At 41.2% G+C, this 57,671-nt stretch carries 50 protein-coding genes and 1 tRNA gene (1 of these 51 running past the window's edge); 9 read left to right on the top strand and 42 right to left on the bottom strand.

Annotation, left to right across the window (positions count from 1 at the left end; translation table 11 throughout):
• The 8 genes from FYJ75_RS10195 to FYJ75_RS10160 all read right to left on the bottom strand — a co-directional run.
• Positions 1-841 carry the 5' end (the start) of a type IA DNA topoisomerase gene (locus FYJ75_RS10195; protein WP_154430347.1) on the bottom strand. Its footprint begins 2,693 nt before the window's first position, so the window shows 841 of its 3,534 coding nt (coding positions 1-841); the start codon lies at positions 839-841; its stop codon lies beyond the left edge, outside the window.
• 18 nt (positions 842-859) lie between these two features.
• Positions 860-2,224: an ATP-binding protein gene (locus FYJ75_RS10190; protein ID WP_154430346.1), complete on the bottom strand. Its 1,365-nt coding sequence runs from the start codon at positions 2,222-2,224 to the stop codon at positions 860-862.
• 167 nt (positions 2,225-2,391) lie between these two features.
• The gene (gene asd / locus FYJ75_RS10185; protein WP_154430345.1) at positions 2,392-3,483 is read right to left on the bottom strand and encodes an aspartate-semialdehyde dehydrogenase; all 1,092 of its coding nucleotides are present in this window, start codon (positions 3,481-3,483) and stop codon (positions 2,392-2,394) included.
• A gap of 245 nt (positions 3,484-3,728) precedes the next feature.
• Positions 3,729-5,120 (bottom strand): argininosuccinate lyase, encoded by a 1,392-nt coding sequence (gene argH / locus FYJ75_RS10180; RefSeq protein WP_154430344.1) that lies wholly within the window; start codon positions 5,118-5,120, stop codon positions 3,729-3,731.
• A gap of 3 nt (positions 5,121-5,123) precedes the next feature.
• Complete coding sequence (locus FYJ75_RS10175) at positions 5,124-5,780, bottom strand: epoxyqueuosine reductase QueH (RefSeq protein WP_154430343.1); 657 nt, start codon at positions 5,778-5,780, stop codon at positions 5,124-5,126.
• A gap of 110 nt (positions 5,781-5,890) precedes the next feature.
• Positions 5,891-7,048, bottom strand: a complete 1,158-nt coding sequence (locus FYJ75_RS10170) for a glycosyltransferase family protein (protein WP_154430342.1) — start codon at positions 7,046-7,048, stop codon at positions 5,891-5,893.
• 14 nt (positions 7,049-7,062) lie between these two features.
• Positions 7,063-7,581: an HD domain-containing protein gene (locus tag FYJ75_RS10165; RefSeq protein ID WP_154430341.1), complete on the bottom strand. Its 519-nt coding sequence runs from the start codon at positions 7,579-7,581 to the stop codon at positions 7,063-7,065.
• A complete protein-coding gene (locus FYJ75_RS10160; protein WP_154430339.1) occupies positions 7,582-7,905 on the bottom strand; it encodes a hypothetical protein in 324 nt (107 codons plus the stop codon). It lies immediately after the preceding gene.
• A gap of 137 nt (positions 7,906-8,042) precedes the next feature.
• On the opposite strand from FYJ75_RS10160, the gene FYJ75_RS10155 reads away from it, so the two are divergent.
• The gene (locus tag FYJ75_RS10155) at positions 8,043-9,170 is read left to right on the top strand and encodes a GDSL-type esterase/lipase family protein (RefSeq protein WP_154430338.1); all 1,128 of its coding nucleotides are present in this window, start codon (positions 8,043-8,045) and stop codon (positions 9,168-9,170) included.
• Here the strand turns inward: FYJ75_RS10155 and FYJ75_RS10150 are convergent.
• Positions 9,162-9,863: a lysophospholipid acyltransferase family protein gene (locus tag FYJ75_RS10150; RefSeq protein ID WP_154430337.1), complete on the bottom strand. Its 702-nt coding sequence runs from the start codon at positions 9,861-9,863 to the stop codon at positions 9,162-9,164. The two genes, FYJ75_RS10155 and FYJ75_RS10150, sit on opposite strands and share 9 nt — an antisense overlap.
• 75 nt (positions 9,864-9,938) lie before the next feature.
• On the opposite strand from FYJ75_RS10150, the gene FYJ75_RS10145 reads away from it, so the two are divergent.
• Positions 9,939-10,011, top strand: a tRNA-Thr gene (locus FYJ75_RS10145).
• Positions 10,012-10,397: 386 nt separating this feature from the next.
• Here FYJ75_RS10145 and FYJ75_RS10140 read toward each other — a convergent pair.
• From FYJ75_RS10140 to FYJ75_RS10115, 6 genes are all read right to left on the bottom strand, one after another.
• Entirely contained in the window at positions 10,398-10,775 is a 378-nt protein-coding gene (locus tag FYJ75_RS10140) for a type II toxin-antitoxin system HicB family antitoxin (RefSeq protein ID WP_154430356.1), read from the bottom strand.
• On the bottom strand, positions 10,759-11,016 hold the full coding sequence (locus FYJ75_RS10135) for a type II toxin-antitoxin system HicA family toxin (RefSeq protein WP_154430336.1): 258 nt from the start codon (positions 11,014-11,016) through the stop codon (positions 10,759-10,761). The genes FYJ75_RS10140 and FYJ75_RS10135 overlap by 17 nt, the downstream gene beginning before the upstream one ends.
• Positions 11,017-11,081: 65 nt before the next feature.
• Positions 11,082-11,744: a hypothetical protein gene (locus FYJ75_RS10130; protein ID WP_154430334.1), complete on the bottom strand. Its 663-nt coding sequence runs from the start codon at positions 11,742-11,744 to the stop codon at positions 11,082-11,084.
• A 14-nt stretch (positions 11,745-11,758) separates the two neighbouring features.
• Positions 11,759-12,370, bottom strand: a complete 612-nt coding sequence (locus FYJ75_RS10125; protein ID WP_154430333.1) for a hypothetical protein — start codon at positions 12,368-12,370, stop codon at positions 11,759-11,761.
• Positions 12,371-12,380: 10 nt separating this feature from the next.
• On the bottom strand, positions 12,381-13,289 hold the full coding sequence (locus FYJ75_RS10120; RefSeq protein WP_154430331.1) for an ATP-binding cassette domain-containing protein: 909 nt from the start codon (positions 13,287-13,289) through the stop codon (positions 12,381-12,383).
• 54 nt (positions 13,290-13,343) lie between these two features.
• On the bottom strand, positions 13,344-13,718 hold the full coding sequence (locus FYJ75_RS10115) for a GntR family transcriptional regulator (RefSeq protein ID WP_154430329.1): 375 nt from the start codon (positions 13,716-13,718) through the stop codon (positions 13,344-13,346).
• Between the two features lie 206 nt (positions 13,719-13,924).
• On the opposite strand from FYJ75_RS10115, the gene FYJ75_RS10110 reads away from it, so the two are divergent.
• The 6 genes from FYJ75_RS10110 (at position 13,925) to FYJ75_RS10085 (ending at position 19,291) form a co-directional block, all read left to right on the top strand.
• Positions 13,925-14,464 (top strand): helix-turn-helix domain-containing protein, encoded by a 540-nt coding sequence (locus FYJ75_RS10110; protein WP_154430328.1) that lies wholly within the window; start codon positions 13,925-13,927, stop codon positions 14,462-14,464.
• A 36-nt stretch (positions 14,465-14,500) separates the two neighbouring features.
• The gene (locus tag FYJ75_RS10105; RefSeq protein WP_154430327.1) at positions 14,501-15,574 is read left to right on the top strand and encodes an ABC transporter ATP-binding protein; all 1,074 of its coding nucleotides are present in this window, start codon (positions 14,501-14,503) and stop codon (positions 15,572-15,574) included.
• The gene (locus FYJ75_RS10100) at positions 15,567-16,391 is read left to right on the top strand and encodes an ABC transporter permease (RefSeq protein ID WP_154430326.1); all 825 of its coding nucleotides are present in this window, start codon (positions 15,567-15,569) and stop codon (positions 16,389-16,391) included. Before FYJ75_RS10105 ends, FYJ75_RS10100 begins: the two co-directional genes overlap by 8 nt.
• Entirely contained in the window at positions 16,385-17,179 is a 795-nt protein-coding gene (locus FYJ75_RS10095; RefSeq protein WP_154430325.1) for an ABC transporter permease, read from the top strand. Before FYJ75_RS10100 ends, FYJ75_RS10095 begins: the two co-directional genes overlap by 7 nt.
• Positions 17,176-18,252, top strand: a complete 1,077-nt coding sequence (locus FYJ75_RS10090) for an ABC transporter substrate-binding protein (protein WP_154430324.1) — start codon at positions 17,176-17,178, stop codon at positions 18,250-18,252. The genes FYJ75_RS10095 and FYJ75_RS10090 overlap by 4 nt, the downstream gene beginning before the upstream one ends.
• 160 nt (positions 18,253-18,412) lie before the next feature.
• Positions 18,413-19,291, top strand: coding sequence for a DUF5688 family protein (locus FYJ75_RS10085; protein WP_154430323.1), 879 nt, complete (start codon positions 18,413-18,415; stop codon positions 19,289-19,291).
• A 37-nt stretch (positions 19,292-19,328) separates the two neighbouring features.
• On the opposite strand, the gene glgA is transcribed toward FYJ75_RS10085, so the two are convergent.
• From glgA to FYJ75_RS10045, 8 genes are all read right to left on the bottom strand, one after another.
• Entirely contained in the window at positions 19,329-20,777 is a 1,449-nt protein-coding gene (gene glgA, locus FYJ75_RS10080) for a glycogen synthase GlgA (RefSeq protein ID WP_154430322.1), read from the bottom strand.
• Positions 20,778-20,860: 83 nt separating this feature from the next.
• Complete coding sequence (gene spo0A / locus FYJ75_RS10075) at positions 20,861-21,658, bottom strand: sporulation transcription factor Spo0A (protein ID WP_154430321.1); 798 nt, start codon at positions 21,656-21,658, stop codon at positions 20,861-20,863.
• Between the two features lie 103 nt (positions 21,659-21,761).
• The gene (locus FYJ75_RS10070) at positions 21,762-23,537 is read right to left on the bottom strand and encodes a hypothetical protein (RefSeq protein ID WP_154430320.1); all 1,776 of its coding nucleotides are present in this window, start codon (positions 23,535-23,537) and stop codon (positions 21,762-21,764) included.
• A 96-nt stretch (positions 23,538-23,633) separates the two neighbouring features.
• On the bottom strand, positions 23,634-25,487 hold the full coding sequence (locus FYJ75_RS10065; RefSeq protein WP_154430319.1) for an ABC transporter ATP-binding protein: 1,854 nt from the start codon (positions 25,485-25,487) through the stop codon (positions 23,634-23,636).
• Positions 25,487-27,706, bottom strand: coding sequence for an ABC transporter ATP-binding protein (locus FYJ75_RS10060; protein ID WP_154430318.1), 2,220 nt, complete (start codon positions 27,704-27,706; stop codon positions 25,487-25,489). Before FYJ75_RS10060 ends, FYJ75_RS10065 begins: the two co-directional genes overlap by 1 nt.
• Before the next feature lie 169 nt (positions 27,707-27,875).
• On the bottom strand, positions 27,876-29,546 hold the full coding sequence (locus FYJ75_RS10055) for a GGDEF domain-containing protein (RefSeq protein ID WP_154430317.1): 1,671 nt from the start codon (positions 29,544-29,546) through the stop codon (positions 27,876-27,878).
• A 188-nt stretch (positions 29,547-29,734) separates the two neighbouring features.
• Positions 29,735-30,082, bottom strand: coding sequence for a P-II family nitrogen regulator (locus FYJ75_RS10050; RefSeq protein WP_154430316.1), 348 nt, complete (start codon positions 30,080-30,082; stop codon positions 29,735-29,737).
• Positions 30,083-30,103: 21 nt separating this feature from the next.
• Entirely contained in the window at positions 30,104-31,348 is a 1,245-nt protein-coding gene (locus FYJ75_RS10045) for an ammonium transporter (protein WP_154430315.1), read from the bottom strand.
• A gap of 275 nt (positions 31,349-31,623) precedes the next feature.
• Between FYJ75_RS10045 and FYJ75_RS10040 the strand changes: the two genes are divergently transcribed.
• Complete coding sequence (locus tag FYJ75_RS10040) at positions 31,624-32,004, top strand: hypothetical protein (RefSeq protein ID WP_154430314.1); 381 nt, start codon at positions 31,624-31,626, stop codon at positions 32,002-32,004.
• 126 nt (positions 32,005-32,130) lie between these two features.
• On the opposite strand, the gene ppdK is transcribed toward FYJ75_RS10040, so the two are convergent.
• The 19 genes from ppdK to leuB all read right to left on the bottom strand — a co-directional run bounded on the left by ppdK (position 32,131) and on the right by leuB (position 57,206).
• The gene (gene ppdK, locus FYJ75_RS10035) at positions 32,131-34,773 is read right to left on the bottom strand and encodes a pyruvate, phosphate dikinase (protein WP_154430313.1); all 2,643 of its coding nucleotides are present in this window, start codon (positions 34,771-34,773) and stop codon (positions 32,131-32,133) included.
• Between the two features lie 196 nt (positions 34,774-34,969).
• Positions 34,970-37,321, bottom strand: a complete 2,352-nt coding sequence (gene hemC, locus FYJ75_RS10030; protein WP_154430312.1) for a hydroxymethylbilane synthase — start codon at positions 37,319-37,321, stop codon at positions 34,970-34,972.
• 19 nt (positions 37,322-37,340) lie between these two features.
• The gene (hemA, locus tag FYJ75_RS10025) at positions 37,341-38,567 is read right to left on the bottom strand and encodes a glutamyl-tRNA reductase (RefSeq protein WP_154430311.1); all 1,227 of its coding nucleotides are present in this window, start codon (positions 38,565-38,567) and stop codon (positions 37,341-37,343) included.
• Positions 38,568-38,598: 31 nt separating this feature from the next.
• Positions 38,599-39,891: a glutamate-1-semialdehyde 2,1-aminomutase gene (gene hemL / locus FYJ75_RS10020; protein WP_154430310.1), complete on the bottom strand. Its 1,293-nt coding sequence runs from the start codon at positions 39,889-39,891 to the stop codon at positions 38,599-38,601.
• Positions 39,892-39,912: 21 nt separating this feature from the next.
• Positions 39,913-40,881 carry a porphobilinogen synthase gene (gene hemB, locus FYJ75_RS10015; RefSeq protein ID WP_154430309.1) on the bottom strand — a complete coding sequence of 323 codons (969 nt, stop codon included), beginning with the start codon at positions 40,879-40,881 and terminating at the stop codon, positions 39,913-39,915.
• Between the two features lie 3 nt (positions 40,882-40,884).
• A complete protein-coding gene (locus FYJ75_RS10010) occupies positions 40,885-41,523 on the bottom strand; it encodes a precorrin-2 dehydrogenase/sirohydrochlorin ferrochelatase family protein (RefSeq protein ID WP_235907078.1) in 639 nt (212 codons plus the stop codon).
• A 79-nt stretch (positions 41,524-41,602) separates the two neighbouring features.
• Positions 41,603-42,991 (bottom strand): glycine--tRNA ligase, encoded by a 1,389-nt coding sequence (locus FYJ75_RS10005; protein WP_154430308.1) that lies wholly within the window; start codon positions 42,989-42,991, stop codon positions 41,603-41,605.
• A gap of 37 nt (positions 42,992-43,028) precedes the next feature.
• Positions 43,029-43,829 carry a hypothetical protein gene (locus FYJ75_RS10000; protein ID WP_154430307.1) on the bottom strand — a complete coding sequence of 267 codons (801 nt, stop codon included), beginning with the start codon at positions 43,827-43,829 and terminating at the stop codon, positions 43,029-43,031.
• Between the two features lie 112 nt (positions 43,830-43,941).
• Complete coding sequence (recO, locus tag FYJ75_RS09995; protein ID WP_154430306.1) at positions 43,942-44,724, bottom strand: DNA repair protein RecO; 783 nt, start codon at positions 44,722-44,724, stop codon at positions 43,942-43,944.
• Between the two features lie 6 nt (positions 44,725-44,730).
• Entirely contained in the window at positions 44,731-44,889 is a 159-nt protein-coding gene (locus FYJ75_RS09990) for a hypothetical protein (protein WP_154430305.1), read from the bottom strand.
• A gap of 100 nt (positions 44,890-44,989) precedes the next feature.
• Entirely contained in the window at positions 44,990-45,895 is a 906-nt protein-coding gene (era, locus tag FYJ75_RS09985) for a GTPase Era (RefSeq protein WP_154430304.1), read from the bottom strand.
• Positions 45,896-45,925: 30 nt separating this feature from the next.
• Positions 45,926-48,841, bottom strand: a complete 2,916-nt coding sequence (locus FYJ75_RS09980) for an insulinase family protein (RefSeq protein WP_154430303.1) — start codon at positions 48,839-48,841, stop codon at positions 45,926-45,928.
• Between the two features lie 105 nt (positions 48,842-48,946).
• Complete coding sequence (locus FYJ75_RS09975; RefSeq protein ID WP_154430302.1) at positions 48,947-49,150, bottom strand: cold-shock protein; 204 nt, start codon at positions 49,148-49,150, stop codon at positions 48,947-48,949.
• A gap of 126 nt (positions 49,151-49,276) precedes the next feature.
• Complete coding sequence (locus FYJ75_RS09970; protein WP_154430301.1) at positions 49,277-50,167, bottom strand: mechanosensitive ion channel family protein; 891 nt, start codon at positions 50,165-50,167, stop codon at positions 49,277-49,279.
• Between the two features lie 109 nt (positions 50,168-50,276).
• Positions 50,277-51,440 (bottom strand): phosphoglycerate dehydrogenase, encoded by a 1,164-nt coding sequence (locus tag FYJ75_RS09965; protein ID WP_154430300.1) that lies wholly within the window; start codon positions 51,438-51,440, stop codon positions 50,277-50,279.
• A gap of 1 nt (position 51,441) precedes the next feature.
• Positions 51,442-52,524 carry a 3-phosphoserine/phosphohydroxythreonine transaminase gene (gene serC / locus FYJ75_RS09960; protein WP_154430299.1) on the bottom strand — a complete coding sequence of 361 codons (1,083 nt, stop codon included), beginning with the start codon at positions 52,522-52,524 and terminating at the stop codon, positions 51,442-51,444.
• 125 nt (positions 52,525-52,649) lie between these two features.
• On the bottom strand, positions 52,650-54,341 hold the full coding sequence (gene ilvB / locus FYJ75_RS09955; protein WP_154430298.1) for a biosynthetic-type acetolactate synthase large subunit: 1,692 nt from the start codon (positions 54,339-54,341) through the stop codon (positions 52,650-52,652).
• Between the two features lie 27 nt (positions 54,342-54,368).
• The gene (gene ilvD, locus FYJ75_RS09950) at positions 54,369-56,036 is read right to left on the bottom strand and encodes a dihydroxy-acid dehydratase (RefSeq protein ID WP_154430297.1); all 1,668 of its coding nucleotides are present in this window, start codon (positions 56,034-56,036) and stop codon (positions 54,369-54,371) included.
• Between the two features lie 69 nt (positions 56,037-56,105).
• Positions 56,106-57,206 carry a 3-isopropylmalate dehydrogenase gene (gene leuB, locus FYJ75_RS09945; protein WP_154430296.1) on the bottom strand — a complete coding sequence of 367 codons (1,101 nt, stop codon included), beginning with the start codon at positions 57,204-57,206 and terminating at the stop codon, positions 56,106-56,108.
• Between the last annotated feature and the right edge of the window lie 465 nt (positions 57,207-57,671).

Raw genomic sequence — 57,671 nt, 5'->3', positions numbered from 1 at the left:
TCTGTCCATTTAAGCTGTCGATCAGACCTTTTGCATCTTCTTCTTTCTTAAATCCGTTTTCTTTATACAAAAGCGGAGATTCAAAATACTTCGACTGTTCCTGTGTTTTCCATTCTCCTTCTATCTCACTCTCTGTGAATTTTCCAATTACGCGATAGAATGGAGTCTCTTTAAAATTGCGGATTTCCCGTTCCCTGATCACAACCATTCCGAGCACACAGGTCATGACCCTGCCAACAGCAATTGCCGTATATGAGGATGTGTTTGCAGCACTGTTTAACAGGTTACCGTATTTCACTGACATTACCCTGGAAAAATTAATTCCCATGGCATAGTCTTCAATTGTCCGCATAATTCCAGAATTGCCAAGATTCGCATAATCCGACATTGGTTTTGCCTCGCGGATACCTCTTTGGATCTCCTCCTCTGTCTGCGAGTCGATCCACACACGAAGTTCTTCCATGCCTTCCCGCACACCTCCGAAATTACGGATATTTTCCTCGATCGTCTGTCCTTCTTTTCCCGCATCACCAGCCCAGTACACACGGTCAATATCTTCTCTGTGAAGCATCTGATGGACTACATCATACTGTTTATGTACGTCTTTAATGACATCATATTTATAAGTTTCCGGTAAAAATGGAAGGTCTTCCAGCCTCCATTTTTTGTATTTCATATCATATCCTTCCGGATATACCATGCCAACCAGATGTCCAACGCACCATGTAATTACATATTCCTGGTTTTCAATATAACCATCGTGTCTTCCGCTTACTCTAAGAACCTTCGCAAATTCCTGAGCTACCGACGGTTTCTCTGTAATAATCAGTGATTTACCCATTTTACCTCTTTGCTTTCATTATAGTTCATTCATGTCCACAAGTTCCAGACGCGGGTCTTCTTTTGCAATTTCTTTTATCTCGCTGCTAAATCCCCTCGCCGAAAATACATAAAAATGAACTGCCTTAATTTTTGCTTTTTTCATGTTTGAAAACATCTGTGTCAGCATCTCCACCGTAACTTCCTTCTGTTCCCAATTGCATAATCCGACAACCGTATTACGCACTTTATCCTGAGCCACAATATCAACGTTTCCAGTCTTACCGATCCAGCTTCCGATTTTGTGGATCGGGACTGGCGTTTTTCCAATTCTGCCAAGCAGTACAAGATATTCCTTGCAGACATTTAAAAAGCATTGATTCAGATAAGAATCCAATTCTTCTCTTATATAAACATCATAAAATTTATCCGGTTTCATGCAATAAAGATCTGACAGATGCGGATATACAAATCGATACCAGAAATTAATATACGTGTCTTTGATCTGGTAAATTCCCTTCTTGGCATTATCCCATCCACCGGTTTCAAATGGGATCACCTTCTCTACCACATCAAATGCTGCAAGATTTTTCATATAAACACTGATCTTCGCACGGGAAAAACCGGTCACATGATACAGATCATTCAATTTATGATTTCCTGCTGCAATCGCCGCAAGTATTGTATTGTAAACGGATAATTCTCTCAGTTCGGACGAGATCAGCTGCTCCGCTTTCTGGAAAAGATAGCCATCTGGAGAAAGAACAATCCTGCATATATTCTGTTTCAGGGAAACCGATGGATACCACTGCTTTAAATATCCGGCAACGCCTCCTAAGATTCCATAAACTTTTATACACTCGCTCACCTGATAACTCGGAAACATCCGTACAACTTCAAGAAAGCTCAGATCATTGATCTTCATAACATGATCGATCTTATGATATGCCCGCTCCCCAAGCATTTCCTGCAGTTCATGTTCCACAAAGGCTACCGACGAGCTGCACAAAAGAATCAGTACCGGTCCAGGATACAGCTTTTTGTTCTTTAAACGAAGAATACTCTCCCATAATTCCGGATCTTTTTTAAATGCAAACTGAAATTCATCAATGATGATCACAAGCTTGGAAGGATCACCACTTTTGACACGGTTAAAGCACTCATCATATGTATTCTGAGACAGATGAACATCAAATACAGATGCTACCTCTTTTGCCATCATCATTCTCTGCCAATCCGGCGATGCCTGCCGGCAACGATAATAAAACTTCTTTTTATGTTCTGTAAACTGCATGAGCAGTTGTTCTTTTTCACAGTCCATTCTTCCATATACAACAGCAATCTCGTTGTCCGGATGTTTATAAAGTTCTTCCAGTCTGTGAAGCTCCGTTTCTCTTGTAAACATAACAACCCCCCGCACTTATCTTTCGTTCCTTGTCTGTATTTTGCTCGTTCTTTATAGTGATAAATTATATCATATTTTAATAATTGTCACAATAAAAAGGAAGAGCAGATTATCTGATATGCTTCAGAATCTGCTCTTCCCTGTATCCGAATGTGTCCAGACACTTATTATTTCTTTGTGATATATCCCTGTGCTTTTAATAACTCTGCACATAATACTGCTCCACCGGCAGCACCACGTACTGTATTATGAGAAAGTCCGACAAACTTCCAGTCATATACCGTATCTTCTCTCAGACGTCCAACGGAAATTCCCATTCCGTTTTCAAACTGTACATCTAAGTTTACCTGTGGTCTGTTATCCTCTTCCAGATACTGGATGAACTGTTTTGGAGCACTTGGAAGATTTAACTCCTGTGGTACTCCACTATAGTTTCTTAATGCCTCGATCAGCTGCTCTTTTGTAGGATTCTTTTTGAATTTTACAAATACAGCTGCTGTATGTCCGTTTAATACAGGAACGCGGATACACTGACATGTAATAACCGGAGAAGTTGCAGGAACAATTGCCTTTTTCTCTGCATCTACATGACCCCAGATACGAAGAGGCTCTTTTTCTGATTTCTCTTCCTCACCACCAATATATGGAATGATATTTCCAACCATTTCCGGCCAATCCTTAAATGTCTTTCCAGCACCGGAAATTGCCTGATAGGTTGTTGCAACAACTTCATATGGCTCAAACTCTTTCCATGCTGTAAGAACCGGCGCATAGCTCTGGATGGAGCAGTTTGGTTTTACAGCAACAAATCCACGTTTTGTACCAAGTCTTTCTTTCTGGTATTTGATCACTTCCATATGCTCAGGATTGATTTCCGGAACAACCATAGGTACATCCGGTGTCCATCTGTGTGCACTGTTGTTAGAAACTACAGGAGTCTCTGTTTTCGCGTATTCCTCTTCGATCTTCTTAATCTCTTCTTTGGTCATATCTACTGCGGAAAATACAAAATCAACTTCTGAAGCAACCTTCTCTACTTCGTTAACATTCATAACAACGATCTTCTTAACACCTTCCGGCATTGGTGTGTCCATTTTCCAACGATCTCCAACCGCTTCCTCATATGTTTTACCAGCACTTCTTGGACTTGCAGCAATTGTTGTAACCTCAAACCAAGGATGATTCTCTAACAACGAAATAAATCTCTGTCCAACCATTCCTGTTCCACCAAGAATACCTACTTTTAATTTCTCACTCATGAATCTAATCTCCTCTTCTTATATATATTATTCTCTGAGCTTATACCAAAACACATTTCTATTACCAATGTCCGTGTCTTACGTACAACTGTCTTTATAACAAACATACTACTTGATATGGAAACAAATTGCAAGAAACAAATTGTCATAATTTCCTATAAAGATTCCGGCTTTTATAGTACATTTAACCAAAACATGCAGATAAAAGCCGGAGTTTCCCTTATTTTCTTTATTTTTCCAAAAGATTATTCATGTTTCCAGTCATTTGAAAGATATTCTTCCTCTTTACGGATGGCATCTTCCATCGCCTTCTTTGAAGGTGCTCCGATCGTAAGTCTGGTATTTACGCAGGTCTCCATGGAAATCGCATCATAAATATCTTCCTCAAATACCGGACTGATTGCCTTCAGTTCCTCCAAAGACATGTCATCGATCGCAATATTTTTGTCCAGACAATACAAAACGATTCTTCCAACAATGCCATGAGCATCACGGAACGGTACCCCATGTTTTACCAGATAATCTGCCGCATCCGTAGCATTCGTAAATCCATTGTTTGCACTTTTTCTCATACGGTCTTTGTTAAATTTCATGGTTGCAAGCATGCCGTTGAACAATGCAATGCAGCCTTTTGCTGTATCCATAGCGTCAAAGGACAGCTCTTTATCCTCCTGCATATCCTTATTATATGCCAGCGGAATGCCCTTCATTGTGGTCAGCAAGGACATCAACGCACCATACACACGTCCTGTCTTTCCTCTTACAAGCTCTGCGATATCCGGATTCTTTTTCTGCGGCATGATACTGCTTCCAGTACTGTAGGCATCGTCAATTTCCACAAACTGATATTCATTGGAATTCCAGATAATAACCTCTTCTGAAAATCTGCTCAGATGCATCATGATCGTGGAGAGTGCAGACAAAAACTCAATCAGATAATCACGATCTGACACTCCGTCCATACTGTTTAAAGTAGGTCCGTAAAACTCAAGCAGCTCCGCTGTATATTCACGGTCAAGCGGATAAGTGGTTCCTGCCAGTGCACCGGATCCAAGCGGACAGTAGTTCATTCTCTCATATATGTCATGCAAACGCAGTCTGTCTCTTTTGAACATCTCAAAATATGCACCCATATGATGCGCAAGCGTAATTGGCTGTGCCTTCTGCAAATGCGTAAAGCCAGGCATAATGGTTTCCGTGTTTTCTTTCATGATTTTTAAGATTGTTTCTAAAAGTTCCTTTAACTCAAGATCCGTTTCTTTGATCTGTTTTCTGGTATACAGTCTCATATCTAAAGCCACCTGATCATTACGGCTTCGTCCAGTATGTAATTTCTTTCCGGTATCACCCAGTCGATCGATCAGGTTGGCCTCTACAAAACTGTGAATATCCTCATATTCATCTGAGATTTCAAGTGTTCCGTTCTCAACTTCCGATAAAATATCCTTTAAAGTGCGGATAATCGCTTCCGTTTCCTCCGCAGTCAGAATCCCTACTTTTCCAAGCATGGTAACATGTGCAATGCTGCCTTCAATATCCTCTTTATAGAATTTCTGATCAAATGAAATTGATGCATTAAAATTGTAAACAAGTTTGTCTGTTTCCTTTGTGAAACGTCCTCCCCATAACTGTGCCATAATTTATTCCTCACTTTCTGATTGTTGTTTTTGTGCAATTTCCCGATCTCTCTGATTTTTAGAATATACACAACCGCAATAATACTGACGATACATATGATATTCTTTTGAGATCTCAGTGGAACGTTTATATCCATTCTTCTTTTTAAAATCAGAATACAGATATGCTACATGATATTCCTTTTCTAACTGTTCTCCGATTTCATTCAGCCATGTTGCATTTTTCATCGGACTGATGGACAGTGTTGTGGTAAAAAAATCAAAGTCATGGGCTGCCGCATATTCTGCAGTATCCCTCAGTCTTAATTCATAACACTTTCTGCACCGTACTCCGCCCTCTTTTACCTCTTCCAATCCGCGTGCCATATCATAAAAGCGTTGCGGATCGTAATCCCCCTCCGCAAATGAGATCGGATGCGCCGCCGGGAACTCCCGGATAAACCTCTGCTGTTCCTTCACCCGCATCCAGTATTCTTCTTCCGGATAAATATTCGGATTATCATAATACACGGTAATGGAAAAATACTTCGCAAGTGTTTCCAGGCAATAGGAACTGCATGGTGCACAACAGCTGTGCAAAAGCAGTTTGGGTACAAGGTCTGTGCTACAGTTTTTCTTTATGATTTCTTCCATTTTTAATTGATAATTCACTTTATTCATAAATGATTCTTTCTAATCCCATATAGATAAAATGCATTACTGCATATCATTCTATCGGACTTTTTGACAAGTTTCAAGTAATTATTCATCTTCATTGCATACTTATTCGTCTATTCGATATAAGACAGCAGTTCAAGCACCCGATGTTTCCATGTATGTTCTCTGCAAAAACAATCATATGCACATGCAGTCTGTTCGGTCCACAGCTTCCGGTTTCCAAGCAGTTCCTTGACCCCTTCTACCAGAGTATCCATATCCTGCAGACTGTATGTTTTTACGCATCCCTTCTGTTCGAGATGTGTCTGCATATATCTGCTTTTGTCGGTAAGAACCGCCGTATGATTCGCCATCCCCGCAAGAATACGATCATGGATTCCATGATTAAAAAACGGCGTACAGTTAAACAGCACCCATTCCTTTGCAATCGCCTCATAGGATACTGCAATATGAATCCCCTTCTTCTTTTCAAGATACTGCTCATTCTCAAAATGAACCTTATCCCATCCGTCTCCGATCGTTTTTACTGGAATATGTGCATTTAAAAGTGTCTGGACAGCTTTCCTCCTGTCATAATTCCGGACAAAAAACTGCACCGGATAAAGTGCATTCAATTCAATGGCAAATTGTTCCGCAGGCAGTGTCATGCCCTGTTCTGACAGAATTTCTTCCAGTGCTTTTTCGTATGTCATCTCAGGGTCTGCAAGAATGTAGTCGATCATCCGGAGTGCATTACTTTTTCTGTCCGGTTTCATCTGATCGATCAGCTCTCTGATATGGTCTTCTCTTTCCATTGTACCGATCACAAGAACTTTTTTGTCCACTGACTTCTGTTCAAAGCAGCTTGCTTCGTTCGCCGACAATGGCATCATATGTACATGCTTCACCATTGGATAATACTGTTCCACATATGCTTTCTGGCATTCATCGAGAAGCACCACATGCATACGGTCAGTCGCATTCAGAAGTGTATTGTGGTGAAACAACGGGTGATCTACGATCAGATCAAAAAAAGGACCTGCCAGATGATCCAGATAGCGCGATCCATCATCCAGACCAAGTTGCGGAAGCAGCGAATTAATGTCCACGATACACGTAAATTCCTGATCCATATAACTTTCCAGTTTTTGTTCATAATCTTCTTCCGGAGCAATATGACATACATCAACTTCGTAACCAAGTTCTTCAAACGCATGTGCAATCTGCTCTGAAAAAAAAGTTCCAGAGAAATAACAGATTTCCCTGGAACTAAATATCAGCACCTTTTTCATCGCTTTTGCTCTCTCTATTCTTCCACGCCATACATCTGGGCAAAAATCTGTTTTCCCGTATCCGTACGGAAAATATTATCATATGCTTTCTGTATGGCATGCCTGTTTGCATCATCTTCATACAGATTTACCAGGAAGTCTGCTTCCACCAGAATCTGATAGTCCATGCCATCCATATTGGTATATGTATGGTGGTGTCCAATCAGATAACAGATTCTCTCAATCATATAATTCTCAAATCCCAATTCCAGAAGCATCTGCTGCGCTACAGTCGGTCCTTCCTGTTCCTGAAGCTTTCCATCACATCTTCCGTACTTCTCTTCTGCCGGACGGATTCCACAATCATGGGTATACGCCGCAGCCTCAAGAATAAATAACGATGTGGCATCCAGCTTCTCTCCAATACCGATCAGCCTTGACAGACTGTGTACTTTGATCAGATGCTGAATCCGTTTGGGATCTCCATGAAAAAATTCTATCATTTTATAATAGAGTTCATCTAAAAGATGTTGCTCAAAACTCATATTGTCCATTTATCTGTTCTCTCCTGCTGTTACACTTTCCAGTAAATAAGTCGCTGCCACATAAACAATGATGCACATAACCGTAAGTACAATGTTTGAAGTAATGATTCCGGCAATCAGTTCAACAAGCACCACCAGTCCATGTGCCCATAACTCAGCCTGATGCATAAATGCAGCAATGGCTGCCTGCAGAATCACCAGTACACATACCGCAACAACTCCTGCCTTTAATACTACAGATCCAATTATGATGGCAAGCAGCGCAATCGCACAAAATACTGCTAACATAACTGTATTCTTATTATTTTTCATTTTTGATAACATATTTTCCATATGCAGCCTCATTTCTTTTTTCTGCGCTCATTATATCAATTTCTTATTCAAAGGACAACCAAATAATGAAATTAACTGGAATTTCTATTAGAAAGATGCTAGTATTAAAATCACGAAATGAAAAGGGGTATTCACATATGAGCAAAAACTGGATCTCTGTCTGGGGAAATGCAATGTCGATCGCAGAAAACCGGCCAGAAGGATATGGAAAAAATATTACATTACGCTATCCGTTTTTTTCACCGTTTGAAGGCGAAAAAATACGGCTGACCTTTGACAATTACTGTGGCACGGAACCGGTCACGATCTCCAAAGTTACAATCTGTCAGAATCACAAATTTTATCCGGTTACCTGTAACGGAGAAACATCCTTTACCCTCTCCGCCGGATTCGCAGGTGTAACAGATCCACTCGATCTTTCCATTTGTGCAAATGAAACACTCGAAATCAGTTTCTATCTGGCTGATTATACACAGCTTCGTTCTGCTGTCTTTGCTTCCGGTCCTTATTCCGAAGGACTTTATGCAACCGGTGATCAGACAGAAAACCCGGATATTTCGATGGATATCAGCCGGAAAATCAACATGTTCTATTTTTTAAGCAACATTTCTGTTTATACAGACACAGCCAGCCGCCATGCGATCGTTTGCTACGGAGATTCCATCACCGCACAGGCATGGCCTGACTATCTTAAGAAACGATGTCAGCAAATCGGTGCCCGCGGCACTTCGGTAATCCGAAGAGCGACAAGCGGTTCCCGCATTTTACGGGAATATAGCTGCATCACATATGAATCTTATGGTCTAAAAGGCACACGCCGTTTTGGTCATGAAGTTCCAACAGACGGTGCAGATACCGTTATCATCCAGCAGGGAATCAATGATATCATCCATCCGGTCGGAACAGATATCAATCCTTTCCGGCCAATGAGTGACCTTCCGACCTCTCAGGAACTAATTGATGGACTCAAATGGTATATTGATCAGACCCGGACATTGGGCTACTCCGTCTATGTCGGAACCCTGCTTCCGATCAAAGGCTGGCGCACCTATGCACCATTCCGCGAAGATCTGCGTGAGCAGTACAACGACTGGATCCGCACCACCGACCTGATCGATGGATGCATTGATTTTGACCTGGCAGTACGTTCTGCCTCAGACCACACGGCCTTTGCAGAAGGCTTTGACAGTGGGGATCACCTTCATCCATCCCTGAAAGGCTACGAAGCGATGGCAGACGCCATTCCGGACTGTCTTTTATTTTAAGACAGCTTCTGCAGCTTTCATGACTTCTTCTGCAAGCTCGGTTGTTTTCTTCTTATTATATTGTTCATAATTCAGGGGCTTTTGAATGTGTACCTCTACTTCGCACATTCCAAAGCCTTTTCTTTCAAACGGACAAAACGAATTTTTCAGCACCACCGGAACAACCGGAACCTTAGCCATATATGCCGCTTTAAAAGCCCCCGGCTTATACAAAAGCAACTCATTCTCCTGTTTTTCAAGCGTTCCCTCCGGGAAAATAAGCACATTTTCTCCGTTTTTTGCAAGTTCTGCGCATCTTTGTATTGCCCGGAATGAATCTTTCATGCTGCTCCTGTCCATATAAACAGGGGCAAGCAATCTCATCACATATCGCACAAAAGAAAAATTCTCCATCTCGTTCATTACAAGAAAATGGAATGGCTCCTCAAGCGCATAAAGAAGCGCCATCCCATCAAAAAATCCCTGATGATTGGAATACAGAATATATCCGCTCTGCGCCGGAAGATTCTCTTTTCCATAAACATGCACAGTCACTCTGCCCTTTCTTATGATTGCAAGTACCATCTTCCGGATCATTTGATACTGACTGAAAAATGAAAACTTCTCATGCCATTTGTTTCTTCTTGCGATATCAATCGCCCAAAGCGGTATCCGATACCAGTTTCTGATTCCCATATAAACATAACGGTTCATGAACAATTCCTTCTCTTTTTTAAAAAAATTGTTGATTTTGTTCGTTCAATTTGTTATTATAATCAAGTGAGTTTTGCCGATATGGCTCAGTAGGTAGAGCGACGCACTCGTAATGCGTAGGCCACCGGTTCGATCCCGGTTATCGGCTCTCTGGTAAAATGGCTGCAATTCCAGTAATATCAAGGGATTGCAGCTTTTTTGTACCTTATCAAAGTATGTTAAAATATATCAAAATAGTTATCCAAACTTATCCAAAAGTACTTGTTTTTAATCAAGTTATCCAAAAATTATCCAAAGCAAAGCCAGTAAATTCAAGGCGTATGGGGCTTGTTAAAAATTCAATTTAATTTTCATATCTGGAACTTCTATTAACACTGTATCTTTTTCATCCTTCAACGGTGTAAATATTACTGGATATACCAAAGAGCCAACCACTAAACGAATTAACGATCAGTATTTGGCTCTATTACTTACATTTATTGTACTTCAAACATTATATATACATCCATTTTAACAATAATGCTTCCATCCTATTTATCTATCTTTATACTCTCGATAAAATCCTGCATCATTTCTGGAAAGAAGGTACACACAATACTGATTCATGCTAATTCCTTCTCTCTGAGAATGCTCTGCCAGTAATCTGTGCAGGCTTCTCGGAATTCTCAGTTTAAACTGTCCAGAATAGTCTTCCAGGCTGTCTGGTTCATGAATCTCTACCCCATCTTCTAATGCAGCCTCAATCCATGTTTTTTTTGCATCCAGTGCATTTGCTACTGCACTCTCCACGGTCTCACCACAAGTAATGCAACCAGGCAAATCCGGATAAGAAACCACAAATCCGCCTTCATCTTTGTCTTCCACAATTTCCATACGATAGGACATTGCCATATAATCATTCAGCGTCTTCATCATTCTTCGCCTCACTTTCTACAATCTGCCTTACCATTTCTACATATACTTTCTTGATTGGTTCATGTTTTGGTATTGTAATTGGCATACACCCTTGCTTTCTGAAAATGAAATGACTGCTTCCACTTCTTGGTGCATTCATTTCATATCCGTAACTTTCCAATACCTTCCGTAACTCATCAAACCGGAGGTCTTTCGATAAATTGCATATACGTGTTATCAGTTTATCCCACTTTGACATTTGTTATACCCCCTACGTATATTATATGTGGTGTCGTATACGGTGTCAATCTTTTCATATCTTTTTTATTTTGCATCGCGGAACATTCCACGGAACGCAAATTCAGACAAAGGCTTCTTATATAATAATTTTCCGATAAAATATTCCAATGCTGCCCCAAACAGAATCACAGCATAACCAAGAACCACAAATATCCCATAATTCATATTACAGATAAATGCAGCAAAGTCTGAGCTGCTGGCCATCTGCAATCCCGAAAATGCAATCAGAAAAGTCACCAGAAAAACAATCAGTCCTACAACATAATATTTATAACAGATACTTGTAAATAAAAACATTGTAAATATGACAGCAATAATATTAAACAACGTATACATGAGCACATCACGGTCTGCAACACCCTGATGGATCAGTACTGCCCTTTCGATCACCAGAAATGTGTATATTCCCATATATACCAGTGTACTGGCTATTACCGGTATCGTTAACTGTAATCTTTTTTTCATGCCGGTGGATTGTATCATCTGGGAAATATCCATGGACATGATCAGCTGATACACAAACATTCCTGCCAGCATAAAATAAACGCCTCCAATAAGAGAAGTCCCCTTGCTCAATATTTCGACAAGCACACCAATCAGAAGAATCGCTCCCGATATCATTATATTCGAGTTTAACCGATAACTGTATTTCAATAACTGGAATCCCAGTTTTACATCTTTTAACATACGCACACTCCTTTTTACTTATCTATATATGATCTGCGGATCACACAGGCCATATGATAATAGGTCATTGCGATCACCGCCATCAAGCCAATTCCCAAAACAACTGCTAGAACTATATTTCCATACAAATAAAGTATCACCGCAAAAGCCATATAAATGCCAACAAGCACTATTGTACATGTATAGACCAGCTGCGCCATGTCAATGTATCTCATAATATTCACAGAGGCGATCGAAATAACGGAAGCCAGAGCAGCCTGTTCAAACACAATCCATGCATTCCCACCCCAACAAATGTATGGCCATCCGACGACAAACGCATATACCGCAATTCTGACCGGTCTTAAAAAAAGATCCACAATGATCGCATCTTCAAAGTATTTCATGCCATGGTATCCGTTTTTCAGAAAATCCATACCAAGCTGATTCTTTTTACATATACTTCCAAACCCAAAATAATCTTCTGCAACTTCTGCTGTCATAAATACTCCGACCATAAAAAGAGCCGTCAGATATCCAAAATACTTCCATAAAACAAGTGTTATGATCATGATTCCAAGTGGAATCACAAGATTCGTAATAATCCGGTAATTCCGATTGGTCAGGGTTCTGTATTTTTGAAACATATTTTTCCTCCTATCTCATTACGATTCTGGTGTTCTTCTTCATGACCGCCACACAGATCTGAGACAACGTTGGTATTTCCTTTGTGACCTTCATCCCTGCAAGTTTTTCAAGATTTTCTGAAAGACATACGCCCTCAAATCCATATGGATTTGAGGAAATTGTATAAAGAATTTTGCCTGCTGCCTCGGTATCCGTAGCATCCCCTTTTATTACGATATATTTTTCTTTCAGATCTTCCACAAAACCCTGCTCAACAATTGAACCATTTTCCATAATAATGGCATAATCTGTAATATTTTCCATGTCTGATATATTATGAGTTGAAAAAAATACACTTTTTTCTCCATTTCCATTTTGAATATATTCACTGATCAGCTGACAAAGCTTATCACGCATCAGCGGATCAAGTGGTGACGCCGGCTCATCCAGAATCAGAAGATCCGTATCTCTTGCTAAAACTCCCGCAAGCATAAGTTTGGTTTTCATACCATCGGAAAACGAACTGTTTGGCTTTTTCATGTCGATTCTACCATTGGCAAAAATTGCCAGTTCATCGCAGTATCGGTGGAATTTTTCCTCCGAAAAGCTTTCAAACATCAATTTACTGATATTCTCAATATCTTTTACCGTCCACTGCGGAAGATAATATTTTCCTGTTCCGGTGTAACCGATTCTGTTTTTTACAGTTCCGTTATCCTCTTTCTCCTCATCGGAATACTGTCCGAAGAAAGTCAGGTCTCCTTTATAATCAAGCCGGATTCCTGCAAGGATGTTAAGAAGTGTTGTCTTTCCGGCGCCATTCTCTCCGATCAGTGCTGTTGCAAATCCCTTCGGGATCTTAAGATTATCAATATCGAGAAAAAATCCTTTCATTTTTTTCGTTATGTGCCGTCCTTCAATTGCATATGATATATTCATTCATAAACCTCCTGTCAACTTCAAATTCTATTTGATAATTTACGCAATCTGCTCTTACTGTTCATCCATCTCAAGCAATGCCGCAAGCATTTCTTTTAATTCTTCTCCGGAAAGTCCTGCTATTTTTGCTGCTGCGATTGCGCTGGTAAGTGAATCTTCCACTTTCCTTAAGTGCTGTTCTTTGATCATTTCACTGTCCTGCGCATTCACATAAAAACCTTTGCCCTGAGCCGCAGTTACAAGTCCTTCCTCAGCCAGCTGCTCATACGCTTTCATCGTTGTAATAACGCTGATCTTTAAATCCTTTGCCAATCCTCGTATCGACGGAAGAAATTCTCCCTGTTCGTACTTACCGGCAAGAATGTCCGTCCGAAAGCTGTCCGCGATCTGTTGATAGATCGGCACTCCGGAATTCTGCTTCAATTGCATATTACTGCCTCCTGGTTCATTTGCTACTGTTTATGTGTTATATATACACCATATACAGTCATTTGTCAATATCTGATTTTAATTTCATTTAAATATTGACTTTCTCACATTTTTCTATAGAATAATCTTTGGTATATGTTTAGGAATTGTAAACAAAAAGTCCACTTTTACAATTACAAATAAATATCGAGGAGGAACGTTTTGAAATGGATATTGGGAAACGCATAAAAGAGCTTCGAATCCACTACGGTCTGACCCAGCAGGAACTCGCTGACCGTCTTGAGATTACCAAGGGATTCATCTCTCAGTTAGAACGCAACCAGAATTCTCCATCCGTCAGTACACTCTTAGATATCATTCAATGTCTCGGAGTTACTCCTGCAGAGTTTTTTACAGATGAAGAACCGGAACAGATAGTGTTTAAAAACAACGATTATTTTGAGAAAAAAGATGACGAACATTCCAGCCAGATTGAGTGGCTCATTCCAAATGCACAGAAAAATGCTATGGAACCCGTACGTCTCACACTTCATGCCGGTGGACAGTCTGAAGTATATCTTCCCCATGAGGGTGAGGACTTTGGCTATGTCCTAAAGGGGTCTGTACGCATCAGCTATGGAAGCCGGACCTACTCTGTCCGAAGTGGGGAATCCTTTTATTTTAAAGCCGGGAAACGTCATTTTATCGAAAATCCCACTTCACGGGATGCGGTATTAATCTGGGTTACAACCCCACCTAATTTTTAGTCAGAAAACTATGATTTACACAAAAAGGAGTTAACAATGAAGAAAGATTTAATTAATTTTATCGATATTTCCAAATCTTATGGAAGCAACATGATACTCGATGAATTCAATCTCACAGTTCGTGAAAATGAATTTGTCACCCTGCTTGGTCCATCCGGCTGTGGTAAAACAACCACACTTCGAATGCTTGGAGGCTTCGAGACTCCGGATACCGGAAAAATTCTTTTTGACGGTGAAGATATTACTTATCTCCCGGCAAATGAACGCAAATTAAATACCGTATTTCAGAAATATTCTTTATTCCCGCACATGTCAATTGCGGATAACATTGCATTCGGTCTGAAAATCAGTAAAAAAAGCAAGGCTTACATTAACGATAAAATCAAATACGCTTTAAAACTCGTAAACCTGGATGGCTATGAAAATCGTTCCATCGACTCTTTAAGCGGTGGACAGCAACAGCGAATTGCCATCGCTCGTGCAATTGTAAATGAACCAAAGGTTCTTCTTTTGGATGAACCGCTTGGTGCACTTGACTTAAAACTGCGTCAGAGCATGCAGTATGAACTGATCCGCTTAAAAGAAGAGCTTGGAATCACTTTTTTATATGTAACACACGATCAGGAAGAAGCCCTTACCATGTCCGACTCCATCGTCGTAATGAACCAGGGATACATCCAGCAGATCGGAAGTCCTGAAGAAATTTATAACGAGCCGGAAAATGCTTTCGTTGCAGACTTTATCGGACACAGCAATATTATTGATGGTACAATGATAAAAGACGAACTTGTCGAAATTCTCGGAGTAAAAATACCATGTGTGGATCGGGGATTTGGTGAAAACAAACCGGTCGATGTTGTTATTCGCCCGGAAGATGTGGAACTCGTTGACCCTTCTGAGGGATATCTCGAAGGCGATGTTGTATCTCTTATCTTTAAGGGAGTCCATTATGAACTCGAAGTACTTGCGAATGGATACGAATGGCTGGTACACACAACCAAACTTGTCCCGGTAGGAACCCATGTCGGAATTAAGGTGATCCCTTTTAATATCCAGATCATGCATAAACCGGAGTCTTCCGATGAAAAGGCGGTGGAAATTGATGAATAACCTGAAAAAACAGTTACTGGCAGGTCCATATCTCATCTGGATCATAGGATTTATCGTACTTCCTATGATCATGATTATGATCTATGCCTTTACGAACGCAGATGGTGCGTTTTCTCTGGAATACCTGTCGGCGATCACAACGACAACCAATCTGAATGCAATTGCTCTGTCATTAAAACTTGGATTTTTAGCGACCTTGATCTGCCTGGTGCTCTCCTATCCGCTTGCCATGATACTGAGCAGCTTTAACTTTAAACATCAGAACTTTGTTGTATTTATTTTTATGCTTCCGATGTGGATGAACTTTCTGCTCCGCATTATGGCATGGAAACTTCTGCTTTCCAAAAATGGTGTTTTTAACTCGGTTCTGCACACATTGGGACTGGGCTCATTTAATATATTATATTCACCAACTGCCGTTATCCTTGGAATGGTATATGATTATCTTCCATTTATGCTTCTTCCGATCTACAACTCTATGGTCCGGATTCGCAAAGATATCATTGAAGCTGCTCAGGATCTCGGTGCGAACAATATTACCGTGTTTTTCAAAATTATCGTGCCTCTCACGTTATCCGGCGTTGTAAGCGGAATCGTTATGGTATTTGTTCCTGCGCTTACATCCTTTGCGGTATCCGATATTCTCGGTGGCGGCAAGGTTCTTCTTGTCGGAAACGTTATTGAGCAGGACTTCATGCAGGGCATGCAGTGGAATGCCGGAAGTGCACTGTCCTTTGTACTGATGATCTTTGTATTTATCAGCATGGCACTTGTGAATCAATTCGATAAAGACGGGGAGGGAACTGCAAAATGGTAAAAAAGAGTTTATCACGCATCTATATGGCACTTATTTTTATTTTCCTTTATTTACCGATTGTTGTATTGATCTTTTTGTCATTTAACAACTCTAAATCAAAGGTAGCCTGGGGCGGATTCACATTCAAATGGTATATAAACTGTTTCCAGAGTGAGACGATCATGTCCGCTTTTATCACAACGATCCAGATTACCCTTGCTGCTGCGGTCATCTCAACGATTCTTGGGACAATGGCAGCGATCGGAATCAGTGCAATGCGAAGAAAAAGCCGTACGATCTTTCTCGGTGCAACCAATATTCCTTTATTAAATGCAGATATCGTAACCGGAATTTCCATGATGTTACTGTTTGTAAAATTTATAGATCTTGGATTTATAACCGTACTGATCGCGCACATTACATTTAACATTCCTTATGTCATCTTAAACGTTCTTCCAAAGATGAAGGAGGCAAACCGGTACACCTATGAAGCAGCTCTCGATCTTGGAGCGACACCTTTCTATGCCTTTTATAAAGTAACCTGGCCGGAGATCAAACCTGGTGTTTTCTCGGGATTCATCATGGCGATCACCATGTCCTTAGACGATTTCAGTATTACGTATTTTACCAAAGGCGCTGGTGTTAACACCCTGTCTACTATGCTTTATACAGAGCTTCGTAAGGGAATCAATCCGGAACTGTATGCGCTCTCTACCATTTTATTTGCCGCAGTCTTTCTTCTTCTCCTTGTGATGAATTTTGGTGTTGGCAAAGGAAAAAAAGATCAAAAGGGAGGGAAACTCGCATGAAAAAACGCATCATATCGGTCATGCTGATTGCAGCGATGACCTTTTCTCTCTTCAGTGCATGTGGGAAACAGGAAAATGAAAATGCATCCTCTTCCAGGGAAACCATAACTGTACTGAATTATGGAAAATATCTTGACGAAGATGCATTGCGCACTTTTGAAGAAGAAACAGGAATCACCGTAAAATACGAAGAATACGAAAGCCCTGAGGAAATGTACACCAAATACAAATCCGGTTCCATTGATTATGATGTTATCTGTACTTCCGAATATATGATTGAACGACTGATTCAGGAGAATGAGGTCAACGAAATCAATTTTTCTGCTTTCCAGAATTACGACAACGTAGATCCGACCATTATCGATTTTTGCGGTTCCTTCGATCCGGAGCACAAATATACACTTCCATATTTCTACGGAACTGTTGGTATTCTCTATAACAAAACTATGGTAGATGAATCTGAGGTACAATCCTGGGATGTTTTATGGGATAAGAAATATAAAAATGAAATTATTCAGGAGAATTCGGTCCGCGATGCATTTATGCCGGCATTATCCAAACTCGGCTATTCGATCAATACGACAGATCCTTCCGAACTCCGGGAGGCTTTGGATCTTCTAATCGAACAGAAACCTCTGGTCTATGCTTACATGGTAGATGAAACCGGTGATGAAATGATTGCCGGAAATGCTGCACTTGCGGTACTCTATTCCGGTGAAGCTGCCTATGCAATGGACTTCAATGACGATCTGGCATATTCTGTTCCGAAAGAAGGATCCAATATCTGGATTGACGCATGGTTCATTCCAAAAAGCTGCACAAACCAGAGTGGTGCACAGAAATTTTTAGATTTCCTCTGCCGTGATGATATTGCAATGTTAAACTTTGACTATGTTTACTACACCTCTCCAATGCTCTCTGTTTTGCAGGATCAGGATGAAGATGTACGAAATGACGAAGTCATTAATCCAAGCAAAGAAACGCTGGAACGCTGCGAAGTATACAAAGCCTTAAGTGAAAAGGATTCTACTTATTACAGCAATCTCTGGCAGGAATTAAAATCTACACAATAAAAGAATTGAAAAAATATTCAATTCATGATACATTTAATCCATAGGATTTCTTTTTAAAGATTTCCTGTGGATTCTTTTTTCAGCTGACTGATTGCAGCTGCTTGTTCCCGCACATTTCGTGCAATAATCCCGGAAAATATTCCTGATGATAAGGAGAATTATGAATTATCAGGATTTTTTATCGACCATTATAACCAAACTCAAAGAACATTTTGACGACACTGTCTCTCTGGAACTCCAGACTGTAACCAAAAATAACGGAACTCTTCTGGATGCTCTTATCATTATGAATCCGGACATTAACATCTCACCTACAATTTTTCTGAATCCTTATTACCACCGCTATCTTTCCGGAATAACCATGGAAGACATTTGCGACGATATCTTAAAAACCTACGAAGCACACCGCCCTTCTGAAAGCATTGACATTACATTCTTTACCGACTTTGAGCAGGTAAAAGAACGGATTATCTTTAAACTGGTCAGTTACGAAAAGAATAAGGAGCTTCTGGAAAAAGTGCCGTATTTCCGTTTTCTGGACTTTGCGATCATCTTCAACTGTCTTTTAAATGCCGACAGTGAGGATTATGCCACAATTCTGATCTACAATTCACATTTAAACTACTGGGGAGTCACAGCAAATACACTCTTTTCTTATGCCAAACATAATACTCCGCTTCTCCTTCCTTATCAGCTCAATAATATGGCGGATTTATTAAAGGATATGCTCCCGGATGATGCGGATTCCGAAGCACTCCAGCCGATGTATATTTTATCCAACAGCGGAAAGGTGAACGGTGCCACCTGCATTTTGTATGATGGACTCCTGTCTCAGATTGCAGAGCGTCTGAAGAGTGATTTTATTCTTCTTCCAAGCAGTATCCATGAGGTAATCCTTGTTCCGGTCGATCAGTGTGAAGAGCTTTGTGCCTTCAGTTCTATGGTTACCGAAGTAAATGAAACACAACTTACCGATGAAGAGATTCTCTCGGATCATGCATATTATTATGAACGTTCCAAAGGCGTGCTTGCCATGTAAAAAGAACCGGCGCTTGAGACCAGGCGCCGGTTTCTTTCTATGATTCACATAATGAATCGTATATTTTTTCATATTGTTCCGCGGATGTATTCCAGGAAAAGTCGGATTCCATATCTCTTTTCATAATATCATTCCATTCGCTCTTTCTGTTCTGGAAAATATCGAATGCATACTTTATAACTGCAAGCATTTCATGTGCATTATAATTTGCAAATGAAAAACCAGTTCCTGTATGTTCATACTCATTATATGCTTCCACCGTATCTTTCAGTCCGCCTGTTTCTCTTACAATCGGAACTGTTGCATACCGCATGGCCATCATCTGGCTGAGTCCACATGGTTCAAACATAGATGGCATCAAAAAGGCATCACAGGACGCATAAATACGATGCGCACGTTCTTCTGAATATCCAATATGTGCACAGAGTTTATCCGGATATTTGTTCTGGAAAAACCGGAACATATCCTGATAACGGTCTTCTCCGGTTCCAAGAACAACAATCTGTACGTTTAATGTACTTAAGATCTCATCCATCATATAGGAAACCAGATCAAAGCCCTTCTGATCCGTCATTCTTGAAACCATACCGATCAATAAAACGTCCGGATCAGCCGGAAGCCCCATCTCTTTTTGCAAAGCCTCTTTATTGGCCTTTTTGCCGGAAAGCATCTGCTTCTCATTAAATTTCTTTGCAATATACGGGTCTGTTTCCGGGTTATACTCCTGATAATCAATGCCATTGACAATTCCATATAAAGAATCACGTCTTGCATACATCAGACCGCCAAGCCCTTCTCCACCTTCTGCAGTTGTAATATCATGTGCATAAGTAGGGCTCACGGTTGTAACCACATCAGAATATACAATTCCGCCCTTCAGATAATTTGCTTCTCCATAAGCTTCCAGCTCCCGGTCATTAAAGATCTGCTCCGGAAGACCTGTAATATCCATAACCGCTTTTAACTGCCAGCGTCCCTGGAATTTCATATTATGGATGGAGTAAACCGTTCTGATTCCGGCATAATAATTATCATCTCCAAACTGCGTTTTCAAAAAGACAGGAACAAGACCTGTCTGCCAGTCATGACAATGAATAATGTCCGGTGCAAAATCAATATAAGGCAACGCCTGAAGAACTGCTTTTGAAAAATATGCAAACTTCTCTACATCCTCATAAATATTATTATATGGCTGCGCCCCGGCAAAATAATATTCATTGTCTACAAAATAATAATGAATTCCCTTATATTCGGTCTCAAAAATTCCCGCATACTGTTTACGCCAGTTCAAATGTACATAAAAATGACAGACGAAGCGCAACTGCCGCGCAATCTCCGGATCCATGCACGCATATTTTGGCAGAATAATCCGGACATCATACTTCTCTTTGTCATAATATCTTGGGAGTGAACCTACAACGTCTGCAAGTCCACCTGTTTTCATATATGGTATTGCTTCTGATGCAACAAATAGTACATTATACATAAAATCCCCTCCAAAATTACCATATTTCTATAAAAATATTATAGCTTTTTCTCCAATCCTTGGAAAGGTTTTATCCATAATTTTTACTTTAATTTCATCTGCAGACGGATACGGTCTGTGATCAGGGCGATAAACTCTGAATTGGTCGGCTTTCCTTTTCCATTACTGATCGTATATCCAAACAATTCATCAATCGTATCCATTTTGCCCCTGCTCCACGCAACTTCAATCGCATGCCGGATTGCACGCTCGACTCTGCTTGGTGTGGTATCAAATTTCTTTGCAATTCCAGGATACAGTATTTTGGTAATGGAATTCAGCATATCCATGTCATTTACAGACATAATAATTGCCTCTCTCAGATATTGATATCCCTTAATGTGTGCCGGAACACCGATTTCATGGATAATCTCCGTTACTTTTGCCTCCAGACTTTGTCTTGAGACTTCCTCAACCTTCTCATATGCAGATATTTTGCGGCTTTCCGGATGAACACCTTTTCTTTCATTCCGAAGCATTTTTATACGGTTAATCACGGTATCATTATCAAAAGGCTTCATAATATAGTAATCCGCACCACGTTCAAACGCATCTTCTGTAATACGCTCCTGTCCAATTGCGCTGATCATAACAAAAGACGGATGTTTCTGAATTGTGTGATCATTCTTTACTTTATCAAGGACGCCAAGTCCGTCGAGTTTTGGCATTACAATATCCAGCAAAACAACATCCGGTTGTTTGTCCTTTATCATATGATACGCTTCTTCACCATCTTTTGCAGTTCCCACAACCTGCAGCTCTTCATCGCTTGATACAATGTCTCCCAAGAGACGCAGCATTCTTTCGTTATCATCTGCAATCGCAACGTTTACCTTTTCCATGTTCCGTTATAAGCCTCCTGTTACTTTTTATGAGTCATATCAAAATATAGCTAAACACAGTTGTGGGAATTTGTCAAAATTTGTCATCAGTGTCCTGGATTCGTCAATCCTCTGCATTTTTCTGTTCGAATGTAAATTCACCATCCGAAACAGTTCCGGACACTTTGTCACCAACCGAGACAAACAGCATCTGTTCATTGTCTGCAAATCGTGCTTTATATACCGTACCATCTGATGTTCCAAGATAAACATAGGTATCCCCATCTACATCTGCATACTGCATTGCAGAAATTTCAAATGTGACAGCAGTTTTCTCTTCTTTCTCCGTATTTTCTTCTTCTCCATCTGATTCTTCCGAATCGGAATTTGCCTGGTCGATCAGCGCCTGATCCGGATGAAGTCCAAGTTCCTCGATATAATCTGTCATACAGTCAGCTTTATGGGATGCAACCACAACTTTTCCATAGTCTTTTACATTGACCATATAATACATCTTTACAAGTCCGTTGGAGTCTTTCAGTACACCAATATAAGTCAGTTCGTTATCAATGTTGATCAGTGTCGGGAATGATGCCTCATACGAATACTGCTGGACTTCTCCTTCTGCCGCTTTCATCGCAGACTGTTCATTTGCACCGGATACTGCAAAATAACGATATTCTCCTGTTCTTTCATTTACCATAATAAACCCGAGATTGGAACTGTCCTTTGCCATCGATGTAATTCCGGTATAGATATAAATATCGCCATCTTTCGCAATGTAGCCATAGTCAGTCGTATTACTGTCATCGTCGTCATCATCATCATCCGAACTCTCTAACGTAGTTGTCTGCATACATCCGGTGTTTGCTCCCAGAAATGTTCCGTTCCAGAAACCGTTTTTATTTTTGTATGCGACATTATAAAGTGAGCAGATCAGATCTCCATCCACTACATCGTCTACCCAGCCAGGGGTCTCATCCAGATTATAGTACTGGCTTTCCCCGGTAACCGGGTCTGTCAGGATTGATCCGGTTACAACCTCACCGCCAAATAACCCAATCGTCTTTTTATACACGGCGGAAACGTAATAAGGTTTTCCATCTTCGTCGATCTCAAAATGGGTATTCCCATAGATCAAAGTTGGAAACTGATAATGCAGATGACGGTTTAAGTCTTTTCCAAAATATGCACTCGGCACATACTGCATTCCTTCCGGAAGTTCCACATAATCGGCTGTCATCGTTGTTGGCGATACGGTTACATATCCAGTCACTCCGGAATCTTTGTTTTTGATCCACTTAAAAAATCCTGCATATTCCAAAGGTGCAATTTTGACTGCATCATTCTTTACATTCAGCTGAATATAATTATCGCAGACATTAAATGCCGAGAAATTTTTGATTGCTCCGATCTCTCTGTCACCAAGCTGCGTTGCAGAAGCCGTATCCATAAGTGCAATGCTTTCCGCATCCTTTTCCGATAAGATCGTATCCGATGATTCAACCTCCTGCACCTGAATCAGATTCGCATATGCCGAAGACTGAAAGATCTGAGCTCCGCTCAATGCTCCAATGACCATTACCACGATAACACCCAAAATGATCAGAATGGAAGCTCCGCCGATCTCCTCTTTCTTTTCCTTTGTTTTTTCATCCGTTGCCGTTACAAACGCAAGCATGACTCCATTTATGGATGCATATATAATAAGTGCTGCCAAAACCTTGATCCAGCATGCTGCTGAATGGATATTCCACGGCGTTGGAAGCAGGTAATCTAACACTAGCACGATGATCGTACTGATTAAAAGTCCTGTGAGGATTGCAGATCCCATGGCGATTGGTTTCTGTGCCATGTTCTTTCCTTTTTGAAAATTCTTTTCCCTTTTCTTTTCTTTCATAGATGTCGCTCCTTTCCTTACAGATTAACTTTAGCATAAAAAAACAGGAAACTGCAATCGTTTGAGATTACAGTTTCCTTAATCAAATCTTAATTCTTATACAGCCTCTTCGAACTGGGAATTATACAGATCCGCATAAAATCCGTTTCTTGCAAGAAGTTCTTCATGTGTTCCCTGCTCCACAATATCTCCATCTTTCATAACAAGAATCAGATCTGCATTACGTATTGTCGATAAACGGTGAGCAATAATAAAGCTGGTTCTTCCTTCCATAAGATTATCCATTGCTTTTTGAATACGCACTTCTGTTCTCGTATCTACAGAAGATGTTGCTTCGTCTAAGATCATGATCTTATTATCTGCGAGAATGGCACGGGCAATCGTAAGGAGCTGTTTCTGTCCCTGGGAAACATTACTTGCGTCCTCATTCAGTTCCATCTGATATCCACCCGGAAGTGTCTGGATAAAGTGATGTGCATGTGCTGCTTTTGCAGCTTCGATCACCTCTTCATCCGTTGCATCGAGTCTTCCATACCGGATATTTTCCATGATGGTTCCCTTAAACAGCCAGGTATCCTGAAGTACCATACCAAATGCTTCCCTCAGCTCATGTCTGTCATAATTTCGGATGTCATGACCATCCACAAGGATTCTTCCCTCATTGACATCATAAAAACGCATCAGAAGTTTTACCATTGTTGTTTTTCCTGCTCCGGTCGGTCCAACAATTGCAATCTTCTGTCCCGGTTTTACCTTTGCACTGAAGTCCTTGATAATGATCTGATCTGGATTATATCCGAAATGTACATGATCAAATTCCACTTCTCCGCGAATCTTTGAAACATCGATGTCTTCTTTGGCCTGGAAATCTTCTTCTTCCTCTTCTAAGAATGCAAATACACGCTCAGAAGCCGCCGTCATTGACTGAAGCTGGTTGGCAACCTGTGCAATCTGCTGTATTGGCTGTGTAAAGCTCTTTACATACTGAATAAATGCCTGAATATCACCGATCGTAATAACATTACGGATTGCAAGGATTCCACCGGAGATTGCGACACCGGCATAACCAAGATTTCCAACAAATGTCATAATCGGCATCATCATTCCGGACAAAAACTGCGATTTCCATGCAGAATCATAAAGTACCTTGTTTGTATCCTTAAATTCACGGATTGTCTCCTCCTGCTTATTGTAAGCCTGGATAACGAGATGTCCGCCATATACTTCCTCAACCTGACCATTGATATGTCCAAGGTATTCCTGCTGCTGGCGGAAATACTTCTGAGAATGCTTAATTACAAAAGAGATCAATGCAACAGAGATTGGAAGAATCACAAGTGCGATCAATGTCATAAGCGGTGAAATCGAGAGCATCATAACAAGAACACCGATCATTGTTGCAGTTGATGTAATAATCTGGGTGATACTCTGGTTTAAACTCTGTCCAAGTGTATCCACATCATTGGTAATTCTTGAAAGTACTTCACCATATGTTCTGCTTTCAAAATATTTCATAGGCATGCGATTGATCTTCTGTGAAATTTCTTTTCGCATGCGGTAACAGGTCTTCTGGGTAATCGCTGTCATGATCCAGCCCTGTACAAAACTGAATACTGCACTGGCCACATACAGGCTTAATGTAATTAACAGAATCTTTCCAATATAAGAAAAGTCGATTCCACCGGTTCCTGTGATCTTTGACATAAGACCATCTGCAAGTGCTGTGGTTGCCTTTCCCATAACCTTAGGTCCTAAGACAGAAAATACCGTAGACACAGCAGCAAAGATCATTACAACAATAATCGCCGCCCAGTAATTTCCCATATAGCGGATAAGTTTTCCCATTGAACCTTTGAAGTCCTTAGGTTTTTCTCCCGGCATCATTCCGCGGCCCATACCACGTTTCATTCCGCCTCCGGATCTTTGAAAGCTTTTATTTTGCTCTGCCATTACGCTTCCTCCTTTCCGTCAGCCAGCCCAAGTTCTTTATCAGAAAGCTGGGATCTTGCAATCTGGTTATAAACATCACAGTTCTTTAACAATTCCTCATGAGTGCCTTTGCCAACGATTTTTCCGTCATCAAGCACCAGAATCTGGTCTGCATGAAGAATTGTACTGATTCTCTGAGCGACAATAATTACCGTCGCATCTTTCGTCTTTTCTTCTAACGCTTTTCGAAGTTTCGCATCCGTTTTCATATCCAGAGCGGAGAAACTGTCATCAAAAACGAAAATCTTTGGATTCTTTACAATTGCACGCGCAATCGACAAACGCTGCTTCTGTCCTCCGGATACGTTACTTCCGTTCTGTGCGATCGAGCTCTCAAATCTGTCTGTTTTCTCATTGATAAATTCAGATGCCTGTGCAATCTCTGCCGCTGTTTCAAGCTGCTCTTCTGTTGCATCTTCATCTCCAAATCTCAGGTTCGATGCGATCGTACCTGAAAAAAGAATCCCCTTCTGTGGTACAAAACCGATCTGATCTCTAAGCTCCGTAAGTGAATATGCCCTGATATCTGTTCCATCCAGTGTGATCGTTCCGGATTCAATATCATAAAAACGTGGAATCAGATTTACAAGTGTCGATTTTCCGCATCCGGTGCTTCCGATAATTGCAGTTGTTTTTCCAGGTTCTGCTGTAAAATCAATGTCACTTAACACATCTTCATCAGCTCCAGGATACTTGAAATTAACATGTTCAAATCTGACCACACCTTTGCAATCATTCATTTTCTGTGGTTTTTCCGGATCTCTAATCGTAGTCTTTGTTGTAACAACTTCATGAATTCTGTCTGCTGCAACGCCGGCACGCGGTAACATGATTGACATCATAGTCAGCATCAGAAATGCCATAACAATCTGCATTGCATAAGTAATAAATGCTGTCATAGCACCAACCTGCATATACCCGGCATCAATACGTTTCGAAGCAACCCACACAATCAATAATGTAATACAATACATGATCATCATCATACCTGGCATCATAAAAGTCATAACACGGTTTGTAAATAACTGTGTTTTTGTCAGGTTACGGTTGGCCTCATCAAAACGTTCTTCCTCTTTCTTCTCACGTCCAAACGCACGGATAACGCTAAGTCCGGTAAGTATCTCTCTCGATACCAGATTTAACCGGTCAACAAGTGTCTGCATCATCTTAAATTTCGGCATAGCGACTGAAACAAGCACCGATACCAGTCCAACGATAAGCAGAACCGCAAGTACGATCACCCATCCCATACCAGCACCGGTCTGGATGACTTTAATGACTCCTCCAATACCGATAATCGGGGCATACAGAACCATTCTAAGGAATACTGCTGTCACCATCTGGATCTGCTGTACATCATTGGTACTTCTTGTGATCAGGGATGCCGTCGAAAATTTATCCATCTCAGTATTTGAATACTGAACAACGTTTTCAAATGTCTGTTCCCTAAGATCACGTCCAATGCCTGCTCCAACACGGGAAGCAAAATATCCAACCGCAATTGTTGCCGCCGCCATAACCAATGCAACCGCAAGCATTTTTGCTCCTGTACTCCACATGTATTTCATCTGTACGGCTTCCACATCGACATCTGCATTCTTATCACAGGCGATTGCATAAGCAACCCCCATTGACTTCATAGTAGTGCTTCCCACTGTGTCAATCTTATCCTGCAGCTGATCCCGCATCTCAAGCAGCTGGTCATCTGTGATCTGTCCAGACGTAAAAAGCTGGATCAGAGCATCTTTATCCATAGATGCAAGATCCATCTGTTGTCCCATGCCTTCCTGATCAGATTCTGTATTTTCATCCTCTGAGGAATCAACCATGGAATTTTGTACCTGATAACTCATTACGACCGGAAGCAGAAGGTCTTCGTCAAGCTGCTCCAGATCCTCTTTTTCTGCAACACAGGTATACTTTTCTCCATCCTTTTCATATGCATCTGCAAACTGCTTCTTTTCATCTGCTGTCATAAATAACTGCATCATCTCATAATCTTCCGATGTAATTTTTTCTGGAAGAATATGTACAACACCGCTATTCTGGATACCAACATCAATGATGTCCGATGTATACTGTGGCAATGACAGATCACAAAATGCCTGCACTACAAGAAATGCCAGTATCACCAGTATCCAGCGCCAATATGGCAGCATATTCTGAAATATTCTTTTCATATGCTTTTCATTCTCCTATTCTTCTTAAACTATATAATAAAATTATTTACTATACATTAAGTACATATGCTATCACCGATACAAAAGAAATACAATTAACAAATTATTAAATTTTTCTAATTTTAGAATAATTTCCCTGTGAATAGCAAAATAACCAGCAAAATGCTGGTTATCTCGTCAGTTTATATTTTTGTTTGTATTCATACATTTTATGATCAGCAGCTTCATATACTTTCCATACCGAAAGTGTCTTATCATTTTCATTCGATGCATAGCCAAATGCGAATGAAATCTGCTTATCTTCTGCTGATTTCTGATTCCGTTCTGTGACAACTTTTTTCAGATTCTGAATCTTTGCCTCCAGTTCCTCCTCTATCTCATAGTCAAGAATCACAATAAATTCGTCGCCTCCCATACGACCAACGCATGCCGGCTGTGGAAATGCTTCTTTTAATATCTCAGCGAAATCGATCAGAAGTTCATCTCCCTTTGCATGTCCGTAGGTGTCATTTACATGCTTAAAATAATTCAGATCAATATTAATGATTGAAACCGGTTTATGTGAATTCTGATATTCCTGCATGATCTTTTCACACCATGCACGGTTCTTCAGATCCGTCAAAGCATCCCGATATGCCATTTCATATAACTTTTCCCGTTCGATATCTTCAACAGCTCTCTGCATCATAATAACACAGAACGCCTCTAACATCAGCAGAATAAACATTAATGTTCCAATCGGAACAAAACTCTGTGTCAGCTGATATTCCGGAATACAGATTTTATTGTACCGGTATCTGACAAGTTCCAGTATGACCGCTGTAACAAAGAATACAATCCCAAGCAGTACGCTCCGCTCTGCTTTCAGATGAAGACGACGCACCATGACAATCAGTTCTACGATCACTGGTATGATTGCTGCAAATACACTTAACTGAAAAATAAACCCAGTCTTGCAGTAATGGATAATGTTGCTTTCATTCAGATATCCCAATACCAGAAGCAGAAATACAAAAAACAGAGCTTCACAATGCAGCCATCTTTTCTGCGCTGGTTTTTTCATAAATTCAGCAATAAACATCACAAGAAAAATTGCAGCCAGATACATGGAAACATATTCAATTCTGACATTGACCGTAAAACAATTGGAAATCACTTCGATCAATCTGCTGTTATAAATCATCCAGCATGCAATTGTCAATGAAAATAGTCCGATATACAAAAGCAAGTGAAACCTTTTGTCCCCGCCCGCAATGATTCCGGTTGATACCAGAAGCAGCAGACCAAGTATCATCAAAAATACCGCAATTGCAATGGTTGTAATATTATTCAGTACCAACCAGCGGATCCCATACGTTGAATCTACCAGCATAATACTGTTAACTGAAGAAAAAGAATTCTTTTCACCAGTAAGCAGCCTAATCTCTATCTCTTTCCCTTCATACCCCTCCGGAAGAGATGCCCATATATAACCACTTCCAAGAATATCATTCTTCGAATACGCTTCCATGCCTTTCTCAAAAATCATATTATGATCTATCGAAATCTGTACCGCACAATACCGGATCAACATTCTTAAAGAGGTCTGACTATAATATTCTTCTGGAAGAATTCTTTTCAGGATTACCTCTGTTCCACGCTTCGTCGCCGGCATATGGAATTCCGATAAGCGGACATCATCGTATTGTGTTCCATCTATGCTGATCTGCCAGGAATCATCCAGATTCACTTCTCTTTTCGCCGAAATGCGATTAATATGTAGTTGCAGTAATACTCCAATTCCAAACAGAATCAGAAAAAATAACACCATCTTTACGACGATATGTCTGTTTTTCTCCATAAATCCACCGTTTCTTTTTCATAAATATTATTCGGCTTTCATAACACGAAGTTCACGCATGATGTATTATATCATAGGAGTCTTTTCTTGACAATTGCCAGCCCATTTGCATGCTTCAATGAAAAAAAGAATGCCTCAGACATTTTTCTGTGCCATTCTTTTCCTTCTTTCCTATATACAATGTTAGCTTAATTTAATGCGTCGTATCCGCTTTCTTTCGTTCTGATTTTCAACGCAGTGCGTATCTCATAGCTGAAGATTTTCCCATCTCCAACTTCACCGGTAAATGCCGCTTTCTGGATCGCATCAATGGTCTTTTTCTCCCATTCTTCTGATGAAACAACAATTTCGAACTTGATCTTTGGCTGCATCACAACATCTACTTCTGTACCTCGTACAAGTTTTTTGTAGCCTCGCTGTGCAGCATAACCCATAACCTGAGAAACTGTAATTCCATTCACATCAATTGCATTCAATGCCTCTTTTACATCCTCAAAAACTTCTTCTCTGACAATAGCTTCCACCTTAATCATCATATGGTCAATTCTCCTTTTCCTTTATGAATCCAGTCCGTTAAATGTTGGATATGCACTTTCACCATGCTCGGAAACATCCAGTCCGACTTTTTCTTCCTTTTCCTCAACGCGAAGCGGTGTAAAGATTCTTACAATTCCCAGACAGATCAATGTTCCACCTACTGCAACTGCAATCGTAATCAGAATTCCTGCGATCTGTGCAACAAACAGCTTATAATCTCCGTATAAAAGACCATTCCATTTTGCGACATCATTGATCGATCTGTTTGCAAATATTCCTGTTGAAATGCCGCCCCATACGCCTCCGATTCCATGACATCCAAATGCATCTAACGCGTCATCGATCATTAATTTCTTTTTAAGCAAGGAAATCGTAAAACAGCAAATCGGACTGACCAGTCCACCGATCAGGATCGCGGACCAGATTGGAACAAATCCTGCCCCCGGTGTAATGGCAACAAGTCCTACAACCAGACCTGTACACGCACCGACTAATGTCGGTTTTCCGTCCTTTATTACATCTATAATCATCCAGGAAAGCATTGCGCAGGCACTTGCAAATGCTGTTGTTAAAAATGCATGTGCAGCCAGTCCATTTGCTCCTAACGCACTTCCTGCATTAAAGCCAAACCAGCCGAACCATAAAATAAATGCCCCAAGTGCAACAAATGGAATGTTGTGCACACGATATGCAGTATTTTCATATCCTCTTCTTCTGCCAAGAACAATGGAAAATACCAATGCGCTCACTCCGGAACTGATATGTACCACATTTCCTCCTGCGAAATCAACGGAACCGATTTCCGCAAGGAAACCGCCCTGTCCCCATACCATGTGAGCCATCGGATAATAAACGATGATCGACCAGAATAACACAAACAGAAATAATGCTTTGAATTTTACCCTTCCGACAAGTGAACCGGTAATAAGCGCCGGAGTAATCATTGCAAACATCATCTGAAATGCGACAAATACAAGATGCGGAATCGTTTGTGCATATGGTCCTGCTTCATTCATATCAATTCCATTCAAACCAATCCATCGAAAATCTCCGATGATTCCACCATGATTTCCTCCAAAGGACAGGGAATATCCAAGCAAAATCCACATCACTACAGATAGTCCCATAATCGCGGTACATGACATCATCGTATTCACGACATTCTTTCTTCTTACCAGTCCGCCATAAAAAAAGGCTAATCCCGGTGTCATAAAAAAAACAAATGCTGTACAAATCAGCATAAAACCTGTATCACCTGTGCTCATTTTCATTTCCTCCTAAATAATCTGCATAAACAAAAAAGGCGCCAAAAGAATATTGCTATTCTTTTGACACCTTTGTCGAATCTGATATTAGCAGATTTCGATTGTTCATGCAATAGTTATTTAAGAAAATTATGATATTTCTATAATAAAATAAAATTTATCGACATTTTTCCCTTATTTTCTTAATTCGTCTCATTTTCCCAGTTGCAGAATTTTATAAATGCGCTATACTATGCATAAATAGTACCATTTCACTACAAAGGAGGGTATATACTATGCGTAAAAATTATGAGAAACCGGTAATTTCAATTCTCTCAGGAACATCGGAAGGTATTTATGCCGCCAGTGGATCTTCTGGCACATTAAATGTAGTTTATTCCGGTGTATGGGATCGTTGGACATCCGGTGGAAAAGGCTTGGCACAGGTTTCCTGGGATAAAATTAACGGAACGATTACTCTGACCGTAACCCTGAACGATTCCATCGATGATGCTGAAACAAACGATGCCACCGTCCAGAAAACAATATCCGGACGCACCGTAACCTTTACCTTTGCAAGCACTGCTACCAATCCGCTGACACTTGGCTTCCATCTAAACCATAATACCAGCATTGACAATCTTAAGATAGAAAGTTTTGACTATTCTGTAACCTAAAACATCTGTAAGGTACGCTCTCTGGTGAGTGCGATAAGCTGTCCCAAAAGCCTATTTAGCAAAACCCCCTCACACCTTGATTGATGTAAGGGGGTCTTCTATATAGACTGATTAACTCTCTATATTCTATTTGTTCTTCTGGGCAATCGCTGCCTGTGCTGCCGCAAGGCGGGCAATCGGAACACGGAACGGTGAGCAGGATACATAATCCAGTCCAATTTCATGACAAAACTCTACGGATGATGGATCTCCTCCATGCTCTCCACAGATTCCGCAGTGAAGATCTGGTCTGGAGGCTTTGCCTTTCTCAATTGCCATCTTCATCAGCTGTCCTACACCGGTCTGATCCAGTTTTGCGAACGGATCACTCTCAAAGATCTTGGCATCATAATAAGATTCCAGGAATTTACCGGCATCGTCACGTGAAAATCCGAATGTCATCTGTGTCAGATCGTTTGTTCCAAAGCAGAAGAACTCTGCTTCTTTTGCAATCTGGTCAGCAGTAAGACAGGCTCTTGGGATCTCGATCATGGTACCTACTTCATATTTAAGATCTATGCCGGCTTTTGCAATCTCCTCATCTGCAGTATCCACAACAATCTGTTTTACATACTTTAATTCTTTTACTTCCCCAATCAAAGGAATCATAATCTCCGGAACAAGATTCCACTCCGGATGTTTTCTGGCAACATTGATTGCAGCCCGGATAACTGCTGCTGTCTGCATTTTTGCGATCTCCGGATATGTAACTGCAAGACGGCATCCACGATGTCCCATCATAGGGTTAAATTCATGCAGACTGTCGATGATTGTCTTAATCTCCGCAACCGTCTTTCCTTTCGTATCAGCAAGTTTTTGAATATCAGCTTCATCTGTCGGAACAAATTCATGAAGAGGTGGATCAAGGAAACGAATCGTAACCGGATCTCCTTCCATAGCTTCATATAACTGTTCAAAATCGCCCTGCTGCAATGGAAGAATCTTTGCCAGTGCCTTTTCACGTTCCTCAACGGTGTCTGAGCAGATCATTTCACGGAATGCATCAATACGATCTCCTTCAAAAAACATATGCTCGGTACGGCAGAGTCCAATTCCTTCTGCACCAAGTTCACGTGCCTTTTTCGCATCTCTCGGTGTATCTGCATTGGTACGGACTCCCATTCTGCGATATTTATCTGCCCAGTCCATGACACGCTTAAATGTACCCGCTATTGTAGCGTCCACTGTTGCAATCTTTCCTTCGTATATATTACCGGTCGTACCATCGATGGAAAGCCAGTCTCCCTCATGGAATTCTTTTCCTGCAAGTGTGAAACGTTTATTCTCTTCATCCATTGCGATATCACCACATCCGGATACACAACAGGTTCCCATTCCTCGTGCAACAACAGCCGCATGGGATGTCATACCACCACGCACCGTCAGAATTCCCTGTGAAGCCTTCATTCCGGTAATATCCTCCGGAGAAGTTTCAAGACGTACCAGAATCACCTTCTCGCCTCTGTCTTTCCAGCTTTCTGCATCTTCTGCCGTGAATACAATCTTACCACAGGCTGCTCCCGGAGATGCTCCTAATCCTTTTCCGATTGGCGTAGCCTCTTTCAAAGCCTTCACATCAAACTGCGGATGCAACAATGTATCCAGATTACGTGGATCGATCATCGCAACAGCTTCCTCTTCCGTCTTATGTCCTTCATCCACAAGATCGCATGCGATCTGAAGTGCAGCCTGAGCTGTTCTTTTTCCATTTCTGCACTGAAGCATATATAATTTACGGTTCTCAACCGTAAATTCCATGTCCTGCATATCATGATACCGGTTCTCAAGAATCTCGCACACCTTTAAGAACTCTGCATATGCTTCCGGGAATTCCTGTTCCATCTGGGCAATCGGCATCGGTGTACGTACACCGGCAACGACATCTTCTCCCTGGGCATTCTTCAGGAATTCTCCCATCAGTTTTTTCTCTCCGGTTGCCGGATCACGTGTAAAAGCAACACCAGTACCAGACTCATCATTTAAGTTTCCAAATACCATCGGCATGACATTAACTGCCGTTCCCCAGGAATATGGAATATCATTATCTCTCCGGTATACATTTGCACGAGGGTTGTCCCAGGAACGGAATACAGCCTCTACCGCAAGCTTTAACTGTACAACCGGATCTGCCGGGAAATCTTCTCCCAGCTGTTTCTTATATTCTGCCTTGAACTGTTCTGCCAGCTTCTTCAGATCGGCTGCAGTCAGGTCAACATCGTATTTTACCCCTTTTACTTCTTTCATCTTGTCGATCAGCTGTTCAAAGTATTTTTTCCCGACTTCCATGACAACATCCGAAAACATCTGAATAAATCTTCTGTATGAATCGTATACAAAACGTTCAAATTCCGGATTCGGATTTGCAGCGATCATCGCTGCAACAACATCATCATTTAAGCCAAGATTCAAAATCGTATCCATCATTCCAGGCATAGAAGCTCTTGCTCCCGAACGAACGGATACAAGTAATGGATTTTTCAAGTCACCGAATTTCTTACCGTTGATCTCTTCCATCTTACTGATGTGATCCATAATCTGCCCCATGATCTCATCATTAATCTGTCTGCCATCATCGTAATATTTCGTACAGGCCTCTGTAGTAATCGTGAATCCCTGCGGTACCGGTAATCCAAGATTGGTCATTTCCGCTAAATTTGCACCTTTTCCACCAAGAAGTTCCCGCATATCAGCATTTCCTTCAGTGAACAAATAAACCCATTTGTTTGACATTCGACAATTCCTCCTATTAAATTATATTTTCTGTCGAATTAATTAGAACAATGTCCCAACTAATACATTATATATTGTGTGATATTTGTGCAATATCTCCACAAGCTTCATTGTATCACACTTCTTTCTTTTGGCAAGTAGTCATTTTTGTTTTTCTGCAAAAAAAGAAAGCAGCCAAAGCCGCTTTCTTTTTTGTCTATTCCAATAACAAATCCATCATATTCTCATATCCAGCGTCCGATGCCTGTCTGATATGTTTCACTCCCAGTTCTTTTAAAGCTTTCGTACACTGTGGTCCAATGGATATGCATTCCGGAAGTTCTTTCAGTTGGTCCGTCTTCCATCCTCCCAATACACGCTCTGCAGATGATGCACAGGTAAAAAGTAATGCATCATACTGCCGGTATGTCTGTTGTTTTATCTTCGTATCAAATGGAACTGTCATATTTTCATAGACATCGATTGCTCTGATATGGCAAAACTGCTCTAACAATTCCGAAAGATGGTCTCTTGCATTCTCCGCTTTCAGATACCAGATCCGATCTGTGTCACATACCTTTTCTTTCATGGCTTCTGCCAAAGACGTTCCATCATGCTGCAACGGAATAAAATCCGCACAGATTCCATAATCCTTTAACACTTTTGCAGTTGCATTTCCAACTGCCGCAATCTTCACATTGCCCAGTGCTCTTGTATCCAGGCCGCTGGAATACAGGCTTTCAAAAAATGAAGTGACACCATTTCTGCTTGTAAAAATCATCCAGTCAACCGATTGCAGTTCTTCTTTCCGAAATGTCAGCTGCTTTGATACGATCTCTCCAACGGTTACCTCATCCACCACTGCTCCCTGTTTTTTCAAAAGCCGTGTAAGTTTTGATTCACCGGTTCCAATTTTTGGCACAAGGTAATGTTTTCCAAAAAGTGGACCATTTTCAAAGAAATCCAATTCATCCCGAAGGTTCACAACATCACCAACCACAATAAGTGCAGGCGAAACGATCCCATCCTTCTTTGCCTTATCTGCTATATCAGCGATTGTTCCAATCGATGTTTTCTGTGCACAGCACGTTGCATTCGATATAACCGCCACCGGTGTATCGGACGGCATTTTTGCTTCCATCAGCTTATCCATCAGAGTTTTAAGCACACTAAGTCCCATCAGAAATACTTTGGTTTCTTTGCTCTTTGCCATCGATGCAAAATCAAGATCCGACAGTTCATCTTTCCTGCTGTGTGCAGTGACAACATGAAATCCATTCGAAATTCCCCGATGTGTGATCGGTATTCCGGCATACGCCGGTCCTGCAATTGCTGAAGTAATTCCCGGAATAACGGTAAAAGGAACTCCGTGTTCTTTTAAGAAAATTCCTTCTTCTCCTCCACGTCCAAAAACATAAACGTCTCCGCCCTTTAAACGGACAACGTGCTCATACTGCATTGCCTTTTCTACCAGAAGTTCATTGATCCGTTCCTGTGGCATCGTATGGTGATGATTTTCTTTTCCTACATAGATCCGTTCGCATTCCGGGTCTGCCTCTGCCAGAAGTTCAGGCGCGGCAAGCCGGTCATAAATAATACAATCCGCCTTCTGAATTGCCTCAAGGCCTTTTCTTGTAATGAGTCCGGGATCTCCAGGTCCTGCCCCCACAAGTGCTACATTTCCTGCAATCTTCCTGCGGATCTCCTTCGCTGCACATTTTGCAAGTTCTTTCGGATTATTGCCCTTCTGGTGTGAAAAAGCAATTCTGCTTCCATCCTCATTTCCATACATCGCATGTAATTCAAAGCTTCCATCTTCCGCTTTTCTGCATGCAGCTCCTACCGGGATATGACAATCTCCACCGATTTCTGCAAGAAATCCTCTTTCTGCAATCGCCTCTTCATTGGTGTCTGGATCTGCCAGAACATCCAGTTTTCTTTCAAGTTCTGTATGATCTGCCTTTATTTCAATTGCCAGAATTCCCTGCGCCGGAGCATGGATCATTTCTTCATCATCCAGATACTGTGTGATCACCTCTTCGAGCCCAAGTCTTTTCAATCCTGCTGCGGCAAGAACGATTCCATCCAGTTTCTGTTCCTGCATTTTGCGAAGTCTGGTATCAACATTTCCACGGATATCCACGATCTGAAGATCCGGTCTCATCGCCATAAGCTGAAATGCCCGTCTTTTACTTCCGGTTCCGATCACAGCATGCTCTCTTAGACTGCTAAGACTCTTTGCCTCTCTCAATATAAGAACATCTCTTGGATCTTCCCTCTTCCATGCCCTGGTAAAACACAGGCCCTCTTCCGGATATGCAGGCATATCTTTCATGCTATGTACACCGATCTGTATCTGATCATTTAAGATCTGATCTTCGATTTCTTTTACAAAAAGTCCTTTCGCACCGATCTGATTCAACGGGCGATCCTGTATCTGATCCCCCTTTGTACTGATGATTTTTAATTCGTACTCATCTTCCGGATATGCTTCTTTCATCTTCTTTTGAACGTATTTTGCCTGTACCAGTGCAAGTTTTGATCCTCGCGTTCCAATGATATATTTCATATTTCGGGTTTCCTTCCTCTTATATCTGAAAGAGCTCTTTTACAATTTCTTGATACTTATCCTGCTTTTCTCTGGTATCCAGCTGTTTTAATTCTTGGATCGGTTCTCTGAGAAGTCTGTGAAGTGATGCATTTAACACTTTTTTTATGATTTTCTGTTCTCTTGCAGAAAATTCAATCTTACGGTTCAGATATTCATAACTGTCCTGAACGATCTCATCACACCGGAGCTGTAAAGATTCTATCGTGGAATCCATCCGGCTGCTTAAAAGCCATTCTTTTGTCTCTTCGGTAGCTTCCTGGATCATGCCTTTGCTGATCTCCACAAGTCTTTCCCGTTCTTTCTGATTGTTCTCTACGATCTTACTTAGGAAATCAAGGTTCAGGATTGTTACATTTTCCCGCCCCTGTAATGCCGTGTCAATGTCACGTGGAGCTGCCAGATCAAGAAATGTAATCGAATGATCGGTAACCAGTTCATCCGCCCGCACAATCACATGTGGTGCGGATGTTGCAGATACAACGATATCGCATTTTTCCATGATCTGATAACGCTGTTCAAATTCTACAACCGTCAGTTGTGGGAATTCCTGTAATAACTCCTTCGCATGTGCTGTTGTCCTGCTGCAGATCATTACATTTCCAGCACCATATTCATACAGGTAATGAAGTGCAAGTGTCGATGTTTTTCCGCTTCCGATCACAAGAACCGTCTTTCCTTCTATTTGGCATACTTTCTCCAGCTGCTGAATTCCAACATAACTTACCGATAATGGTCTTTCGCTTATTTTTAATTCTGTCTTGATCTTTTTCGCACAGGTTACAGCATCACGGACAATCTTATTCATTTCTTTTCCGCTGTATCCCATTGCCTTCGAAAATTCCAGAGCGTCTTTTACCTGTCCCAGTATCTGATCCTCTCCAAGTACCAGCGATTCCAGTCCCGCCGCAATGCGGAACAGATACTCGATCGCTTCATTCCCATCCAGCGTAAGCAGCAGATCTTTCAGCTGTACTTCCTGAAATGTATCAAGATACAGCTTTTTTACTGCCTCTTTTTCTTCTGCCTTCCGATATAAAAAATATACCTCGCTCCGGTTGCAGGTTGATAATATCATACACTGCTCAATCCCGATTTTTTCAGCATTCTGGAAAAAGTCGATCTTGTCAACATCGGTAAAAGATGTCTTATCCCGAATATCCAATGGTGCATTTTTATAATTGATTCCTATATATCCAAATCTCATGGATTTCCTCCTGATGTCATACCGCTTTTATCTACTCATGCATGTTTTCCATACATTCCTGCAGTAATCTGCATGTACGTGTGATATCTTCATCGGTATGTGCATCAGATACAAACATTGCCTCAAATTGCGAAGGCGCCATGTAAATATCATGATCCAGCATAAATCCAAAATACTGTGCATATGCGTTCAAATCAGAACGAACCGCGTCTTCATAATTTTTCACGCCTCCCGGAGTAAAGAAAATGCTCATCAGAGAGCCGATCTGGTTGACGGATACTTTATCACCTGCTGCATTTCTTACTGCATCTGCAAGTTTTTTCGTTTTCTCTTCCAGGCGCTTGTAGATTGCCGGATCATTCTTTAATATTTTTAATGTTTCGATTCCGGCAGCAGTTGCAATCGGATTTCCGGATAATGTTCCAGCCTGGTATACCGGTCCGTCCGGAGAAATCATACGCATAATATCTTCTCTTCCACCATAAGCACCAACCGGCATTCCACCTCCGACAATCTTGCCGAGTGTCGTCAGATCCGGTGTTACATGGAAATACTGCTGTGCACCGCCAAGTGAAAGCCTGAATCCGGTAATTACCTCATCAAAGATCAGAAGTGCTCCATATGCCTCTGTAATCTCTCTGAGGAAAGGAAGGAAATCATCCTCCGGAAGTACAACTCCCATATTTGCGGCAACCGGTTCCACAATAACAGCTGCAATCTCATCCGGGTTTGCCTGAAACAGTTCTTTTACAGATTCCTTGTCGTTATATGCCGCAACCAGTGTGTGTTTTGTATAATCAGCTGGCACTCCCGCACTGTCCGGAACCGATGTTGTAAGCGCTGCAGATCCGGCTTTTACAAGAAGTCCATCCGAATGTCCATGATAACATCCCTTAAACTTAATGATTTTGTCTCTTTTCGTATATCCCCTGGCACAGCGGATCGCACTCATAACCGCTTCCGTTCCCGAACTTACCAGACGGCTGACCTCCATAGACGGCACCAGTTCTGCGATCAGCTCTGCAATTTCAACTTCTCTTGGTGTTGGTGCACCAAAGGTAAGTCCCATATCGCACGCTTCTTTTACTTTCTCGATCACACGAGGATCGGCATGACCAAGGATTCCAGGTCCCCAGGAACATACATAGTCGATCATTTCATTGCCATCTACATCGGTGATTCTGTCACCTTTTGCAGATACCATAAATCTCGGAGTACGGCCCACTGCCCCAAATGCACGAACCGGACTGTTTACTCCTCCCGGAATCCGGAGTTTTGCTGCTCCGAAATACATTTTTGATTTTGTATCTGTTTTCTTATCCATATAAACCTCTTCTTGCTCTTTTTATTTTTCTTCTTTGATCCAGCGCGCAACATCGAGTGCATGATATGTAATGATCATCTTTGCACCTGCACGTTTTAAACCGACCATATTTTCCATAACGATCTTCTTCTCGTCGATCCAGCCATTTTCAGCAGCCGCTTTCACCATTGCATATTCTCCGCTGACATTGTATGCAACGATTGGAATATTGTAATTCAGTGATATTTCCTTAATGACATCCATGTAGGCAAGCGCAGGCTTTGCTATGATCATATCTGCACCTTCCAAGATATCTTCCTCAACCTCTCTGAGCGCTTCCTGTCCGTTTGCAGGATCCATCTGATAAGTTTTCCGGTCTCCAAATCCCGGTGCCGAATGTGCCGCATCACGGAATGGTCCGTAGTATCCGGAAGCAAATTTCGCACTGTAGGAAAGAATCGGAATATTGATAAATCCATTCTCATCAAGTGCCTCACGGATTGCAGCGACGCGCTTATCCATCATATCACTTGGTGCAATAATATCTGCACCAGCCTGTGCGTAAGTAACTGCAGCTTTTGCAAGAAGCGGCAGTGTTTCGTCATTTAAGATCTCTCCGTCACGGATCAGTCCACAATGGCCATGGGATGTGTACTCACACAGACATACATCTGCAATTACTAAAAGATCCGGGTATTCTTTTTTCATCAAGCGGATTGCTTCCTGAACGATTCCGTGCTCATCATATGCACCGCTTCCCACTTCATCCTTATGATCGGGAATACCAAACACAAGTACTGCATTTATTCCAGCTTCCACGACACGGTCAAGTTCCTCACCGATACGATCCAGGGAATACTGATAGATTCCCGGCATCGATTCCACCGGATTACATATATTTTCTCCTGCGATCACAAAGACCGGATAAATCAGTTCATCAATTCTGACATGTTCTTCCCGAACCATGCTCCGCAAAGCTTCTGTTCTTCTTAATCTTCTTGTTCGATCCATTTTTCACGACTTCTTTCTGTATTTTTCTATGATCTTATCTATTTGTTTTCTGTCCGGAAGTTCTTCCTGTTCCAAAAACATCTCCAGAATCTTCCGGTACACCTGTTTTCTGTTTTCTTCTCCTTCAACTGCCTGCTTCACTTCCGCCCTGACACTGCCAAGGAGTTCTGTAAGTTCTCCCAGTGGTTCATTTAAAACAGTCTTCGTTTCATCCTTTAAGTACTGGGTGATTACCGGACTTTTCCCACTGCTTGAAAACGCAGCCACCAGATTCTGTTCTTTTATGTATGACGGAAAGATAAAGGTGCAGTCTTCAATCTGATCCACGGCATTCACCGGGATTCCCTTTGTTTTACATGTTTCCGCAATCTCATGATTCAGCACCGGATCATCCGTTGCTGCTATTACAAGCGTCTGATGCTCCAGATCACGTTCCTCATAATCCCGCTCGATCAGTCTGACACTTTCTGTCTTTCTGATTTTATCACATATTTTTGAGGCAATGACTGTAACTTTTGCTTCAAAATCATTCAACACGCATACTTTTCGATATGCGACCCTGCCACCACCTATGATCAGGCATTCTTTCTCTTTCAGATCCACAAACATTGGAAAATATGCCATATCTGTCCCTTTCTGCAAAAAATGCATACATCCTCTGACAGCTTCAGGTGATGTATGCATTTCTTTCTCTATTGATTACGCCTGTAACCTGTCATCTTTAGAAAGTGAATTTCTCTGCAAAATATGCATCCAGGTCTGCAATCTTAATACGTTCCTGTTTCATGGTATCACGATCACGTACCGTAACTGCTCCATCTTCTTCGGAATCAAAGTCATAAGTAACACAGAATGGAGTACCGATCTCATCCTGTCTGCGATAACGTTTACCAATTGTTCCTCTGTCGTCAAATTCACAGTTGTATTTCTTGGACAACTGGGCAAAGACTTTCTCTGCACCCTCATTTAATTTCTTGGATAATGGAAGAACACCTACTTTGATTGGTGCGATTGCAGGATGGAAATGGAATACGGTTCTTACATCTCCGCCTTCTAACTCTTCCTCATCATAAGCAGAGCATAAGAATGCGAGTACCACACGATCTGCTCCAAGTGAAGGTTCAATAACATATGGGATATATTTCTCACCCTTTGCATCATCAAAGTATGTAAGATCCTGTCCGGATACATTCTGATGCTGTGTAAGGTCATAATCGGTACGATCTGCGATTCCCCATAATTCGCCCCATCCAAATGGGAATAAGAATTCGATATCTGTTGTTCCCTTTGAGTAGAAACATAATTCCTCTGCAGAATGATCACGCAGTCTCATCTCATCCTCTTTGATTCCAAGAGAAAGTAACCAGTCACGGCAGAATGCTCTCCAGTACTGGAACCATTCCATATCCGTTCCAGGCTCACAGAAAAACTCTAATTCCATCTGTTCAAACTCTCTGGTACGGAATGTAAAGTTACCCGGTGTGATCTCATTACGGAATGATTTACCGATCTGTCCGATACCAAATGGAATCTTCTTGCGTGATGTTCTCTGAACGTTTTTAAAGTTAACAAAGATTCCCTGAGCTGTTTCCGGTCTTAAATATACTGTATTTTTAGCATCTTCCGTAACACCCTGGAATGTTTTGAACATCAGGTTAAACTGACGGATATCTGTAAAATTGTGTTTTCCACAGCTTGGACATGGTACATTATGTTCTTCGATAAAGTTCACCATCTTCTCGTTGGACCAGCCATCTACAGAACCATCTAATTCAATACCATTTGCTCCTGCGAAATCCTCGATCAGTTTGTCTGCACGAAAACGTTCGTGACACTCTTTACAATCCATAAGAGGATCAGAAAAACCTCCAAGATGACCGGAAGCAACCCATGTCTGCGGATTCATAAGAATTGCACAGTCCACACCAACGTTATATGGGTTCTCCTGAATAAATTTCTGCCACCATGCTCTCTTTACATTATTTTTAAGTTCTACGCCCAGGTTACCATAATCCCATGTATTTGCTAATCCGCCGTAAATCTCAGATCCCGGATAAACAAATCCTCTTGCTTTTGCTACCTGTACGATTTTGTCCATGGTTTTTTCCATAACATGTTCCTCTCATTCTCTATAATATTGTTTGCTTTTATTTATATATAATATATGTGTATACATTGGAAAACTCATCCGAGGTATCTTCGTTCTCTTCCTCTTCCGGGAAATCAAATGTAACCGAAGTTTCCTCTTCTGTTCCGGTCAGCATCTCATCGTCATCCACACTTCCGGATTCCTCAGTCTCTGTCACTTCGGTAACTGCTTCTGCAGCTTCCGTCTCCTGTGTCCCGGCTTCGCTTTCCTCTGCTTTGCTTAACAGATTCTGCCCTTCCCGGATTGAAACAGTACTTTTATCCTTCAGTGACGTATTCTGTGTCGAAAGATAACAGATCTTTCCTTTCACATTTACATCCAGATTTGCTTTCACGATCACAACCTTTAAATCATCGTCCAGAAACTCAGAGGAGTCAACCGCCTCTCCTGCTTTTCCATCTTTTACCGATGCAAATTCTGTATCAAAACGGTAACCTGCGGCAAGTGCCTCCGCAATTGTTCCCGTAAAGAGCTCTTCTCCATTAAATCCACTGTATGCTTTTGCATCCTTATATTCCAGCGTCAGTACCGCTGAATTATCTTTTACGGAAAGTTCTTTTAACTTTACTGTATTTTTGCCATTTTCAGATGTATATTTGTCAATGGTTTCATTTACATATTTCTCAAGTCCATCTTTGTCATAGGTATTTTCGTCAAAATCCTCAACATCGGTAGAAACGATCTTACCATGCTTTTGCACGAATACTGTACTTTCCTCTGCGGAATAAGATGTTCCACAGCCCGCCAGCATTGTCACACATAAAGCAATCACAAGACAGATTGCCGAATACTTCTTCATGTCTTCCTCCCAGCTATATGTTCTGATACGTTCTGCCTGCAAAAACTTGCATACACTACCGCGTCAGTCCATGCTATTATACACTTTTCATTATCTGATTTCAACCGCAAGCTTATGATTCCGCGGAATTCTCCCGCGTACTCATCGCCCACAATTCTTTCTGCTGTTTCAAAATCTCCATCGATTTAAAACGATGATGCACATACTGATCCATATATTCTTTCATGATCTGCGTAAGTTCAACAAGAACTTCATCGGACAACCGAAAAGAATACAGCCGCTCAATCGAAGAAGATACAATATACTGAAGCGCGTAACGCGTCGATTCCGAAATCAGCATTCCAGGAACCAGCTTCCCGCAGGTACTGCAAAATGTCCCGCCTCTTTTCACAGAAAAAATATTCAGATTTTCTGTTTTGTGGCAATGCATACAGGAAAACACGTCCGGTCCTTCACCGTTTACCGTCAGAGCTTTCAGTTCAAAAACAATCTTTACCAGCTGATTTTTATATGCGCTGCTTTCCAATGCCCGAAGCGACTGATAAAGCAGCTTCAGCATATCTTTTTCATCGTTGTTCTCCTGACAGAAATACTCCGCAAATTCCAAAAAATAAAAGCCATAGTATACGGCCTCAAGATCCATCGTCAGATCACGAAAATAATTATGTATCGATGCTTTCGAAAGATTATATGCAGTTTTTCCTTCAAACAGTTCAAATTCACCAAAAGAAAAAGGATTCGTCGCAGCAAGGAGCTGGCTGTTTGGCCGTCTTGCTCCTCTCGCAAATGCTGTGATCTTTCCTCTTTCTTTGGTCAATATCGTTATTCGTTTGTCATATTCTCCGATCGGCATAGCCGTTAAGACCATGCCGGTCAGTACCACCTGTTGTGACATACTTTTTCATCTTTCTTCCTGCCGGCTCTGCTGATCCGGCGTCCATGCATTTGTTTCCAATACTTCCTGCCGGTTTGGCCCGCCTTTGTCCATTTTGTCTGTACAATAATTCAGATAATCGGTAACTTTTCCCGTCTGCCAGAATACATCCCAGGTTTTCTCCATCGCTTCATCCTCCATCCATCCCATGTATTATGTGGATTTACTAATAGGATTCGCTTTCCCGGTAATACTATCCTCGTGAAAAATTGGAAACCGGCACTTTTTAGTCTTCTTCCCGATATCCAAAGTTCTTAATCAAAAAGTCACTGTCCCTCCAGTCTTTCTTAACCTTGACCCAGAGTTTCAGATTGACCTGTGCATCCAGAAGTCTTTCCATCTCATATCTTGCATTTGTTCCAATCTTCTTCAACATGGAACCCTGTTTTCCGATAATGATTCCTTTATGGGAATCTTTCTCACAGACAATCGTTGCATCAATGTCAATGATATTCCCTTTTTTTCTTTCCTTCATCTGATCGATTGCTACAGCAATTCCATGTGGTATCTCGTCATTCAACGCATGAAGTGCTTTTTCACGAATGATCTCCGCACAGATTGCTCTCTCCGGCTGATCCGTGATCGTATCTTCATCATAAAACTGTGGTCCGTATGGAAGATATTTAAAAATGCTGTCGATCACATCATCCGTATTCTGTCCGCGAAGTGCAGAAGTTGGAATAATTTCCGCAAAATCATAAATTTTGCGGTATGTGTCAATGTATTCCAGAATCTTTTCTTTTTCGACAGTGTCCACCTTATTGATCACTAAGATCACAGGTGTCTTTACCTTTTTGAGCTGTTCCGCAATATGCTGTTCTCCTGCCCCGATAAAATTCGTAGGCTCAACCAGCCACAGAACAACATCGACTTCATTTAAGGTCTTCTCTGCAACGTTGACCATATATTCACCCAGTTTGTTTTTCGCTTTGTGGATTCCAGGCGTGTCCAGAAAAATGATCTGTCCACGATCCATGTCTGTATATACGGTCTGAATACGATTTCTCGTTGTCTGCGGTTTGTTGGAGGTGATTGCGATCTTCTGTCCGATGAGTCGATTCATCAATGTAGATTTTCCAACATTTGGTCTGCCAATAATTGTAACAAATCCTGATTTGAAACTTTCGTTCATATTTTCTTCCTTTTCTCTATCTGTTCTTTATTATAAACTTGTTACTTTATCAAATAACTGTGCTTCCTTTTGAATTGCATCCTCATTACCGATCACACATATGGATGGATCCTGAAGAACTGACTGGATCATATCTGCAAGTGCACGGATGTCCTCAGCAGTTGCATTTCTTACTTCATCTCTGTCTTTCTGAAGCATTTCCTCGGTCAGATTCTGGAGATATGCATTCATGGATCGTGCTCCTTTTCCTTCCGGATAAAGCGGAGTATCCATGCTGCTGAATGTTCCGATGATATATTTTGTCATATCTCTCTCATCTGCCTGGAATTCACGCAGATATTTTGGAATACCATCATAGATTTCTAATGTCTTTAACAGATTCGGATCACGATAAGACACAAAATATGTCTCTCCTGAACGGAAAAATCCACTCATGCATCCATATGCTCCACCTTTTACCCTGACATTAATCCAGAGATAATCATAGCTGAGGATCAGTTTCAGGATGCGTAATGCTCCAGTGTAATGATAACCGTGATCTGCAAAATTACCTACTTTGGCAACATACTGGATCTGTGAAGCGTCTGTAAATGCCTCATTGCTTCTCGCAAGTGAAATTCTGGCTGCTTCGTGAGCCTTTTTGCCTGCAGGCTGCTTCTGCAATGCCTCTTTCAGAATCGGTTCTGCATATTCAAAAGCTGCCTGATCTCCGGTAAAACTGATCAGAAGTCTCTCTGTTCCAAAGATTTGATCGATCAGCTGTTTTAATTTTGCGATCAGGGTCTGTTTTTTCTCATCAAAATGCTCTTCCAGATCTTTTACTGTTTCGTAATATGTGATTCCGTTTGTCGCATCCAGATAATATGCGTACTCTGAGAATCCGGCAAGCGCTCGCATCGAAGAAACGGAATGTCCTGCACTGCTTAAGCTCTGCTGCAGTCTTGCCTTGCTCTGCGCCAGAATCTCATATAAACGCTTCTCATCGTTCATGTTTGAGGAAAGCAGGATCTCGTTTACAATGGACATAGTTTCTTTCAGGCTGCTCTCCAGTGTCTTGATCCTTACTTCAAATTTCACCTGAAGTGTAGCTTCTTTCTCTCCATTCGGATAGATTCCCATTCCGCAGTTGATTCCACCGGAATAAATATTGATGGCGTTTGCAAGATCTGCATACGTATATGTTTTTGTATCTACATATCCGAGAAGTGCTTTTAAAACTCCAAGATACGGAATATCTTCCGCCGGAATATCCGACACATCGTACATCAGTGTCAGATAATCAATTCCATTTGTCGCAACATCATGGCAGATTGTTTTTATTCCGGATATCTGTTTTTCAATATTGCTGAGTGGAAGGATTTCCTTTCTCATATCCTCTCTGGAAAGCATTGGAATCTTTTCCAGTTCTTCTTTCGGAGAAGGCTCTTCCTGGTATTCTTTCAGATGTTTTGTGTCTTCGATCAGCTGATCGATTTCCTCATCCGAAAGACTGTTTTTGTATTCTGCAAGCTTTTCTTCCAGTTTCTGATCCATCTTCGCATTCAGGCCTTTTTCCGGAACGATCGTAACGATTGCAGCATGTTTGTTATTCAAAAGATATTCTTCGATCAGATTTTCGAAATAACCGGTGTCCACCTGTTCTTTCAGGAAACGGAATGTATCAAGACACTGCAGATGCATAAATGGTTCCATATCCTCAAACAGCCAGCTGTCCAGGCACTGGATACCATAAAGCAGTCCTTTCGGGAACTGTCCAAAATCAGCCTCACGGAAACGGAATTCCGAACTGTTGATTCCTGCAAGCAGCGCTTCCCGGTTGATGCCATTCTTTACAAGATCCTTTAATGTCTTCTGAATAATCTCTAAAAACTGCTCCTTTTCGGAAGCATTGGCATTTTTCGCAACGATCGAAAATACCGGCTGAAGTGATCCGCTGTCAAACCCTCCGGAAATATCTTTTCCAATTCCCGCATCAATCAGCGCTTTCTTTAATGGTGCTCCAGGTGCACTTACCAGCGCATAATCTAAAATATCAAACGCCTGATACAGCTTACGGTCAAGCACATTAGCCACGCTCACATTATAGGACAAATACGTTTTATTCTCTTCACTCTCTCCTGCAGAGATTGGATATTTTGTTGTCACATCCACTTTCTCATCAAACGCTTTCTGAAGCGGAATTGTAGAATCAAGTTCAATTCTGTCGTATCTGCTCAGATACTCTTTATCCATCCAGTCAAGTTTCTCTGCCATATCCATATCTCCGTAGAGATAAATATATGAATTTACCGGATGATAATATCTTCTGTGGAAATTCAGATATTCTTCATACGTCAGATCCGGAATATGTTCCGGATTACCACCCGAGTTCTTGCTGTACGTATTATCCGGATATAATGCACGGTAAATCTCCTGCTGCAGGATTTCATCCGGTGAAGAATAGGCTCCTTTCATCTCATTATATACAACACCGTTTATGGTAACCAGTGCATCTTTGGATTCGAGCTCGTAATGCCAGCCTTCCTGTTTGAAAATCTCTTCATGTTTATAAATATTCGGATTAAATACCGCATCCATATAAACATCCACAAGATTCTGGAAATCCTTGTCATTGCAGCTTGCAACCGGATAAATTGTCTTGTCCGGATAAGTCATGGCATTTAAAAACGTATTTAATGATCCCTTGACCAGCTCTACAAACGGGTCCTTGACCGGGAATTTCTGTGAACCGCAAAGTACCGTATGTTCGATAATATGCGGAACTCCCGTTTCATCCTCCGGTGGCGTACGGAATCCGATATAAAATACTTTATTTTCATCTGTATTTGAAATCACGGCCACACGTGCGCCGCTCTTTTTATGCCTTAAAATATAACCTGTCGACTGTATATCAGTAAGGTTCTCTGTTTTTAATATCTCGTATGCTTTTAATTCTGATAACTGCATTTCATTTCCTCCTATTGATTTTATGATTATATCCCATTTTCCATGTTTTCACAACAAAAAAGGAGCCATCCATCGGGATGACTCCAGGTTACAGTCTATATTTGATTAATTCAGACGAGTAACGTTTGCTGCCTGTGGTCCTTTGTCCCCATCAACAACTTCAAATTCTACCTGCTCGCCATCTTTTAATTCTTTAAATCCATCCATATTTAATGCTGAAAAATGTACAAATACATCTTTTCCTGCCTCATCTGAGATGAAACCATAACCCTTTTTGGCGTTAAACCATTTTACTGTTCCCTGTTGCATAACTTTAAAAACCTCCTAATACAATAATGCCAAGAACATAATTTGTTCACAAGATTTAGACTAGCACATTTTACGAATTATGTCAACACAATCCTAATATGTATTGTATAATGTGTATAAATTTTCTCATGAATTTTTGACCTGGACATCCAGTTGCGGATAAGGGATCGAAATTCCATTCTCATCCAGCGCATTCTTGATATTTTCTGTCATTCTCCATTTTGCAGTCCAGTAATCTGATGTTTTTACCCAGACATGGATTCCCATATTAACAGAACTGTCTGCCAGTTCTGATACAAAAACATCTTTTGCTTCTTCTGTAAGCACTGCCGGCTCCGATGCGATCACCTGCTCTAATACCTTTTTCACCTTCGCCAGATCGGACTCATATGCAACTCCGACGACAATATCCACACGCCGTTTTTCCATTCTTGTCACATTGGTAATGCTGCTGTTTGAAAGAGAGCCGTTCGGGATCAGGATCATACGGTTGTCGATGGTAAGAAGCTTCGTATAATAGATCGTAATTGCGGAAACCGTTCCCTCATCTCCACTTCCGTTATCAATGATATAATCCCCTACTGCAAACGGTTTTAATAAAAGGATCAGAACGCCTCCTGCAAAATTCTGTAAGCTTCCCTGAAGCGCAAGTCCTACTGTAAGTCCTGCAGAACCAAGCACTGCAACAACCGAACCAGTTGTAACTCCAAACTGTGACAGAATAATCATACATAATACAAAATAAAGCGCATATTTCACAAGGGAGCACAAAAAGGTAATGACACCTGTTTCGGTATTTCCTTTTTCCATCGTTTTGCGCAGCATCTTTACAATGACGCCAATGACTTTGATTCCCACCAGTAAGATTACCACTGCAATCACTAGCTGGATCAGAAAACTCAAAAGATCCGGAAGTATATTTTTAAAATATGTGACAACCACTCCAGGATTCTCTGTAATTTCATTGATTGCGGTTTCCTCTGTTCCCAGAACCGTCAATATTGTATTACGATACATTTTGTGACCTCCTATCAGCCTTTTATGTTTATTCCCTATCTTAACATAAAACTTCCCCGCATGAAAAGAAGAAAAATCTGCCTTTCGATGCGGGGAATAAACGTACCTCTTATTTAATTACACGAACTCTGAGTACACCGTCAATTGCCTTTAATTGATTAACAACTTCCTCGGTAACCGGAGAATCTACATCGATCAATGCGTATGCATAATCTCCTTTTCCTTTGTTCGTCATATCAGCCACATTGATATCTGCATCTCCAAGGATGGTAGAGTACTGACTGATCATTCCTTTTACATTCTTATGAAGAATTCCAATACGTCCTGCAGTCAGACATGCTCCCATGTTACAATCCGGGAAGTTTACAGAATGAACGATATTACCATTTTCCATATAGTCACGGATCTCGCGGACTGCCATGATTGCACAATTGTCTTCTGACTCTGCTGTGGATGCGCCAAGATGAGGGGTAACGATGCATCCTTTTGCGCCAACTGTTGTTGTATTCGGGAAATCAGATACGTATTTCTTGATCTTTCCTGCTGCAAGTGCGTCAACCATTGCTTCCTCATCAACCAGAAGATCTCTTGCAAAGTTTAAAACAATTGCTGTAGGTTTCATCATTGCAATTGCATCTGCATTTATCATCTTCTTTGTTGAATCCAGAAGTGGAACATGGATTGTAATGATATCGCACTCTTTATAAATATCTTCCACATTGCTGATATGTTTTACGCTTCTTGAAAGATTCCATGCTGCATTTACGGAGATATATGGGTCATATCCATATACATCCATTCCCATATGTACTGCTGCATTGGCAACCAGAACACCGATTGCTCCAAGACCGATCACACCAAGCTTCTTGCCGGAAATCTCAGTTCCTGCAAAGTTCTTTTTCTGTTTCTCGGCAGTTTTTGCAATGTTCTCATCAGACTGGTTTGCAAGACACCAGTCGATTCCGCCTACGATGTCTCTGGATGCATAAAGCATTCCTGCAAAAACAAGTTCTTTTACACCATTGGCATTTGCTCCCGGTGTATTGAAAACAACGATACCTTTTTCTGCACATTTATCCAGTGGAATATTATTTACTCCGGCTCCGGCTCTTGCGACTGCAAGAAGATCATCCGGAAGATCCAGATCATGCATTGCTGCACTTCTTACGAGTGCTGCCTGTGCATCTTTTAAATCGTCTACTTTTTTGTATTCATCAGAGAAGAGGTCTAAACCAACTCCTGCAATTGGGTTTAAGCATGTATACTGATACATATTACGCATTCTCCTCCTCAAACTTCTTCATAAATTCTACAAGCTTCTCAACGCCCTCTTTTGGCATTGCGTTGTAGATGGATGCTCTCATTCCGCCTACGGTACGATGACCTTTCAGGTTTTCAAATCCAGCTTCTTTTGCTTCTGCAACAAATTTTGCATCCAGATCTTTGTCTCCTGTAACGAAAGGAACGTTCATGAGTGAACGGTCTTCTTTCCGTACCGTTCCCTTGAACAGTTTGCTCTGATCCAGGAAATCATATAAGATCTTGGCTTTCTCTTCATTGCGTTCTTTCATAACAGAAAGTCCGCCCATCTTCTTTAACCATTTAAATACTTTACCACAAATGTAAATGTTATAGCATGGTGGTGTATTGTAAAGGGAATCTGCATCTGCCTGTGTCTTCCATTTCAGAAGTGTTGGTGTTCCAGGAAGTACATCATCTGTAATCAGATCCTCACGGATAATTGCGATTACCACACCTGCCGGTCCAACGTTCTTCTGAACACCGCCGTAGATTACACCATATTTTGTTACGTCTACAGGCTCAGATAAGAAGCATGAGGAAACATCTGCAACAAGAAGTTTTCCTTTTGTATTTGGGAGCTTTTTATATTTTGTTCCGTAAATTGTATTATTTTCACAAATATATACATAATCCATATCATCGGTGATTGGAAGATCGGAACAATCCGGAATATAGGAAAAAGTCTCGTCAGCCGACGAAGCAAGTTCCACAGCCTCACCATAAATTTTAGCTTCCTGAAATGCTTTCTTAGCCCACTGACCAGTAATGATGTAGCCTGCTTTACGGTTCTTCATAAGGTTCATAGGAACCTCAGCGAAAAACTGGGAAGCACCACCCTGTAAGAATAAAACTTTATAATTATCAGGGATATTCATTAATTCTCTCAGATCAGCTTCTGCTTCTTTGATAATGTTATCGTATACTTTGGATCTGTGGCTCATCTCCATTACCGACATTCCACTTCCTCTGTAATCTAACATTTCATCAGCAGCTTCCTGTAAAACTTCTTCAGGTAAAACTGCCGGACCTGCAGAGAAATTATAAACTCTACTCATTTCCAACTTCCTCCTCATATATTCTTTATTTACTCGTAAAAATGAATTTCATTAACAGGTACTTTTATTTAGTCCCTTGTTAATTGTTTAACACTTTATCACAATAGTGTAAAAAATTCAAGTACCTATTTGTTTTTTTGTTTTTCTAATAAATCCTGCTCGTCAAATGATTCATTGATTGGAGCTCCCGGTGCAACCATCGGCCATACTTTGTCATCTGAATCGATAATGCAGTCTATCACATATGGTTTCTTCGCCTGAAGTGCTTCTGTAAATGCTTCCGCAAACTCCTGCTGTGTAGTTACACGTTTTGCCTCTGCCCCCATTGCCTCTGCAAGGCGGACATAATCCACACCATCATCAAGAACCGTCGCCGAATAATGCTTCTCATAGAAAAGTGTCTGCCACTGGCGTACCATTCCAAGTACATGATTGTTCACAATCACCTCAATAAGAGGCAGCTTTTCTCTTGATGCCGTTGCAAGCTCATTCATGTTCATACGGAAACATCCGTCGCCGGCAATATTAATGACCTGTTTATCCGGATTGGCGGTCTGCGCACCGATTGCTGCTCCAAGACCATATCCCATTGTGCCAAGTCCGCCTGATGTAAGGAGTGTTCTTGGTCTGGAATATTTATAGTACTGTGCAGCCCACATCTGATGCTGGCCTACCTCTGTAACCATGATTGCATCTCCATGTGTCATCTCATAGATTTTCTCAATGACAAACGGACCGCTTAATCCTTCTTTGTTATAAGTCATCGCATATTTTTTATTATATTCTGCGATATGCTGCATCCATTCCGTATGTTTCTGTGGCTCAAGTTCGTCATTCAGACGTTTCAGAATCTCTTTTACATCTCCGATCACACTTGCATCCACAATAATATTTTTATTTACCTCTACCGGATCAACATCAAATTGAAGGATCTCAGCCTGATCTGCGAAGAAATTCGGATTGCCGATTACACGGTCTGAAAAACGCACACCGATTGCGATCAGAAGATCACATTCGCTGACTCCGAGATTGGATGTTTTTGTACCATGCATTCCAAGCATTCCTGTATAATTCGCAGAGGTTCCATCATATGCGCCTTTTCCCATCAATGAATCACATACCGGTGCATCCATCTTTTCCACAAATGTTTTAAGTTCCTCACTTGCGCCCGAAATAACAGCGCCTCCACCTACAAAAATATATGGTTTTTTTGCTTTACGCAGCATTGCAAGTGCAGTGTCAAGATTCTCTTTTGTAATCGTATTTGTGATTCTCTCCGGAATTTTCGGGCTTACTGCCGTATATTCTGTTGTCTGAGCCGTAATATCCTTTGGAATATCAACAAGAACCGGGCCTGGTCTTCCCTTTCTTGCAATCTGAAAAGCTCTCCGGATCGTATCAGCAAGTTTTGTAACATCCTTTACAATAAAATTATGCTTTGTGATCGGTGTTGTAATACCAGCAATATCGATTTCCTGGAAGCTGTCTTTTCCAAGTAACGGAACGGTAACATTACAGGTAATTGCAACCATCGGCACAGAATCCATATACGCAGTTGCGATTCCCGTAACCAGGTTCGTAGCACCAGGACCCGAGGTTGCAAAGCAGACCCCGACCTTTCCTGTGCTTCTTGCATATCCATCTGCAGCGTGAGACGCTCCCTGTTCATGAGAGGTCAGTACATGTCTGATCTCGCTGCTATGCTTATATAATTCATCGTAAACATTTAAAATTGCACCGCCTGGATATCCGAAAACAGTATCCACGCCCTGCTCTTTTAAGCATTCAATTATGATCTCTGCTCCTGTTAAATTCATCGTCTAACCCTCTTTATCTATATATGATTATTTTTCAAGAGAAAGAACTGCTCCTCTATTTCCAGATGTAACCAGGGAAGCATAACGTGCCAGGTATCCGGTTGTCACTTTTGGCTCTCTTGGCTGCCATTTTGCTTTTCTCTCTGCAAGGACTTCATCCGGAACATCCAGATTCAGTGTCATCTCCGGAATATTGATCTTAATAATATCGCCTTCTTCCACCAGTGCGATCGGACCTCCGACAGCAGCTTCCGGTGAAACATGACCAATCGAAGCACCTCTTGAAGCACCGGAAAAACGACCGTCTGTAATGAGTGCAACGGAAGATCCAAGTCCCATTCCTGCAATTGCAGAAGTTGGATTCAGCATTTCTCTCATTCCAGGACCGCCTTTTGGTCCCTCGTAACGAATTACAACAACATCGCCTTCCACGATTTTTCCGCCTTTGATTGCAGCGATTGCATCTTCTTCACAGTCAAATACTCTTGCAGGACCTTCGTGTACCATCATTTCATCCACAACAGCCGAACGTTTTACAACACCGCCATCCGGAGCCAGATTGCCTTTTAATACTGCAAGACCACCTGTCTTGGAATATGGATGGTCAACCGGACGGATAACTTCCGGATTCTTGTTTACGGCATTGGCAATGTTCTCTCCGACTGTCTTTCCGGTAACGGTCTTACATTCGGTATTCAATAATCCAATATCTGCAAGTTCTTTCATAACTGCGGAAACACCGCCTGCCTCATTTAAATCTTCCATGTAAGTAGGACCTGCCGGTGCAAGATGACAGAGGTTTGGTGTTTTCTCACTGATCGGGTTGGCAAAAGAAATGTCAAAATCAAATCCGACTTCATGTGCAATAGCCGGTAAATGAAGCATGGAGTTTGTAGAGCATCCAAGTGCCATATCTACGGTAAGTGCATTTAAAATTGCATCTTTGGTCATAATATCTCTCGGGCGGATATCCTTACGGTACATATCCATAACTGCCATACCTGCATGTTTTGCAAGCTTAATTCGCTCTGAATATACTGCTGGAATTGTTCCGTTTCCAGGAAGTCCCATTCCAAGAGCCTCTGTCAGGCAGTTCATGGAATTTGCTGTATACATTCCTGAGCAGGAACCACAGGTCGGACATACTTTTTCCTCAAACTCTTTTACATCTTCTTCACTCATTGTTCCTGCAGCATAAGAACCAACTGCCTCAAACATAGAAGAAAGGGATCTCTTCTGTCCGTGTACGTGGCCTGCAAGCATCGGTCCTCCGGAAACAAATACGGTAGGAACATTGATTCTTGCCGCTGCCATCAGAAGCCCCGGCACGTTCTTGTCACAGTTTGGAACCATAACAAGTGCATCAAACTGGTGTGCAAGTGCCATACACTCTGTCGAATCTGCAATCAGATCTCTTGTTACCAGCGAGTATTTCATTCCAATATGTCCCATTGCAATACCATCGCATACCGCAATTGCCGGGAATACAACCGGAACTCCTCCGGCTTCTGCGACTCCAAGTTTTACTGCATTTACAATTTTATCAAGGTTCATATGGCCTGGCACGATCTCATTATAAGAGCTTACGATACCAACCATCGGTTTCTGCATCTCTTCTTCTGTGAATCCCAGTGCATTAAACAGACTTCTGTGAGGTGCCTGCTGGATTCCTTTTCTTACATTATCACTTTTCATATCTTATCCGCCTTTCTAAGTTATGGGTATTTTTATTATTATAAGTGAACTTTATATAAAATACAATCCTTATACCCGGGCAGCAATAAGGTCTCCCATCTCTGCTGTTTTCACCTGTGTGATTCCCTCTTTCGACTCTCCGGCCTGCGGCATAATGTCGATTGTGCGGTATCCTTCTTTCAGTACCTGTTTTACTGCCTGTTCAATGGCATCTGCTTCCTTGTCCAGATCAAATGTATAACGAAGCATCATCGCTGCACTTAAAATCGTTGCAATTGGATTCGCAATGCCTTTTCCGGCAATGTCAGGTGCTGATCCGCCACTTGGCTCATAAAGTCCGAATTTGGTATCATTTAAGCTTGCAGAAGATAACATTCCAATTGATCCGGTTACCATACTTGCCTCATCGGAAAGAATATCTCCAAACATATTCTCTGTCAGGATGACGTCAAACTGTTTTGGATCTTTTACAAGCTGCATTGCACAGTTATCTACTAACATATGCTCATAGCTTACTTCCGGGTAATCTTTGGCTACTTCCTCTACGATTTTTCTCCAGAGTCTGGAGGAATCGAGCACGTTTGCCTTATCTACAGAAGTCACCTTTTTTCTTCTCTTCATTGCAATGTCAAATCCGCGTTTTGCAATACGACGGATCTCATTTTCATTGTAAGTCAGGGAATCCATAGCCGTCATAACGCCATCAATTTCTTCCGTCCTGCGTTCTCCGAAATACAGTCCTCCGGTAAGTTCTCTCATGATCATCATGTCAAATCCATCGCCAATAATGTCATCGCGCAGCGGACATGCTGCTTTTAATTCCTTGTAAAGATATGCCGGTCTTAAATTTGCGAATAAATTCAATGATTTTCTCAGCTTTAAAAGACCTGCTTCCGGTCTGAGTTCCGGAGCAAGTTTGTACCATGGTGAAGTTGATGTATTACCACCAATTGATCCCATCAATACCGCATCCGATGCTTTTGCAGCTTCGATTGCCTCATCGGTAAGCGGCACCCCTGTTGCATCAATGGAACATCCTCCCATCAGGATTTCTGTATATTGAAATTTATGTCCATATTTATTTCCAATCTGTTCTAATACTTTCTTTGCTTCCGTAACGATTTCCGGTCCGATACCATCTCCGGAAATGACCCCGATCTTACAATCCATTTCACGTAACCTCTCTTTTCCATAAATTTTTGTTAATAATATAATCATATAGCAAATATATATGCTTTTCAACTGATTCGGCTATGGCACTTTTTCATGAGTTGCATAACTGACATTTATAGAATTATCAGTTAGTATTCCATTTACGCATATTGAGAACTTACTCTGCAAAGCAAAAGGGGCTGTGAAAAAAGAATAGTCCCGCATAAAAAAGAAAGACCAAGAGTTTTGCAATGAACTCAAGGGTCTTTCTTTGTGTTATAATTAACTTACCATGAAAATTAATAACATAATCTATTCTAACCCAAAACAGGCAGTTTTGCCAATACTAATTCAAAATTATCTGGACATTTGTGATCCGGTGCTGACATTTGACAGATTTATGGGAGAAATCGAACTGGAGAAATATCTGAAAAATATTCCGCAACATCATACAGGAAGACTCAGATATGACCCGGTCAGCAT

Origin of the sequence: Roseburia porci (assembly GCF_009695765.1) — a bacterium.
GTDB lineage: Bacteria > Bacillota > Clostridia > Lachnospirales > Lachnospiraceae > Roseburia > Roseburia porci.
The sequence above is the reverse complement of the archived record's forward strand: the minus strand, read 5'-3'. Positions and strand labels throughout refer to the sequence as shown.

Bases quoted from the DNA above. Each gene is read 5' to 3' on its own strand.
- FYJ75_RS10190 (WP_154430346.1), bottom strand. From the start codon at position 2,224: ATGTTTACAAGAGAAACGGAGCTTCACAGACTGGAAGAACTTTATAAA.
- asd (WP_154430345.1), bottom strand. From the start codon at position 3,483: ATGAGTGAGAAATTAAAAGTAGGTATTCTTGGTGGAACAGGAATGGTT.
- argH (WP_154430344.1), bottom strand. From the start codon at position 5,120: ATGGCACAGTTATGGGGAGGACGTTTCACAAAGGAAACAGACAAACTT.
- FYJ75_RS10175 (WP_154430343.1), bottom strand. From the start codon at position 5,780: ATGAATAAAGTGAATTATCAATTAAAAATGGAAGAAATCATAAAGAAA.
- FYJ75_RS10170 (WP_154430342.1), bottom strand. From the start codon at position 7,048: ATGAAAAAGGTGCTGATATTTAGTTCCAGGGAAATCTGTTATTTCTCT.
- FYJ75_RS10165 (WP_154430341.1), bottom strand. From the start codon at position 7,581: ATGGACAATATGAGTTTTGAGCAACATCTTTTAGATGAACTCTATTAT.
- FYJ75_RS10160 (WP_154430339.1), bottom strand. From the start codon at position 7,905: ATGGAAAATATGTTATCAAAAATGAAAAATAATAAGAATACAGTTATG.
- FYJ75_RS10155 (WP_154430338.1), top strand. From the start codon at position 8,043: ATGAGCAAAAACTGGATCTCTGTCTGGGGAAATGCAATGTCGATCGCA.
- FYJ75_RS10150 (WP_154430337.1), bottom strand. From the start codon at position 9,863: ATGAACCGTTATGTTTATATGGGAATCAGAAACTGGTATCGGATACCG.
- FYJ75_RS10140 (WP_154430356.1), bottom strand. From the start codon at position 10,775: ATGAAGACGCTGAATGATTATATGGCAATGTCCTATCGTATGGAAATT.
- FYJ75_RS10135 (WP_154430336.1), bottom strand. From the start codon at position 11,016: ATGTCAAAGTGGGATAAACTGATAACACGTATATGCAATTTATCGAAA.
- FYJ75_RS10130 (WP_154430334.1), bottom strand. From the start codon at position 11,744: ATGTTAAAAGATGTAAAACTGGGATTCCAGTTATTGAAATACAGTTAT.
- FYJ75_RS10125 (WP_154430333.1), bottom strand. From the start codon at position 12,370: ATGTTTCAAAAATACAGAACCCTGACCAATCGGAATTACCGGATTATT.
- FYJ75_RS10120 (WP_154430331.1), bottom strand. From the start codon at position 13,289: ATGAATATATCATATGCAATTGAAGGACGGCACATAACGAAAAAAATG.
- FYJ75_RS10115 (WP_154430329.1), bottom strand. From the start codon at position 13,718: ATGCAATTGAAGCAGAATTCCGGAGTGCCGATCTATCAACAGATCGCG.
- FYJ75_RS10110 (WP_154430328.1), top strand. From the start codon at position 13,925: ATGGATATTGGGAAACGCATAAAAGAGCTTCGAATCCACTACGGTCTG.
- FYJ75_RS10105 (WP_154430327.1), top strand. From the start codon at position 14,501: ATGAAGAAAGATTTAATTAATTTTATCGATATTTCCAAATCTTATGGA.
- FYJ75_RS10100 (WP_154430326.1), top strand. From the start codon at position 15,567: ATGAATAACCTGAAAAAACAGTTACTGGCAGGTCCATATCTCATCTGG.
- FYJ75_RS10095 (WP_154430325.1), top strand. From the start codon at position 16,385: ATGGTAAAAAAGAGTTTATCACGCATCTATATGGCACTTATTTTTATT.
- FYJ75_RS10090 (WP_154430324.1), top strand. From the start codon at position 17,176: ATGAAAAAACGCATCATATCGGTCATGCTGATTGCAGCGATGACCTTT.
- FYJ75_RS10085 (WP_154430323.1), top strand. From the start codon at position 18,413: ATGAATTATCAGGATTTTTTATCGACCATTATAACCAAACTCAAAGAA.
- glgA (WP_154430322.1), bottom strand. From the start codon at position 20,777: ATGTATAATGTACTATTTGTTGCATCAGAAGCAATACCATATATGAAA.
- spo0A (WP_154430321.1), bottom strand. From the start codon at position 21,658: ATGGAAAAGGTAAACGTTGCGATTGCAGATGATAACGAAAGAATGCTG.
- FYJ75_RS10070 (WP_154430320.1), bottom strand. From the start codon at position 23,537: ATGAAAGAAAAGAAAAGGGAAAAGAATTTTCAAAAAGGAAAGAACATG.
- FYJ75_RS10065 (WP_154430319.1), bottom strand. From the start codon at position 25,487: ATGGCAGAGCAAAATAAAAGCTTTCAAAGATCCGGAGGCGGAATGAAA.
- FYJ75_RS10060 (WP_154430318.1), bottom strand. From the start codon at position 27,706: ATGAAAAGAATATTTCAGAATATGCTGCCATATTGGCGCTGGATACTG.
- FYJ75_RS10055 (WP_154430317.1), bottom strand. From the start codon at position 29,546: ATGGAGAAAAACAGACATATCGTCGTAAAGATGGTGTTATTTTTTCTG.
- FYJ75_RS10050 (WP_154430316.1), bottom strand. From the start codon at position 30,082: ATGATGATTAAGGTGGAAGCTATTGTCAGAGAAGAAGTTTTTGAGGAT.
- FYJ75_RS10045 (WP_154430315.1), bottom strand. From the start codon at position 31,348: ATGAGCACAGGTGATACAGGTTTTATGCTGATTTGTACAGCATTTGTT.
- FYJ75_RS10040 (WP_154430314.1), top strand. From the start codon at position 31,624: ATGCGTAAAAATTATGAGAAACCGGTAATTTCAATTCTCTCAGGAACA.
- ppdK (WP_154430313.1), bottom strand. From the start codon at position 34,773: ATGTCAAACAAATGGGTTTATTTGTTCACTGAAGGAAATGCTGATATG.
- hemC (WP_154430312.1), bottom strand. From the start codon at position 37,321: ATGAAATATATCATTGGAACGCGAGGATCAAAACTTGCACTGGTACAG.
- hemA (WP_154430311.1), bottom strand. From the start codon at position 38,567: ATGAGATTTGGATATATAGGAATCAATTATAAAAATGCACCATTGGAT.
- hemL (WP_154430310.1), bottom strand. From the start codon at position 39,891: ATGGATAAGAAAACAGATACAAAATCAAAAATGTATTTCGGAGCAGCA.
- hemB (WP_154430309.1), bottom strand. From the start codon at position 40,881: ATGGATCGAACAAGAAGATTAAGAAGAACAGAAGCTTTGCGGAGCATG.
- FYJ75_RS10005 (WP_154430308.1), bottom strand. From the start codon at position 42,991: ATGGAAAAAACCATGGACAAAATCGTACAGGTAGCAAAAGCAAGAGGA.
- FYJ75_RS10000 (WP_154430307.1), bottom strand. From the start codon at position 43,829: ATGAAGAAGTATTCGGCAATCTGTCTTGTGATTGCTTTATGTGTGACA.
- recO (WP_154430306.1), bottom strand. From the start codon at position 44,724: ATGTCACAACAGGTGGTACTGACCGGCATGGTCTTAACGGCTATGCCG.
- FYJ75_RS09990 (WP_154430305.1), bottom strand. From the start codon at position 44,889: ATGGAGAAAACCTGGGATGTATTCTGGCAGACGGGAAAAGTTACCGAT.
- era (WP_154430304.1), bottom strand. From the start codon at position 45,895: ATGAACGAAAGTTTCAAATCAGGATTTGTTACAATTATTGGCAGACCA.
- FYJ75_RS09980 (WP_154430303.1), bottom strand. From the start codon at position 48,841: ATGCAGTTATCAGAATTAAAAGCATACGAGATATTAAAAACAGAGAAC.
- FYJ75_RS09975 (WP_154430302.1), bottom strand. From the start codon at position 49,150: ATGCAACAGGGAACAGTAAAATGGTTTAACGCCAAAAAGGGTTATGGT.
- FYJ75_RS09970 (WP_154430301.1), bottom strand. From the start codon at position 50,167: ATGTATCGTAATACAATATTGACGGTTCTGGGAACAGAGGAAACCGCA.
- FYJ75_RS09965 (WP_154430300.1), bottom strand. From the start codon at position 51,440: ATGTATCAGTATACATGCTTAAACCCAATTGCAGGAGTTGGTTTAGAC.
- serC (WP_154430299.1), bottom strand. From the start codon at position 52,524: ATGAGTAGAGTTTATAATTTCTCTGCAGGTCCGGCAGTTTTACCTGAA.
- ilvB (WP_154430298.1), bottom strand. From the start codon at position 54,341: ATGAATTTAACAGGAGCAGAGATCATAATTGAATGCTTAAAAGAGCAG.
- ilvD (WP_154430297.1), bottom strand. From the start codon at position 56,036: ATGAAAAGTGATAATGTAAGAAAAGGAATCCAGCAGGCACCTCACAGA.
- leuB (WP_154430296.1), bottom strand. From the start codon at position 57,206: ATGGATTGTAAGATCGGGGTCATTTCCGGAGATGGTATCGGACCGGAA.